Here is a 57671-nt window from a genome sequence, read left to right as displayed (position 1 = left end):
GCCGATTTCCTTCAAATAAACCGGCACCACTGGGTACAGCATCTCGCTGGCAATATCAGCAAACATGCTCACCAGCGATAAGATGAGCACTGTCCGGTTGATGATCTTCATCTCATAAAGTTAACCGTATATCCAACTTACCCTACCTCCTGATAGCTCAATATCCTAATATCTTAATATTTCAATCTTTTGTTTTTTCTTTATGTTAGCAAACTACCAGTCTCCCAATCATTCTTAATGTTTTACGTATGTTGTTGATCGCGATCTGTGTTTTGAACGCCTTAACCATATTATTGGTCATTATTTTCCGTCCCCGGCCCAATAACAACCTTTTTGTTCTTTCGCACAAGCTGGACGACATGTTCGTCCGCCAGGATAAGTTGACTGCTAATCTTCGGGAAGATTTTAAGATCAACCGCGAGGAAGCCGCATCCTTGGCTAAAGAAAACCGTGCGGAATTAAATGAAACCCTCCGCTACTTTCAAGCTACTTTAACCGAAACCCTCCGTACCATCACCCAGCAAAACAGGCAAGCCCTGGAACAGGTGAATAAAACTCTTGAAACATCGTTCAAAGACTTCCGTGAAACCTTCGACCGGAATGTAGATGCCATGAACCAACTACAGAGGGAAAAGTTTGCACAACTGGAAATAAGACAAACTGAACTGGTCCGGAAAACCGAAGAAAAACTGGAAAAAATGCGGGAGACCGTAGATGAAAAGCTGCAAAAGACGCTCAACGAGAGGCTGGGTCATTCATTCACCATGGTGAACGACCAGTTGGAAAAGGTGCAAAAAGGCTTAGGCGAAATGCAAACCCTGGCTCAGGATGTCGGCGGACTGAAAAGAGTATTGGGGAATGTAAAGATGAGAGGCGGCTTTGGAGAGGTGCAACTCCAAATGCTCCTGGAAAATATTATGGCACCTGACCAGTATGAAGAAAACGTACGCACAAAATCTGGCAGCTCCGATACTGTGGAGTTCGCTATTAAGTTTCCTAATCCGGATGGTGACCGCAAGTTCGTATGGATTCCTATTGATGCTAAGTTCCCTAGGGATGCTTATGAGCACCTGCAAAATGCTTACGACAGCGGTGATGTAGCGGCCGTAGACTGGGCGCAGAAAAACCTGGAAGCCGCCATTAAAAAAATGGCCAAAGATATTTGCGATAAATACATCGACCCGCCCAACACAACTGGCTTCGGTATCATGTTCCTGCCTTTTGAAGGTATCTATGCAGAAGTGGTGCGCAAAGCTTCCCTGCTCGAAGATGTACAGCGCCAGTGCAATGTCCTCATTGCCGGACCAACCACGCTATGGGCTTACTTGCACAGTCTGCAAATGGGCTTCCGCACCCTCGCTATCCAAAAACGCAGCAGCGAGGTGTGGACAATATTGGGCGCCGTAAAAAAAGAATTCGAAAACTTTGGAGGACTCTTGCAAAAAGCCCAGCAAAATATCCAAACCGGCTTGAATCAGTTAGACGATGTTGCTGGCGTACGTACCAGGGCCATCCAGAGAAAATTAAAAGGGGTAGAAGCATTAGGAGAGAAAGAAGCAACCATCCTCCTGTCTGATACAGAAGACCTCACCCCACCGCAATCATACTGATCTCAACATTCACCGCTTTAGGCAATGCTGATACTTGGACCGTCTCACGTGCCGGAAAATTACCTTCAAAGTATTTACCATACACTTCGTTGATGTCACTGAACTTTCCCATATCTGTAATGAAAATAGTAGTCTTCACTACATTGCTGAAGGTCATACCTGCATCGTATAAAATAGCTTTTAGGTTGTGCATAACCTGGTGTGTTTCATCCTGTACATCTTTATTTTTCAAATTGCCGTTTGCTGGATCAATGCAGATCTGCCCGGAAATGTAAAGAGTATTGTTCACTAATATAGCCTGGTTGTACGGTCCAATAGGAGCTGGTGCCTGGGGAGTATTGATTATTTTCTTTTCCATGATTCAGCGAATTTCAGGAATTATGTTGAAAAGGTCAATGCACATTATACCCAACCTTACCCCAATATCTTCTGTTCCGCCCATTCGTCATTCTCAATACCTTTCCTATCTTTAATATACATTCACCATTCACCATGAAGATCATCGTCTCCTGCACTGATGCGCAGAAAGAAGAATTGACAATCAAAGGCGTATTACCGGAAGTTGAAGTGATCTATATAAAAAATAATAAGGAGCAAAACCTTCCTCCCGCTGATGCCTTCATGGACCTGCAATTTGAAAACGCCCCTGAACAAATCCGGCTTTTAGAGGAAATGTCTGAACGGTTAATAATAGTAAATAGTGTTACTTCAACACTGCCCGAGATTCGTTCTTCCTTTATCCGTATCAATGCCTGGCCCACCTTTTTGTCCTCCGATTTAATAGAAGCCGCCACCCTGGACAATGAAAAGAAAATACTGGCACAAGAGGTCTTTAAAGTATTTAATAAAAAAATAGAATGGGTGCCGGATGTTCCCGGGTTCATTACGCCGAGGATCATTAGCATGATCATCAATGAAGCGTTTTTCGCACTATCTGAATGTGTCAGCACCAAGGAGGAAATAGATACCGCCATGAAATTGGGCACCAACTATCCTTACGGCCCCTTCGAGTGGGCTCAGAAGATCGGGCTGAACCATATTATGATCCTGTTAAATCATTTAAGCAAGCATCAAAGCCGCTATACACCATGCAGCAAACTGCTTGAAGAATTCCAGGAGACTCATCTACCTGTGTCCAACCTCACCCCATGAATCCATAAACTTTTTTCAAATACCCTGTAACTTTTTATTTGATGGATCGTACAACATTAAAAGACAGAACTTTGCAAGGCGCATTTAACTTGTAAAAAAGTGAATTCTTAACCTTGCAAACTTTGCATCAACCCTGTTTATGACGGAAAAAGAATATAACGACTGCGTTTCGCAATACTCCGATAATGTTTATCGGTTTATTGTGAAAAACCTGCGCCACGAGGAAGATGCGCGTGACGTGGTACAAACCGCTTTTGAAAAACTGTGGATAAACCGGGCTGACATAGATGGTGCAAAAAGCAAGTCTTATTTGTTCACCGTAGCTTACAACCAGATGATCGACCACCTGAGAAAGGTGAAAAGAGTCTATCTGAAAGATGAATTTGCAGCTGAGGTGCAGGTCATCTACAAACAGGTGAACAACGCTAAGAAAATATTGGAAGAGGCATTGGCAAGATTGAATGAAACACAACGCTCACTAGTAATGTTGAAAGATTATGAGGGCTATAGTTATGAAGAAATCGGGCAGATCACAGGTCTGAATCCAAGTCAGGTAAAAGTTTACCTGCATCGTGCGCGAATTCAATTAAAAGAGTATATTGTAAAAGTAGAAAATGTCATCTAATCCATACCATAATAATCCTGTCATTACGCGTAGCAATTACGAAGAGTATTTGTTGCTGTATGTAGACGATGAGCTGACTGCAGAAGAAAAAACAGCTATTGACCAGTTCCTGCTGCTCAACCCTGACCTGCAACAGGAATTGGAAATATTGATGCAGACAAAGCTCCCACTGGAGTGGCTCCCTGTTAATGAAAAAGAGACTCTTCTTTCCGGCAGCATGCAAGCTAAAGAGTCAGAAGAAGCCCTCCTGCTTTATGTGGACAATGAATTGAACGGAAAGGAGAAAAAACAAATAGAAGAGACCCTGGAAAAAGACACTGCTTACCGATTGCAGTACGAGCTTTTGCTGAAAACTAAAAGTGATGCCAGCAAAAAAGTTGTATGTCCGTTCAAGGAAGAATTATACCGTCGCGAAGAAAGAAAGATACCCGTACTCTGGTGGCGCATCGCTGCTGTTGTGTTACTGGTTGTTGGTATGGGCACGTTGATTATGACCTATCAGAAACAACAACCCGGGGAAATGGCAAACAGTCCATCTAGGCCTCAGTCTATGCCATCTGTAAATAATACAGGAGCTGGTCAACAAATGACCACTCAACCAGTTGATGAAATTGTGATGGAAAAAAACAACAGACAAGCAACTCCTTCTGAAACTGATGGCATACCTGTCAAAACTGGTAAAGAGAAGATTTCTGTAGTTGCCATGACAAAGAGAATTGAAAAGGAAGCAAAAAACATCAACGCACCTGTAAAACCAGCGAATGTTGAAAAGGAGGATATTATAGCGGTAAACACGTATCACCAGCGGTCAATCGATGCTCCTGTACTGATGCCGGAAAAGGCGGAAGACCCCGTTAGCAAACCTTTAACCAAAGATCCTGTAACTTCTAAACCACTCTATACGTACAACAATACAGATGCAACAGTAAACGCGGTACCGGCTGTTGCGGATGAAACAGAAAAAAGTAAATCATCATTGAAAGGCTTACTACGAAAAGCAACCCGTTACGTGGAACGCCGCGCAAATATTAATGTGACAAACGATGATGAAGAACTAGTAATCGGCACAGTTGCGATCAGTTTGAAATGATGAAGTAATGGCCAGCTGCTCATTACCGATAATCAGCAACAGATAACTATTCGCCATTGACGATTGACAATTCACCATTCACAATATCTAACACGACAAAAGATGAAAAGAATTTTACTTGCGGCCCTTGCAACCGGAATTGTTATAACTTCCTTTGCCCAGACTGACTCTACGAATGTCCAAACCGACTCCACGAAAATTGAAAGAGAAGATACAATAAGAGTTGGTGGGATGGTCATTATCCGTAAAGGAGATAAGAGCGACGTATGGAAAAATGAAGAAATCAAAATCTCAAACTGGAAAAAAGGACCTTTCAGGTCAAACACCAATTGGGGTGTATTGGACATTGGTTTTGCCAACTACAACGATAAAAGCAACTATGAGGCCGCTGCAGCCAGTGACTTTGTTCAGGAGGGCGTGACTGAAGATGACCTTAAGGCCCGCACAGGAAAATCTGTGAATGTCAACCTCTGGTTCTTTATGCAACGCCTGAACCTCATTAAAAAAGTGGTATACCTGAAATACGGACTGGGCCTGGAATTGAACAACTACCACTTTGATAATAAGACCGTTCGTTTCTTGGAAGATCCGACCAAGATTATTTTGGATGAATCGTTGAAAGGGATTAAGAAAAGCAAGCTGGCGGCTGACTATGTTACCATTCCAATGATGCTCAACTTCAACTTTACACCCAACAGCAAGCAAAGTTTTGGCTTTAGCGCAGGTGTAAGTGCCGGATACCTGTATTCATCCCGTCATAAGATCAAATACGATGACGAAAAGAACAAAATTCATGACGACTTCAACCTGCGCGATTGGAAGATTTCTTACATCGGCGAAATAAACCTGGGTGTAGTACGGTTATATGGCTCCTATGCCACACAGAACATGTGGGACAAAGGCCTGGACCAAACTCCATATACAGTAGGACTAAGGTTTAGCTATTTTTGATTCTTGTTTATTTAGACTTTCGAAGGCTCCTTCCTGGTATGTAATTATATAATATTACCTGCCAGGAAGCAGCCTTCAACTTTTCCTTTTTGTTAAGATTTCGTGATCAGGCAAAATAAAATCAAACTTTAGTACGTTAGTTCATTCTAACCGCTAAACCTGATTACCAAAATGAAAACCGCCTTGTTTTTGTCCGTGCTTCTTATTGGAGGCAGCTATTTATTTACCCCATCTTCAGAAAAAAAGAGCAGCAAAAATTTCACAACATACAAAGTCACGAAGGCAAAAAGACCTTCATCCCTGCCAATCGCTCCTGTACGAATTGTGATTGATAAGTCAGACTACGAACTGCAGGTATTTGATGCGAAGGGCTGGTACGCTACATATCCCGTAGTCTTCGGCAACAGTTCCTTGGCCGATAAAAAAATGGAAGGCGACCGCTGCACACCAGAAGGAAGTTTTAGGATCGCAGCTAAACGCTACCACAATAAGTGGAGCCGCTTCCTGGCCCTCGACTATCCAACAAGAGAAAGCTTGGCTAAATTCGAAGAAAGAAAACGAAGAGGCGAAATTCCCGCTTATGCCTCTCCCGGGGCCGGCGTCGGCATTCACGGCACCTGGCCTCACGAAGACTTTGTTGTAGACCGTTATAAGAACTGGACCAACGGCTGCATCGCTCTCAAACGGAGTGATGTAGAAGAATTATACAGCTATATCAACATCGGTACCCCCGTAACCATCAAAAAATGAAAAACCATATGATTTCCAAATAATTCAAATAAAAGAATGACGAATAAGCCAAGGCCTCTTCCACCTATGCCTATTCGTCATTCGAATCATTCGTAATTCCTTAGAGTTTTCCTTCCGCAATCTCTTCCACCACACTCGGATCTAACAACGTCGTCGTATCACCCAAATTATTCTTCTCACCTTCCGCAATCTTCCTCAATATCCTCCTCATGATCTTACCGCTCCTCGTCTTTGGTAATCCGCTCACAAACTGTATCTTATCCGGCTTCGCAATAGGACCAATGATCCGGGAAACCGTTTGCAAAATATCCAACCTCATATGCGATTCATCTGTGTGCATATCCTGGCAAATCACATAAGCATAAATGCCTTGTCCCTTGATGTCATGCGGGTAACCCACTACAGCACTTTCCACCACGCCCGCGTGCATATTGATCGCATTCTCCACTTCGGCTGTGCCTATGCGGTGACCGCTCACGTTCAACACATCATCTACACGCCCTGTAATGCGGTAGTTGCCATCTGCATCCCTAAGGGCGCCATCGCCTGTAAAGTACAGGTTCTCGTAAGTTGAAAAATAAGTCTGCCTGCAACGTTCATGATCGCCATAAGTAGTCCTAATAATAGATGGCCATGGAGCTTTGATGCAAAGGTTGCCAGCGGCAGGATTGCCTGTAACCTCTACACCATTTTCATCCACCAGTATCGGCTGCACTCCCGGCAACGGCAACGTCGCATGGGCTGGTTTGGCTGGCGTAACACCCGCCATATTCGAAATCAGGATTCCTCCTGTTTCAGTCTGCCACCAGGTATCCACAATAGGACATCTCTTCTTGCCCACATGCTCATCGTACCAGTGCCATGCCTCTTCGTTAATGGGCTCACCTACAGTTCCCAGAACTTTTAAAGAAGAAAGATCGGTGCCTTCAAATGGTTCCAGTCCAAAGCCCATAAGAGAACGGATGGCTGTCGGAGCAGTATATAATACATTAACCTTGTATTTATCTACAATTTGCCATAAACGTCCGGCATCAGGCCAGGTTGGAACACCCTCAAACATCAGGGTAGTCGCCCCTGAGGCCAACGGTCCGTAAAGAATATAGCTATGACCAGTGATCCAGCCAATATCCGCAGTACAGAAATGAACATCCCCTGGGGTATATTGGAATACATTCACAAAAGAGTAAGCAGTAAATACCATATAGCCACCGCAGGTATGCACAACACCCTTAGGCTTGCCGGTAGATCCTGAAGTGTACAGGATAAACAACTCATCTTCCGCATCCATTTCTTCAGCCTCGAAATGGTTCAGTCCCAGCGTTTCCACTTTTTTAATTTCATCTTCCCACCATACATCACGGCCTTTGATCATACTTACTGGAGTGCGGGTGCGCGTACACACGATCACCCTCTTCACAAACGGGCAGGCAATCAGGGCATCGTCAATCACATTCTTCAGCGGAATATCCTTCGCGCCACGGAAAGCACCGTCGCAGGTCACAATGTATTCAGCCTTGGCATCCTGAAGACGGTCTGCAATGCTTTGTGCAGAGAAGCCGCCAAAGATCACGGAGTGGATAGCACCAATGCGGGCACAGGCCAAAACGGCAATGGCAAGCTCAGGGATCATGCCCATATAAATGCATACACGGTCACCCTTCTTCACACCATTGTTTTTCAACACATGGGAGAACTGGCACACCTTGTCGTAAAGATTCCTGTAAGTTAAAACACGGTGATGTTCTTCTGGATCATTAGGTTCCCAGATAATAGCGGGTTTGTTTCCTAAATTCAGCAGGTGACGATCGAGGCAGTTTTCAGTAATATTCAGCTTACTGCCAGAGAACCATTCTACATGAGGCTCTTTAAAATTCCAGTCCAGCACTTTATTCCAACGTTTGCGCCAGGAAAAAGAACTGGCCACATCAGCCCAGAAGCCTTCCGGGTCATCTACACTTCTTTTATAAGCCCTTTGGTACTCTTCATAAGTTTTAATCTGAAAAGGGTAAGACATAAAACACTTTGTTTATATATGGTTGATCTAATAAAATCAAATAGCAATCGTTTTAGTTGTTCCTGCTGGTTTGCTTCGACTAAAACAAGCAATGCGCCTCTGAGTTAAAGCCTTTTCACCCGTTCAGCACGGGATAAAAGTATAAAATGTCCAACACGGTTTCGCATTCCGGCCGCGAAATTGGCATATTTATACAAATAAAATACACTTCCCTCTCTTATTTTCTCAGAAACAAATCAATCGACACAAAAGAAGATGGGCAATGTGTCGACACATTGCCCATCTTCTTCCTTCCAATCCTGGTTCAGACGTCACTCTTTCATCTTGCCTGACTTCTTCAAATACCGCACAAAAAGATACATAAGTAAAAGCAAGGACAGGATCACTACCAGTAATGTATTCCGCAAAGAAGTATCGTAGCCTGTGAGCTCATCATATTTCAGTAATAAAATGAGGGTAATCCCACTCAGCCACACATATTGAGTATTGTATTCTTTGAGTATCCACCGCCTCCACCTGAAATGCATTCCCTGAAATGTCGCACCAATACCCCTGAGATTGGGTACCCAGCGGTTCACCCGCTGGCAGTACGCTTCAAACTGCTGCCCAAACTTACCCCGTAGGAAGTTTTCCTCCGCCAGCACGATCGCCTGGTATACAAACAGGAAGAAGGGAATGAAAACCAGCAGGTAGATCAGAGAGTTGGAAAGAATGCCTACCCCGACAAGCATCAAAATGTTGCCTACATACAAAGGGTTACGGCAATGATTGAAAATGCCCTGCGTGACCAGGTCTTCCGCATACACCTTTCCTTGCTTTCCCCCACGAATGATATAGGCAAGGCCTATGGTAACCCCCCGGATCAACTGCCCGGAAACAGTGACCAACAAACCTATAATAATGGGCCACAGGTAATACTGTTCCCCAAATACTTCAGGGGAAAAGATCGCAGGAGAGGGAATAAACAGGGCTAAATACAGTACAATAAACAGCAGGTTTCGGTACCTAAAAAAGAAATTACCAATCTTAATCATTAAATCTTATTTTTTTTCTGCAATAATACCAGAGAAATTGTACCACTTAAAAAATACCTCGCAATGCCCAAACCCTGCTTCTTTGAGCATCAGGATGTTTTCCGAAAGCTTATAGGGGATTAGGATGTTTTCCAGGGCTTCCCTTTTTTGGGAAATTTCCATTTCGCTATATGAATGCCTGCGCTTCATGTCATAATAATACTTAATAAAGTCCCTGTTGTAAGAGTTTTCCTCTGCCAGTATCTTTTCCACCAATATCAGGATGCCCCCGGGTTGCAGCCCCTCTACAATCCTTTTCAGGAGCTTCTCCCGGTAAATGGGTCTTACAAACTGTAGGGTCAGGCAGAGCACCACCACCGAAGCATTTTCTATGTGCACCTTCTGGTTGAGGTCTGCTTCCTCTAATTTAAATGGACGGGTAAAGCCCACTTCCTTGAGCTTGCTGCGGCATTTGGTCAGCATTTCCTTGGAGTCATCAATACCAATAAATTGAATAGAGGGGTCTATATGCTCATTCATATTGATCATGGTGGTGCCGGTAGAACACCCCAGGTCATAAATATTGGTGCCTTTGAGGGCATGGTCGGCAGCGATTTCGCCAATCATTCTTTGCATTTCTTCATAAAAGGGGACAGAGCGGTTGACCATATCATCAAACACCTTAACCACCTTTTCGCCAAACTTGAAGTCTGAAGCTTTTTGAATTTCCTCTTTAAACACTTCATCCTTCACTTCAACAGGACCGGAAGACATAGGAATAAATTTTACAGTGAACGTATTAATTTTTAATCAAGGGTATTAGCGCTGTTAATCAGCTATATTCCCCTTGAAGCATTGAAAATAGGGATACAATATTATAAAGTCTGGAATAATTAGGCACTTTTTTCTTTGTAATTAAATTTTATCCCCCGTTAACGAGTGCATGTTTATAGAATAATCTGGATAAACAAGCATGATTTTAATGGTCCCGGTTGCTTTCAGGTACAGCAATTGCAATAAATGCTAAACTGTTTTTAGAAGATTATTGCTCGTAAACCAATTGTAATGAACGGCATCTTACCTTGGATTCTCTTCAATGCTTTTGTGCTGCTGATGCTGGCACTGGATTTAGGGGTTTTCCACAAAAAAGATAAACCTGTAACCTTCAAAGAAGCCCTGGCCTGGTCAGGTGTCTGGATCACTCTGGCCCTGATCTTCAATGGATGGATCTATTACAGCATGGGCCAACAGCCGGCCCTGGAATATCTCACCGGCTATCTGATAGAAAAATCACTAAGTGTTGACAACATCTTTGTGTTTGTTCTGCTGTTCTCATTCTTTAAAATCCCTGCCAAATACCAACACCGCGTATTGTTCTGGGGAGTGATTGGAGCGCTCATTATGCGGGGCATCTTCATTGCAGCAGGCACCTTTCTCATTACTAAGTTCCACTGGATTATTTACATCTTCGGCGTCTTCTTAATATATACTGGTTACAAAATGTTTAAAGAGCCAATCGAAAAGATACATCCGGAAGACAACCCCCTGGTGCGCTGGTTCACCAAAAAAGGTAAGGCAACTACTGAGCTCCACGGCCACGATTTCTTTGTAACTGTTGATGGTAAGAACCTGGCCACACCGCTTTTTCTCTGTCTCCTTTCCATAGAATTCAGCGATATCATCTTTGCTGTGGATTCCATCCCCGCCATCTTCGCCATTACTGAAGACCCTTTTATAGTGTACACATCCAATGTCTTCGCCATTCTTGGTTTACGTTCCCTCTACTTTGCTTTGGAAGGCGTCATCAGGCGCTTCCCCTATCTGCGCTATGGGCTGGCCATCATTCTTGTATTCATCGGCCTCAAAATGGTTCTGTCTGAAGTGTTTAAAATTCCGATTTGGGCTTCCCTAATATTCATTGCTATTGTATTGGTGGCTTCAGGGTTGTGGAATAAGATCGCAAAGAAAAGCCGCCTACCTCATTCAAAGTAGACGGCTTTTCTTTGATTGACGATCTCAGTTTTCTTAGATCATATCCTTGTTCACTTTAGCTTCCTCTTCCGTATAATGCTCGTGCACATGAACAGGGACCGTCTTTTTCCTGTTCATCCTCATCTGGATAAGGTTTACAAAGAAGGCGAACGCCATCGAGAAGTAAATGTATCCCTTCGGAATGTGGAAATCAAGTCCTTCTCCTACCAGAGCACAACCGATCAGCAACAAAAAGCTTAACGCCAGCATTTTAAAGGCAGGATGCTCATTAACAAAATTGCTTACAGGCTCCGATGCAAAAAGCATAATACCTACAGTAACAATCACCGCCACGTACATCACCCACACCTGGTCCACCAGTCCAACAGCAGTGATAATAGAGTCAATGGAAAATACCATATCCATGATCAGGATTTGTACAAGCACACTTCCAAAAGAGTCTGCATGTATTGCCTTGGTTTGGTCGCCTTCCTCTCCCTCCATTTTATGATAGATCTCTTTGGAACTCTTATATAATAAGAACAAGCCTCCAAGGATCAGAATCAGGTCTCTTCCTGAAATGCCAACACCTAAACCTGAAAATAGATCCGATTCTAATTTGATAATCAGAGAAATAAGTGACAATAACCCCAGCCTCAGGAACATGGCCAACAAGATACCCAGCCGCCTTGCTTTTCTCTGCTGATTTTGGGGTAAGCGGGAAGCAAGTATGGAAATAAAGATAATATTATCAATGCCCAATACAACCTCCAAAGCAATAAGGGTCAGTAAGGAAATAATGATTTCTGCATTCATGACTAATGGTTATAGATTGATACTGCTTGTTAAAGTGATGCCATTGTTCCGTTGCACTATTGTTTGACCATTCACCCTTCGTCCCGGCAGTATGTAGGACGGCTTATTTAGATTATTAAGATAAAACACCTCCTTCCACTTGATCGTGGTTCATCGGGGCCTCCACCTCGTCATGGATCTCAAAAGTATCTTCATAAAACTCAACCTTACCGGTTTCAACATTATACATAGCGCCACAAATACCTGCCTCACCCTTTTCAATCATTTCATGGAGTAAATAACTGCGTTCCTTGATAGCCTCTACAGTACGCCTGACATTGATGGTCGCTACATTTTCCACGAATTCACTGTTCTTTGAATTGCGATTAGTAGTAGTAGTGGTCTCATCGTCAATCGCTGGGCGCAACTTGGAAAGCAAGGCTGTAAGATTACCCATTTCCACATGATCGCAGGCGCCTTTAACGGCTCCGCACCTGGTGTGTCCCAATACAACGATCAACTTGGAACCAGTCACTTTGCAGGCAAACTCCATGCTGCCCAGGATGTCTTCATTTACAATATTGCCCGCAATACGGACACTGAAAATATCACCAAGTCCTTGGTCAAATATTAATTCTGCGGATGTGCGGCTATCAATACAACTCAGGATCACGGCAAATGGCCATTGACCCTCAGTAGTTTCGTTGACCTGTTGCAGCAGGTTACGGTTATATTTTAAATTATTAATAAAGCGGCTGTTGCCTTCCTTTAAGAGTTCTAATGCTTTCGCTGGTGTTATTTGCTGTTGCAATTCTTTGTTTAACGTCCTCATCTTAAAGTAGTTTTTAATTTAAACAAAAAGGGATATGATTATTGATTAGATCTTTCATATTTTAATAACTGAAGGTTGTTACTGTCTGAACAGGTCAGCTTCAGTTTAGATATTATGTACAATAATTTTAACCTGCTATAGTTGGACTCATAAAACAAGTTTTCCATTAAGATCACTGACAGATCTTGTATTAAGAAACAATAGCAGGCTAGCGTTTATAGAAAGTCGGGAGGATTATACGGGCTACTGACATAACCTTTGGAGAACGATGACTGATGGTAATTCTGAGTGGCAATAAGGGCAAACGCTATGAAGCCAATTTCTGTATGAAATACAATTTGTTCATTGGCTTCTTTGTCTTTTTTCTCTTTTTCACCATCCTCATCAGCTTCACTACATCCCTTGGCCACGAGCTCAGTGCCGTAAAACTTATCCAATTGCATAAGCTTTGCCGTAAAACCAAAACAGGCCAGGAAAATCATGATAACTGATAAAAATTTCTTCATTGCCTCAAAAGGAATGTTGTAGTGGTTTGCGAAATAACACCAGAAAAGCGGTAATACAGCTGTGTGCTTAAAATATGACAGAAAAATTAACAAACAGTGGAGCTCCATTTAAGAATGAGCTGAAACCACACGATCATTGATCTATTTAAATAATGTTATAAAATTTCACATTTAATTAATGATGTTGCTTTTCTGCTAATACTCAATAGAATTATTAATGTGTAAGCCGTTTATTGAATATTATTTTTGATTTTGCAAGTTCTTTGGACATTTGCATAAACATTTATAATAACTATACCCTTACTTTCGTGTAGGCATATGAGGAAAAGGAAAAACAAATACTCACCTTGGCACATCGCTTCCAGCATTATGATGATGCTGGCGTTGGCATGGCTGACGATTAGTACTCCTTTTGTATATGCATGCTATAAAGACGTGGCGGCTGCTGCCGAAAAGCAACAATGTGAACAGACGTCTTCTGATGAGGATTGTAATCCATTCTCAAATACTACGGAAGAAAAATCCCATAGTAGTGGATTCAACACGCTTTCAGAATATCTGCACGACACATTCCATACAGATCATCACTTTAGTATAATAGACAGGTTTCATAAAATGCATACAGACGACCTATATTTTGCATATGATCCTGAACTGATCTCACCTCCTCCGGAGCATTCCTGATCCATTCCTTTTATTTCACTTTTACTATTGATGCAGCCTTTTGCTATTGCATCTACCCGTTGCTATTCAGAGTTGATGGGCAATGCCGTGCGAACATAGGTTCCGTGAACTGTCCTGTATTATGAATTAGCAATTACATACAATTGTTTTCCAGACTCCTGGAGACTGGCGATGGGCAATGTTGTGGCCTTGGATCTTATTCCCATGTCACTACAATAGCGCCATCAGCAGCCTGCTTCTTATTATTTCACAACAAAATATTGAAACGATGCCTCAACGAATTGGTCATTATATTAAAAACATCAAGTCCGACTTTCCAGCTTCGATTGTAGTCTTCCTGGTAGCTCTTCCCCTTTGTTTGGGTATAGCACTGGGTTCAGGCGCTCCTCTTTTTAGCGGTCTGATTGCCGGTATGCTGGGCGGTATGGTCATTGGTTTTTTAAGTGGTTCGCAACTCAGCGTCAGCGGACCTGCTGCTGGTCTTACCGCTATTGTGGCCGCTGCTATTTTAAAGCTTCCGTCATTCGAAGCCTTCCTGCTCGCAGTTGTTGTGTGTGGTGCCCTGCAAATTGCTTTGGGTTTTATCAAGGCAGGTTTATTGGGCGACTATGTGCCCAACAGCGTGATCAAGGGCATGCTGGCAGCCATTGGCCTGATCCTTATTTTAAAGCAGTTGCCTCACCTGGTGGGTTATAACGCCTCCTTCGAAGGTGATGAAAGTTTTAAGCAACACAATGAGGAAAATACATTTACAGCAATCCTCCATTCACTTAAATACATTACACCTGTAGCTGTTGTAATAGGTGTGGCATCCCTGCTGCTACACATCTTTTGGGATAAGTTCGTGGCCAACAAAAAAGGCATCATCAAACTGATCCCCGCGCCGTTGCTAATTGTATTACTGGGTGTTGGCATCAATGAGGTTCTGAAGAGCACCAATCCTCAATATGCATTGCATGCCGACTTAATGGTAAATATTCCCATAGCCAACTCTGCCGGCGAATTCTTCTCTTTCTTTACATTTCCAGACTGGAATGCTATCGCCAATAAAGAAGTATGGATCGCCGGTTTGACATTAGCGCTGGTAGCCAGCCTGGAAACTTTGCTAAGTATCGAGGCCGTTGATGATCTCGACCCTTTCCAAAGAGTAACCAATAAAGACCGGGAGTTGAAAGCTCAGGGTGTTGGTAACCTGATCTCTGGTTTGATTGGTGGTTTGCCGATCACTAGCGTGATCGTTCGTTCTTCTGCTAACGTAAATGCTGGGGCTCAAACCAAGATGTCGGCTGTTTACCATGGTATTTTGCTACTGGTCTGTGTTGCCTTCATTCCTGCTTTGCTCAACCTGATCCCCAAAGCGGCCCTGGCTGCCATCCTGATCTATACAGGATATAAACTGGCAAAGCCAACCCTTTTCAAGATGTATTATAAAAAAGGATGGGATCAGTTTATGCCATTTGTCATCACCATTGTGGCTATCTTGTTGACCGATCTGCTAAAAGGTGTTATGGTGGGTATGGTGAGCGGCTTGTTCTTCGTATTGCGTAGCAACTTCAAAACAGCGGTTTTTGTAGTGAATGACATGAACAACTATCTGTTCCGCCTGCGTAAGGATGTATCTTTTATGAACAAGCCAATCATTAAGGCCAAGCTGGAAGAGGTACCTGAGAATTCTTATGTCCTGATTGATGCCAGCCGTGCTGATTTCATTGATAAGGATATTGTAGAGGTAATAGAAGACTTCATGATCCATGCGCCTTTGAAGAACATCCGGGTGGATTTGAAAAGGAGTTCTTATAAAGACCAGGGGTTTAGTAAAATGCTCCAGGTAAAAACAAAAAAGCACCATCATGTAGTACGCCAGCCGGAAACTACACTTGCAGTAGTGGAAGAGTGATGTTTGGCAAAATGGTACTTTACTAAAATGATATGATTGAAAAGTTTAATGACCGGGTTTGGGAATTGCTGCTGAACCCGGAACTTTGAACTTCTGATTCTGAACTTGTAATTCAAAAACGTGTAATTAGATTATGCATTCGTACGAAAAGTTATTGCTGGAAAATAAAGCATGGGCCGCAGAGAAAGTAGATGATGACCCGGAGTACTTTGAGCGTCTCGCTCATATTCAAACGCCAGAATTTTTGTGGATTGGTTGTAGCGACAGCCGCGTTCCTTCCAATGAAATTACAGGTACACAGCCCGGAGAGATATTTGTACACCGCAACATTGCGAATATGGTGTTCAATACAGATGTTAACCTGCTTAGTGTATTAGATTATGCTGTAAATCATTTGAAGGTAAAGCACGTAATTGTCTGTGGGCATTATGGTTGCGGGGGTATTAAAGCGGCTACTACCAATGTAGATTACAAGCTGGTATTGAACATGTGGCTGCGTGGTATCAAGGACGTTTATCGCATTCATAGAGAGGAGTTAAACTCTATTAAAGATGAAGATACCAGGGTTAACCGCCTGGTTGAGTTGAATGTTCAGGAGCAGGTGCAAAACCTGGCAAAAACTTCTATCATACAAAGAGCATGGAAAAATGACCAAAGGCCTGACCTGCACGGTTGGGTTTATGGCCTTAAAGATGGCATTATAAAACCTGTCTTCGAAATGAAGGCCGGTACTCATATAGACCCATTGTATGAGTATGATGGATTATAATTCAATATAGACCTATAAGGCTTTCAAAGTCTTATAGGTCTATATTGCTGCCCTACAACCATTATTCTTGGCCATAGCTTATTTAGCTACAGCGATCTTTACCTTTTTATTCTTGATCTTTTCATCCTTGATCAACTGAAGGGTATGGCTTGCTTTTGATTTACGTACAGCTACAAATGAAAAGAAGTCCTTAACCTCGATCAGGCCTATGTCTTCTTTTTTCATCTGGCCCTTATTACTTAAAAATCCTACGATATCAACCTTATTTACCTTGTCCTTTTTGCCTGCTGCAATGAATAATGTGGTCCATTTAGGCTTTTCGGGCAAGATGAAAGTTTTAGGTAACGTAATATTTTCTATCTCGGCATCTACGTAAGGAGGTAAGTCTTCCTGAGGACCCAATATCAATATGGCAGTTCCGCTGGCTTCCATGCGGGCAGTCCGGCCATTACGGTGAATAAATACTTCTTCGGTGGAGGGCAAATGATAGTGAATGATGTAGCGGATATTGGCAATATCCAAACCCCTTGAAGCAAGGTCTGTTGTTACCAAAACATTCGAGGTGCCGTTTCTGAATTTGCATAAGGCAGCATCCCGCTCGGGTTGTTCCAGTGCGCCATGATAAAATACATTGACGATTCCCTTTTCTTTCAATATGGAACTGGTACGTTCCACAGCATCACGGTGGTTACAAAATACGATAGCCGATCTGTTGTCGATACGGCAGATCAGCCGGAAGAGTGTTTCTATTTTATCAGGCTCTTCACTTTGCACATACTGTATGGCCAATGCCTCTGACTTTGTGCCAGACAGGAAATTCAGGCGTTCAGGATGATCCAGTTCAATAAAGTCTGGTATATCAACGGCTTCTGTCGCCGAAGTGAGTATTCTTTTTTTCAAATGTTTCAGGGAGCCGACGATGAATGATACTTCTTCCTGGAAGCCTAACTCCAGTGATTTGTCAAATTCATCCAGCACCAGTACTTCAATACTGTCAAGCTGAATATTGCCCCTGCGGATGTGATCGGCCAAACGCCCCGGCGTTCCAATGATCAGTGCCGGCGCCTCTACCAGGTTGTTTTCTTCTATCTCGCGTTTATGCCCCCCATAGCAACAGGTAACTTTAAAACCTGTGCTCATGCTTTTGAACACTTGCTCTATTTGCAAGGCCAGTTCTCTTGATGGCACAATCACCAATGCCTGCGTTTTAGGGTTTGTTGTATCTAGCCTTTGCAGCACTGGCAACAGGAAGCCAAGCGTTTTCCCCGACCCGGTATCAGCCAGCAGGATAAAATCTTTGCCCTTTTTGGCTGCCTCCAGTGAAGCAGTCTGCATTTCGTTGAGTGCTTCTATTTTTAAACCCGCCAGTACTTTTTTAATGGATATGTGCCCTTTTTGCATGGGGCAAAAGTACAAGAGTTTGGTTCATTTGGAGAAAACCAGGGGATTGACGTACGGTTATTTAAATTGTTATTATTATATGATGGTTTCTTTTTCAGGCGGATAAGTGTGTAATTGACTTTTTTTATATATTTAACACCCATTGATTGAAAACGAAAACCATTTGCATGCCATCACCTAAAGGAATCTGGAAGGTTATAACTGCGTCTTCCGTCGGAACACTTATTGAGTGGTACGACTTTTACATTTTCGGAAGTTTGTCCACGATTATCTCACAAAAGTTTTTTCCTGATGCCAATCCCACTGCAGCCTTACTATCAACACTAGCCACTTTTGCTGCCGGTTTTGTAGTGCGGCCATTTGGAGCACTGGTCTTTGGGCGCCTGGGAGATCTTATTGGCAGGAAGTATACTTTCCTGCTCACGCTCGTATTGATGGGCGGTTCTACTTTCCTGATCGGACTGGTTCCTTCCTATGCTACTATTGGTGGCTGGGCGCCTTTTCTTGTATTGTTGTTACGACTGTTGCAGGGGCTGGCTTTAGGAGGTGAGTATGGTGGCGCGGCGACATACGTGGCAGAACATGCGCCGGAAAACCGCAGGGGCTTTTTTACCAGCTGGATACAAACCACGGCTACCCTGGGCCTGTTTGTGTCTTTGGGCGTTATCTTAACTGTTCGCCGTATTGTAGGTGTTGAGGAATTTACCGCTGGTGATGGCTGGCGCATTCCTTTCCTGTTGTCCATTCTTCTTGTGATTGTTTCCATCTTCATCCGTATGAAGATGCAGGAATCTCCCTTGTTTGCCAAGCTGAAATCGGAAGGAAGGGTTTCTAAAAACCCTTTAAAGGAAAGCTTTGGTCACAGGGCCAACTTCAAGATGGTGCTGCTGGCACTCTTTGGTGCTACTATGGGACAGGGTGTTATCTGGTACACAAGCCAGTTTTATGCTCAAAGCTTCATACTGACCAAATGCCATGTTGAATACGAACAAGCCAATTCTATTATATTGATTGCCTTAGTACTGACAACACCTTTTTTTGTCGTGTTTGGCGCATTGTCAGATAAAATAGGGCGTAAGAATATCATGCTCTTGGGCATGCTGCTTGGAGTACTGTTGTACCGGCCCATCTTTCAGCAATTGTATGAAATCGCCGATGTTTCGAAAAAAGCTGTTGTTGTTGAAAGGAGGGAAAGTAATCCTCCACCTCATGTAAACTCCGGGTTCATACAGGTCGTTACCATTGAAAAGAGGTTTGATGATGGAACAAAATTGAAGACGACTCTAAAAGAGCCTGCGGAAAAGAAAAGCGTGGCCCCGATGATGACCAATGAAGTAAGGCTGGCTGAAAAAGATAAGTGGAAAATGGTTGGGCTGATCGCTGTTATGGTATTGTTTGTGACCATGGTATACGGGCCCATTGCTGCCTTCCTGGTAGAACTGTTCCCAACGCAGATTCGCTACACATCTATGTCACTGCCTTATCATATAGGCAACGGCGTTTTTGGCGGATTGGTTCCGTTCATTGCTACGTTGATCACTACCATACCCGGTACGGATCATTTATCTGGTCTTTGGTATCCCATAGGTGTAGCCGCTCTTTGTATGGTTATTGGCTTTCTTTACCTTTCTAATAAGATTGATACGGACGTATCGGATTAAAGAAGATGAATTGATTAAAGAAGATGTATGATTATATGATTAAACTACCACATTTACCATGGATAAGTTAAAACGTATTGTAGGAATTGCATGGATGACGATTGGGCTGGCATCCATTATTGTTTTAATTGCAGGCGCTGTGATGAATATTGATGTGCATGGGAAGAGCGATATCAACAAGCCGGTACCTTGGCTGATCATCATTACTATTTTCACCCCTATTTCTATTGGCCTGATCATCTTTGGCTGGTATGCACTGAAAGGCGAATACGATGGAGTAATAAAAACTTAGTTTTCATTACTTTTACCGCTTTGCCTTAAATCAGTAAACACCATGAAAGCAATGATCTTTGCCGCGGGCTTGGGTACCCGTTTTAAACCCTGGACGGATAATCACCCTAAAGCACTGGCACTTGTTCATGGCAAAACACTATTGCAACGCAACATCGAATATCTGCAGTCATATGGAATTAAAGATGTTGTGGTGAATGTGCACCACTTTGCGGACCAGATCATTAATGCTATCAAAGAGAATGATGGTTGGGGAAGTCATGTTACCATTAGCGATGAAACTGATGAAGTGTTGGAAACTGGCGGAGGCTTGCTGAAAGCCAAAGAACTTTTGAGCAATGAGCCTTTCCTGACGATCAATGTAGACATTCTTACCGATTTGAACCTTCACCAATTTGCTGAGTTTCACCAGAATACCAAAGCCCTGATCACGTTGGCTGTATCCAATCGCGACACCTCTAGATATCTTCTTTTTGATGATTCTGCCAGGCTTTGCGGATGGTGGAATAACAAAACAAAGGTTGAAAAAATAGCCATCAGAAGAGAGAACTATATTCAAAAAGCATATAGTGGGATCGCTTTATTTGATCCCCAAATATTTGATCTGATACCATTTACTGGTAAGTTTTCCTTGATAGATGTTTACCTTGCCCTCGCTGCACAATATCCCATAATGTACTTCGACCATACCGGAAGCAAATTCATCGATGTAGGCAAGCCGGAAAGCGTAGCAGATGCTGAGAATTTGTACCAGCAGTAGACGCGTTAATTGGCAATGTAATTATATAAATAAGTGCTCATCCTTTTAAAATGGGCAGATAATGATATGTTTATGAGCAGATACTGTAAAATACATGCTGAGGATCACAGTTCGTAATTGGGGCATATTAATTTATTCTTTTATTAGTTTATCGTTGGCATAATTTTCACCTGTTGTGTGCTTAACTTCCTTTTTTGAAATCATGTATGATGAAAAGAATCTTTGTTTTATTATTATCCAATTGTTTTTTATTCATTGCTCATGCGCAATCCTCCTATGACAACAGGGAGGCATTCAGCCCCTTGTTTTATCAGCAAAATGGCAACCCATACCGCAGTGCCAGCGGAGAACCGGGGCCTGGTTACTGGCAAAACAGGGCAGATTATAAAATCAACTGTACTCTGGATACGGCTATGCATAAGATTTCCGGAGATGTAGAAATTATCTATACCAACAACAGTCCTGACAAACTGAAGTTCTTGTGGCTGCAGCTGGATCAGAATATCTACAAAAAGGACTCACGTGCATCGGCAACTACTACCCAATCCGGCGGTCGTTGGGCCAACGCCAAATTCACGGAAGGCAGTGTTATTAAATCTATAGCTGTAGATGCTAATGGCAATAAGTACACTCCTCAATACAATGTCAATGACACCCGCATGCAGGTATGGCTGCAACAGCCGCTAAAAGCATCTGGTGACAAGATGAAGCTTTCCATTGCATTTGAATTTACGGTTCCTGAGTATGGTACCGATCGTATGGGCCGTTTGAGTACTAAAAACGGTGTTGTCTATGAAGTGGCGCAGTGGTTTCCGCGTATGTGTGTATACGATGATATACAGGGCTGGAACACCCTGCCTTACCTGGGTGCTGGAGAGTTTTACCTTGAATATGGAAACATTGAATACAGTGTCACACTGCCAGCCAATATGATTGTGGGAGGTTCAGGTGAGCTGCAAAATGAAAAAGATGTATTGACCTCCAACCAGCTTTCACGTCTCAATGAGGCACGCAACAGCGACAAGACAGTTGTGTTGCGTTCAGAAAAAGAGGTGAAAGATCCTGCATCCCGTCCAAAGGGTGGCAACCTGACCTGGAAGTTCAAAATAGATAATTCAAGAGACGTTGCCTGGGCCGCTTCGAAAGCCTTTGTTTGGGATGCCGCCAGGATGAACCTGCCCAGTGGCAAAAAAGCCTTGGCCATGAGCATTTATCCGGTAGAAAGTATCAAGCGCAATGGTTGGCAACGCAGCACAGAAATGGTTAAGGGCAGCATTGAACACTACTCTAAAATGTGGTACGAGTATCCATATCCTGTTGCCACTAATGTGGCTGGTATTGTAGGAGGTATGGAATATCCAGGGATTGTATTCTGCTCTTTCTCTGATTCGGGAGAAGGCCTTTGGGGAGTAACAGACCATGAATTTGGTCACATTTGGTTCCCAATGATCGTTGGTAGCAATGAAAGAAAGTTTGCCTGGATGGATGAGGGCTTCAATACATTTATCAATGGACTGTCTACAAAAGCTTTTAATAAGGGAGAATTTTCAACTTTCTCCTTTTTTGGCACGGAGGAAATGACAAGGTATGTGTTCAATAAGAGCATGGATCCTTTGCTTACTACTCCTGATGTGATACAGCAGGAAAACTTGGGCGTGGCAGCTTACGAGAAACCATCCATGATGTTGAATGTACTGCGGGACGTGGTATTAGGCCCGGATCGCTTCGATGCTGCCTTCCGCGAATACATCCAGCGCTGGGCGTTCAAGCATCCAACTCCCTGGGATTTCTTCCATACCATGGAAAATGTGGCTGGCGAAGACTTGAGCTGGTTCTGGAAAGGCTGGATCTTCAATAACTGGAGCCTTGACCAATCGGTAAAAAGTGTAGAATACCAGGATAATAAACCTGAAGAAGGTGCCAATATAACCATTCAGAATGAAGACCAGATGGTAATGCCCGTAACAGTGCTGGTGAAGGAAAGCAATGGTAAGGAACACCGCATCAACCTTCCTGTAGAAATATGGCAGCGGGGATCTGCTTATACTTTTGGAGTGAATACAACTACACGTGTTAAGGAAGTGATGCTAGACCCGGATAAAAAGCTGCCGGATATGAACCGGAAAAATAATTCATTACAGCTGAAGGGATTTTAATAGATTAAATTCAGAATTTAGATGATAAAAAGAAGCCTCCTGTTCTTGAACAGGAGGCTTCTTTTTATGGATACAGCAATATAGTTGATACAATTTTTAGTGAATGGCTGCAATCATTTAATGAGACATACAGATACACCACGACCAGCAACTAGTCCGTTGAGCAGGTTGTTGTGATCAATTATGCTCCAAGTAGGTCTGAAATATCAATTTTTTTCAGGTAGGGCGCCAGTTCTTCTGTATCATCAAATACCCTGATCCTGCCAATTTCTTTGGTCTTGGAATTATAAAATACTTCCACATAATCGCTTTCTATTTGGAATAAAGCAACAGTGCAAAACAAAGTGTTGCGGGTTGCCAGGTGTACACCATATTTTAATACAGTGCTGTCAATATCCTTGCCGTTCGGGAGTTTTAATTCATGTATGTTCATGAATGAAAATTAGCAAATGAGCGCGGTACAAACAAAGAAAAATGTCAATTTTTTTGCTGATTTTTAGTGCGTTATTTATATTAAAATAATAAAATGTATAGTTTGAAGGGATGCTGCTTTCCTTTTTTGCGCCAAAAGGAAGAGTAATAAAAACGAATGACAAATTCAATTTAATAAATATGCATTTTCGATTCCTTTCATAAATATGTTTAAATATTTTAATGATTTCAGGGGGTTTTATTTTGGGGGAGTGACAATTCCAAGATTGGCTTATCCGTTCATCACTACAACATATTCTGATTTACAGGATTGGTAAATTATTCAGAACAGATTGACCTAAATTTACCCTCATACATTTTTCGAATGAAACCTAAAGCTTCTTTTTGGCAGCGCATTGGTATTCACGATTTCTTTTTGAAGAAAGGAACTGTGGATGAAGATAAACAGCCTGCAGGCCTTACCCCTAATGATGTATTCAAATATATTGTAGACAAATTCAACGAATCGATAACGCAACTCTCTTTTGCCAATCGTATTGTCTTTTACCACGAGTACATAATAGCATTTAATCCGGATGACTTCCAGGAGTTTATGGACAATAAGAAAGGCATCTTTGGCCTGATAGTGCAAGAGTCGGTAAGGAGCTTCTATGAAGCCTTGAAAAACTACCGTACTGCCGGTAAAACAGTAGAACCTTCCAGCAGCAAATGGGTATTTCGCTTTGTGTCGAATGCCAGCTATGCAAGGGGTGATAAAAGCTTTATTGGTAAGCTATTACCTGGAAGCCAGCAAAAGGATGAAAACCTGAGAGTGACTTTTATTCCGCGTCAGACAGGAATCGCGCAAACATTTGATATTAACCCGGATATTTTAAAGGGATTTACATTTTATAGTGAGGGTTATTATGAGGTGCCTTACCAGGAAGACCTGGTATATGACGAGCAGAAGCAATCCTCGTCTCAGGCAACAGCTTTTGCAAGACTGGAGACTATTTTACCCGATAAAGCCTTCGCCGGACGTAAACTGGAATTCATGATGCGACATGAAGAAATTATGATTTCCGGTAAGGAAGAAACTGCCGGTACACCGGATATCTTCCGTATACCATCTGATTGGGTCAATACCCCTCATTTGCGTATCCGTTTCAATAGGGGTGAAGGCAAATTTTACCTGGCATCCTTTGGTGAAAAGACAATTATGAATGAAAAAGAAGTGCCAAGGAGTGATCCAGCCTATCCAAATTGGTTGGAACTGCCTGTCAATTCACGGTTGGTACTTAATGGTATTGTTGGCATCAATATTTTTAAAGCATAACTCATATGTTTTCTCTTCTCCTCTTGTTCATTTGTTTGCTTTTACTTGTAGCACATTTCAGGGACATCAAAAAATCACACAAACAGAATGGCTGAGAATTATTTTGGAATTACAGATGTTGGCCGGGTAAGGGAAAAGAATGAAGACACTTTCATTGCCGAAAAGTTGTCTAATAAAAATGTAGTGCTGGCTTGTGTCATTGACGGGGTTGGGGGATATGTTGGTGGTGAAGTGGCTGCCAGCCTGGCAAGGGAAGTTATTTTAGAGCATTGCAAAAGTTCAGTGGCCCAATCAATAGATATGTTGAAAGACGCCCTGATCGCTGCCAATGAAAAGATCTATTTGGAGAAGCTTCAAAACCAGGAATATAATAAGATGGCATGTGTTGCAACACTGGCTCTGGCCGATGTGCAACACAATAAATTTTATTATGCGCATGTTGGGGATACCCGCCTTTACTTACTTCGGGATGAAACTCTGGTGAAAGTGAGTAAAGACCAATCCTTTGTTGGTTTTTTAGAAGATACAGGACGCCTGACAGAAAGGGCTGCAATGACCCATCCACGCCGTAATGAAATAGACAAGGCTTTAGGCTTTGATGCCCACCTAATTGCTACCAATGATTATATAGAAACGGGAGAGTCTCCTTTTCTACCTGGTGATATTCTTTTGCTGTGCAGCGATGGTTTAACGGATATGGTTACACGTGAACAGATCATGACTGCTTTGTCAAATCACAAAACCTTGCCCGAGAAAGGAAAGGCCTTGGTACAGGCTGCAAACGATGCAGGTGGTAACGACAATATTACAGTTGTTTTGGCGCACAATAATAAAAGAGGTGTAAAACAGAAAGCGATTCAACCAGCCTCTTTAATAAAAAAAAACGAGCAGTCAATAGATGAGCCTGTAATAAAAGAAGCGCCGCTTCCGGTTGTACAACCATTACAAACTATATCACCTGCACCGCCGACTGTGGTGAAAAGCAATAAAGGGATTATTATACTTCTTTCATCGCTTTGCCTGGTTTTCTTTGGCTGTTTTTTATGGATGTTGTGGAAAAGTAAAACTACCGGAGAAGCTCCGCAGGCAACACTGGCGAAGCAAATGAACCTGCAGGAGAAAAGGCTGGCTAATGCAATTGGCTACCTGAGGGGAAATACACTGGTGCTTTCCGATAGCTTTTTTGCGCAAGAGATCATCATCAGCGATACGCTGTTCATCAATCACGATTCATTGCACCTTAAGGGTGGTAGCAATACTGTATTAGTAAGAGATTCACTTTATGAAGGTCCGGCTTTTATGCTTTCAAAAGATTGCAAGTATGTTTTACTGGAAAACCTGACCCTATCCTATTTTGATATAGGGATCATCGCACAGAACAAAGCGCTGCACTTAAAGAATGTTCAATTCAATAATTGTCATATACCATTGCAATACCAGTTTACGTTTCCTGATAAACAGCCTATTAGTGGCTCAATAACCGACCAGGGATTTTTCAATCTGGAATAAGAATTATTAATAGCTGCATAACACATTAACTCATGGCTTTTCAAACGAACTGGCTGAAGCGACGAAATACAGAAAGGATCTTTTTACTCCTGGTTACTTTTGTACTGGCAGTTCTTTTCTTCCGTCTTTTCACTGTACTGAAAAAAGATTTTGCGGAAGTTCCCCGTCGGCTGGCAGAAGGCTCTATGGTCAACCTGAATGATGATCGTCCGGGTGAGCGTATCAAAGCTTTGCTTCAAAAAGGTTTTTACTTCGAGGACAAGCGGGATATAGACTTGGCATCTTCTGTTATTTCACAACGGTTAAATACAACCGAAGCTACGATTGACAACATTGGCGAGCTGAACAAACGTAAATACGACATCGATGCTGAGCAGGCCTTTGCACAAGGGGGAGATTCCTATAAAAAAAGGGTACAACTCTCCCGGTCATTACTAGGTTTTACAGGTGCCGATTCGCTACGCTTTCAACAGGAGAAGAGCAATCCTCCGCAATTGCCTTCAGAAAATAAGATTGCTTTAGGCAAGTACAACATCAGCGGAAATATTAGGGGCGGCAATGCGGCTGGTGTATTGGTGCGGCTGGATATGATCTTGCCCCAGGACAGTATCTATAGCAAAAGTGTAACAGAGGTAAGCAGCGAGGCCACTGAAACAGCTCCGGGTTTACGCATGCTTTATGCTGCAGACGCTACTGGCAATAGGCAGTTACAATCAATGACAGCCTATACACGTACGGATGCAGAAGGGCATTTTGCTTTTAAAGGACTTCCTGATCATAGGGCTTATGAAGTGATCCCCTTGCAGCCTGGTTTCCAGTTTGGGCCTTCAAAGGGAATGCCGCAACTGGATGAAGATGTTAGCTTTACCTTCTACAAGTCGCCACATTCGGTAAGGTTGTTGTCCACACGTGATTTCAATAACCTGAAAAAAGAACGGGCATTGATTGTGAGACTGCCGGGAGATTTCAGCCGGTGGTTCCAGATCATAATGGTTTGTTTCTTTGCCGCCTTTTTCCTGCTGCACCTGCTACTGACTATTTATTTTCATAAGGCTGACCAATTGATCCTGCCGGCGGTTATGCTGCTCACTGGAATTTCATTCCTGACCTTATTGAGTTTGCAGGATCCTCTGAGCGACCGCTTCCTGGCTAAAGATACCCTGGGTTATTTCGCTATAGGTTTTGTTGGTTTGAGCCTTCTGCTTTTCTTTAATCTGCGGCGCTTTACTGTAGATTCCGGTTTGTACAGGCTCTTTATTTTTAAAAATAATCCAACGGCAGCCAATGGCTGGCCATGGGCCGCACTGGCCCTTTTGCTTCTGGCACTAACGATTCTGTTTGGAACCGGTCCTGAAGGTAGTGGCGTGAAGGTGAACCTTTTTGGCTTTCAGCCAAGCGAGCTTGTGAAGTTCTTGATCCTTCTTTTCCTGGCCGGCTTCTTTGCCATGAACGAAAAGTTTATTTCGGAGTATGCGACCTGGCAAAAGCGGTGGTCATTCTTTTCCTTTGCCTTGGTAGCTATTGTGACTACGATCCTGATGTTTTTGATCTTAGGTGACCTGGGCCCTGCCATCGTTGCCTGCTTCACCTTTATTATCCTCTTCTCTTTTTCACGCGGTGATTTCTCCTTTATGGCAGGAGCTGTTGTGTTGTACACCTTGGCGGCCTGGATCATTCAAAATGTTTGGATCGCAACAGGAATTACAGCGCTCGCGCTTGTCCTTGCTGGCTACGTCACTAAGAAGAAAGATTTTAGCGAATCAGCTTTGATGGCGTTAATAGTGATTGCCGCCTTTTTGTTACTCGACCAGGTTTCTTTCCTTGATGACATTTTCCCTGGCCCTATGCAAAGGCTGGTAGACCGGAAGGCCATCTGGCTGGACGCATGGAACAACGAAGTGTTTGGCGGCGATCAGGTAGCCAATGGTATATGGGCCATGGCTAGTGGTGGCATTAAGGGTCAGGGAATAGGTGAAGGTTTTGCTAAGACCATTCCCGAAGCACATACCGACATGATTCTCCCTTCTATTGGAGAGGAGTTGGGCTGGGCTGGTATTGTCTGCATTTTTATACTCTTTGTTATCTATCTGCACCGGGCTATCATTATTGGCCGGCAGACGGGAACACCCTTCCTGTTTTATCTCTGTGCAGGTATTGGTGTGAGCACGTTTGTTCAGTTCCTGTTGATTGCCGGCGGATCTACCGGGGCCCTGCCTCTATCTGGTATTTCCCTGCCTTTTATCAGCTATGGCGGCTCTTCACTGGTGATCAATCTGTTGGCGGCAGGTCTCCTGCTGTCTGCTTCCAATGTTACAGGAACAGCGGTTCAAATGAATTACATTACTCGCCAGCAGGATAAGAACCTGGTTCCGGCTCTTGTGGCTGCCTTTGTAGGTGTCTTATTACTGACCGTTAATGTATCCCGTTATCTATTTCGCAATGAGCGATGGGTGGTGCAGCCCGCTTTGGTGGCCGAACGCAGTGGTGCCCGTATGTTTAGTTATAATCCCCGGATTGCGATTTTAATGAACAGACTGCAGGCGGGGAATTTGTACGACCGGAAAGGAAAAATTTTGGCTACCAGCAAACCTGAAATGGTGAGGCAACAGCGCGATTCCCTGCTGGCTAATGGTATCGATCCTCTTTACCTGGATGCGTTGGTGCACAGAAGGCAGGACCGTTATTATCCTTTTGCTGAACAAATGTTCTTCTGGACCGGCGATGTCAATACAGGTGTTTTTACCGGCGGCATTAACGGCTATTTTGCTGAATATGAACACGCTGCAGAGTTAAGGGGCTTCCCTGCTCCAGTGGTAAACTATGCGGTAATGGCTAGTCGCTTCAGGGAAAGCCGCTTTTTACCGGAAACAGCTCGTGAGATGACGGTGAGCAAGCGTGATTTTAGTGCGATTGCCCCTTTGCTGCTGGCTGGCATCAACAGTAAGGAAGTGGACGCTTTTAAAAAGCGGAACAGGGATGTTCAATTAACTATTGATGCAAGTTTGCAAACTGCTTTGCAACGTTCTCTAGGCGCCGATCCGACTTTAAAGGATAACCGCGTTTCTGTAGTGGTTATGGAAGATTCTACTGGCGAAGTGCTGGCTTCTGCCTGCTATCCCCTTCCTCCTGTGGATAACTGGGATCAACTGACGCTGCCACCTGCGGAACAAACAAAGTTGGGCTACTGGCTCACTACCCGGGACCTTGGTTTTACTCATGCCACACAGCCAGGCTCCACTGCAAAAATTGCAACAGCTTTGGCCGCTTTTAACAAGCTGGGTGTATCTGCTGCGCAGAAGACCTTTATCATACGGCAGCAGGACCTCATCAGGGTAAGGAGCGATGAACCCGATGAAACAGGTACCATATCCATGGAAAGGGCAATTGTGAAGTCCAACAACCCTTACTTTATAAGACTGGCAAATGAAATGGAACTGCAGGAACAAATGGCTACCCTGTACCTTCAAACCGGTATGTTCCTGCGTGGCGTAGGCGGGTATTTTTATGAGAGCGATCCGGATGTTTTATACCAGCAAAACAAGTGGCGGGAACTATGGCGCAATACGGAGTTTAGAAGCTTAAAAGCATATGACAGGAATGACATCCGCGCCACCCGTGGACGTGGAGTATCTGGTATGGCCTGGGGACAAGGCGAACTGGTGGCTACACCTGCATCTATGGCCAGGCTGGTATCCGGGGTGGCTAATCATGGCTTTATGATTCAAAACCGCTTTGTATTGAAGATAGCAGATTCGGTAATCACCAAAAAAGACACTGTGATGTTGGCTAAAGATCCTGCTTATGCACAAATCCTTACCGGTTTTATGAAAAAGCAAAGTGCCGGAAAAGTGGCCAAACTGGGTATCCTGATTGCTGGCAAAACAGGAACACCGGAGCGCATCATCAGGAAGCGTCGCATCAATGACGGCTGGTATACCTTCTTTGCTCCAAAAGCAAAGGGGCCGGGACATATCGTTGTTTGTATTCGCATTGAAGATTGTAAAGGATCCAGCGAGGCCGTTAAACTGGCAGGCGAACATGTGATACCAAGGTTACTGGCAATGGGGTATATTAAGGGATTTGAAACCACCAGCCCTTGATGAAGCATCGGCAAAACTGCCTTGTTCATCCAGAAAAAGACAAAGCTCACCGTTTCTATAGGGTATTTCATTAATAATTGTTCAATTTTACTATATATCACTGACACTAGGCCCTTTGATGCTCTAATCCGTCCTAATAATGATCCGGGTCCTATGGAAAACAATCAGGTCTTTCATTGAAAAACACCAGTTTATTTTTGTTTTATTTAAGGGTCAGTTAATAGCTTTAGAGAAACTGTTCTGATATCTTTGGAATAGGCAAATAGTTTTCTGAGAAGCAACATTTAATCAAAAAACTGAAAGTTTTTCATGAAAAGACTAACTAACTGCAAAATTGTTTTGGCTGACGACGATGTAGACGACCTATACTTGTTTGAACAGGCGTTGAAACAGGTAGATAGTGATGCTGTACTGATCACTTACGAAAATGGAGATGATTTGATGCAGTCATTATTGAAAAATGAAGCCAATTTGCCTGACGTTGTTTTTCTGGATTTAAATATGCCTAAGAAAGGTGGCATCGGGTGCCTTGAGGAAATTCACCGCCATGATTCGCTGAAAGAATTACCAGTTGTTGTTTTAACTACATCCATAAGACAGGAAGATATTAAAGCGGCATATAAACACAAGGCATGCCTTTTCTTTCATAAGCCAGACAGTCTTCCAAAGCTGGTGGCCATTATTCAGAAAGTTCTATCAATGGATTTGTCGCCATGGAATCCCATTGCATTCTGAATTGGATCGTTTCATTATTTCATCACCCTTGTGCACTGTGAACAGATCAATTGTGTAACCTAATCATGAAAAACATTTCCTTTAAGAACTCCGATAAAAGTAAGTTTTTAAAAATACTATGCCCGCTTAGTGTACTCATTCTTTGCGTGCTTTCTTTTTTACTGGTAAAAAGAATAGAGAACATGGGCAGGGCCGCTGAGTGGGTAAATAAAACCAACTTCATTCGCCAGGAGCTTTCAGAAACAAATTCGAGACTAACGAATGCGGAAACAGAACACCGTGGATTTCTATTGACAAAGGATTCTTCCTTCTATGCACTTTTTACAAAAAGCAGCAATGAATTGCATACACACCTCAACAACCTGGATATCCTGTTGAGTCATAATCCCGCAATGAAGGCTCCCATGAAAAAATTGCGGCTGCTTGTGAATAATAGACTGGATCTTTTGCAGCAGGTTTTGGATGAACATAAAGACAAAGTGCTGATTGACCAAACTTCCAGTACAAATGCTTTTAATGGAAAAGCTGCAATGGGAGCAGTAGATGCCCAGATACAATTAATGGACAGCCAGCTGGGACAGTTGTTACAGCAGCGCAGTGAAGAAAGCCACAGGTATATTATCACCACTCCTTTGTATGCTGCAATAGTCTACCTTCTTGCTTTATTGTTGATCATCTATGCTTTTTACAACCTCTTGCGTCAGTTGAAGCTTTCAACAAACTATTTGAACCAAAGCCAGGTGGCAGAGGAAAAAGCTAGAATGGCCAATTTCCTTTTAGAAAATGCTGAACAGATAACTCGCTCAGGTTCCTGGAAATGGAATAGTGTGCATGGCAAAAGAGAGCACTCTCGCAACCTGTTCCGGTTATTTGGATATGAGCCCAATAGCTTTGAGCCTGGAATGTACGACTTTTTGCACATGATCGACGAAGACGGCCGTCAGGAAATGATTAGTAAACTGGAGCAGGATATGAAAACTGGCGAGGTGAGCACTTCCAGTTTTTGGATTACCCGTAAAGATGGACAACGCAGGTATTTTCGTTGTATCAGCCACTTTGGCAAAAACGATAAGGGTGAAGATATCATCATCGGAACTACTCAGGATATCACAGAGACATATTTGCTGAAGCAGGAGTCTGAGCAGCATGCCAGGTTTAATGAATTAGTGGTGGAAAATAATGTCGACATGATCGCTGCATTCGATAAGGAGCTGCGCGTGACTGTTTGGAACAAGGCTTATGAAGATATTTTTGGTGTACCCAAGCGGGATATCCTGGGCAAAAGGCTCACCGATGTTTTTCCTTACCTGGAGAATGACGTCAAAACAATTTATTTGAAAGCTGCTTTAGAAGGAAAGGAAACCATACAGCAGGAGTTTCGTTATTTCAAAAACCAGAAAACCGGTGAAATCAGCATTATCCCTTTAAAAGATGAGATCGGTAATATAACAGGAGTGCTCACAAACATACATGACATTACTGCAATAAAAGAGGCGGAAAGACTACTGAAAGAAAGCAACCTCAAATTTGAACAGGCTGAAGAAGCTGGTAAAATTGGTTCTGCAAGCTGGAACCTTGCATCAGGAGCAATGACATGGTCTAAAAACTTGTATCGCGTTTTTGGGTATGAACCTGGTAGCGTTAGCCCTTCTCTGGGTTTATTGGAAGAATTTATCCATCCCGATGACGTTGCTGAAGTGATGCAAATCATAAAGCAGTATCTGAATATGAGTGGTTTTCCTCCTCTGCATTTCAGGGTCAAACGGAAAGATGGTGAAATACGGTACGTGAAAACTTCTGCAGTCCCTGTTAAGAACGAAAAGGGAGAAACTGTTCTTTTTTGTAGTGTTTTAGACGTTACTGAAGAAGAATTGTTGAAACAACAGCTGCAGGAAAGAAACCAGTTAGTAGAATCCCTGATTGAGAACAGTGCCGATATGATCGAGGTAATTGATACCGGGATGCATTATACGGTTTGGAATAAGGCGAATGAACAGCAATTTGGCCTGAGCAAGGAAGAAGTGCTGGGCAAAAACATTGTGGATGTATTTCCCGGCCTCAGGAATGATAAAAGAATGGAGTTTATAAATCAGGGCTTAAAGGGAAATCCTACGTACAGAAAGGAACAGCCTTGTCTAAACGGCCGGAAGACTGCAGACTTCAGCTACATTCCCTTACGCAATGCAGATGGAAGCATTATGGGATTGCTCATAATGGCGCATGATATCACAGAAAGGATCAAAGCTGCTGAAAAATTGAAGAGAGCCAATGATGAACTTCATTACAGGAACCAGGCTCTACGGGAAGCCTATGCTTTTAACCGTCACATTACCGACCTGGCGCCTAATGGAATTTACGTTTATGATAAAGCTAAAGGGGTGAATGTTTTTTTCAACAAACATGCCCAGGAACTTTATGGTTATAATGAAACTGAGCTGGAAGAAATGGGCCACGACTTCGTTAGCCGGATCATTCACCCTGATGATTTAATAGGTTTATTTGAAAAGTTTAAACAATACGATACAGCAGCTGATGATTATATCATGGAGCTTGAATACCGCGTACGCAACAAAGAAGGGCAGTACCGGTATATGTTTACACGTGAGGCCATTTTTAAGCGCAACGAAAATGGAGTGCCGGAACAATTTATAGGCGTCACAGTCGATGTTACAGACATCAAGATGGCTGAAAAGGAATTGAGAGAAAAGAACTTGGCGCTACAGCAGAGCAATGAAGAATTGGCTTCATTCAACTACATTGCCAGTCACGACCTGCAAGAACCCCTGCGAAAGATCCAAACCTTTGGCAACTTCCTGGAAGAAACAGAAACGGGTCTCACTGACCAGGGCAAAAGTAGTTTAAAGAGAATGCAAATGGCCGCAGCACGGATGCGCACCCTGATCAATGACTTGCTTGCTTTTTCAAGGGTAAGTATGGTAAAGGAAGAAATGGAACAGGTTGATCTGAATGAAGTTTTGGAGCAGGCTAAGTCATCACTTAGGACAGCTTTGAATGAAAAAGGGGCAAGAATAGATGGCTGTGAGCTACCCAAAGTACAGGGCGTTTCTTTCCAGTTACAACAGTTGTTTGAAAATATTATAGGCAATGCGGTTAAATATTGCGAACCCGGTCAAACGCCTGTTGTAACAATTACTACTAAAGAAGTTTCAACTGAGCAGGCCGAGGCTCTGGGCCTCCTGCCAGGATGGACCTACCATTGTATTTCTTTGCAGGACAACGGTATTGGGTTTGAGCAACAGTATGCAGACAAAATATTCGAACTGTTTCAGCGTCTGCACACAAAGAGTGAGTATCCTGGTACCGGCCTTGGATTAGCCATTTGCAAAAAGATTGTTCAAAATCATGGCGGTCATATTCAGGCTGTTAGTAATCCCGGCGATGGCGCTGTATTTGAAATATTCCTGCCTGCAGAGAACGTTTTTGAAATAGCGTGATGGGAATGACGAACTTTGGGAGCCAATAGCTAATTTCACATCTAACTATACGCTACTATGTTCAATTTCTTTAAACAGAATAAAGGCCAGGGTCGCCCGCAGGATGTGAAGGGAATCCGCGATGCCGCACTTCGCTTTATTAAAGAGCAATTACAGAAGGCCGAAGGAGGTGAAGGAGGAAATATGCGCGGCCTCCAACTATATTTTGCTCCCAAAGAAGAGGAAAAACACCTGTACCAGTCAGCAATCTTTGTTGAGGAGGAAGGCCGGTTTAAAGAAGAAGTTCAAAAAATAGCAGACGACTTTGCCCTTCAGTTGCCTGGTAACTGGAACCTGGAAATTCTTTTCGTAGAAAGTCTTCCTTCAGATGCGATCAAGGCAACCTCCATTGATGCAGCCCTTTTTGTGGTTACCCGGAAGCAGGCTGCCCCAAAGAGAACCGTTACTGCAGCTATTCATATTCTCAATGGTGAAGCCGAAAAAGAAAGTTATACGCTCACTTCCGACAGTGGCAAGATCTGCATTGGCCGGGAAAAGAAGGTGCAGACGGCTGATGGTTTCTTCCGCATCAATACCATTGCATTCCCTGCTGATAGCACGCATCAGAGCAATAAATACGTCAGCCGCCAGCATGCCCATATTGAATGGAATGCGGAACAAGGTACTTTCATGCTGTTTGCCGATGAGGGCGGCATTCCTCCCCGGAATAAAATAAAGGTCCGCTCTGCAAATGGAGACCTGGAAAAATTGCAAACTACTCAAATTGGTTACCCGTTACAGGAAGGCGATCAAATAATCCTGGGCGATTCAGCGTTGTTGGAATTTAGACAGCTGGTAAACGAATCGAATAACGAATAAGTATAGGACCGTTCAACCTGACCTTATTCGTCATTCCCCGGCTTTGTTCTAAATTTACCCGATGGCTAAAGTATTTACCATAACGGAAGGTTTGGAAAACATGGGCGCCTTAAAAACCGGCGGCCAGGGTTCGGTTTATAAGGGACGCAGGAGAGGAGAAATTATTACAGCGGTAAAACTGCTGCCTACACCTATTCATAATGAGGATCCGCAGGATAAAAACTTCAGGGACTTTCAGAACGAAGTTGAGAAACTAAAGAAAGTCAATCAGCAGCCAAACCCTAACGTGGTAAAGATCCTGAGCTCCGGAATTACCGAGACCGGCAGTTTGCCATTTATAGAGATGGAATATATAGAGGGGCCAGACCTGGAAGAGCTGCTGCAACCGCCTCATGGTTCCGTCTTCACGATCAAAGAGACCATCAAAGTAGCCGAACAGTTGTCGCATGCCTTGGCGCACTGCCACAAGCTGGATATCAAACATGGCGACATTAAAAGCAACAATGTAAAGTTCAATATACACACCGGTAACTATGTCTTGCTCGACTTTGGCCTTGCCATCATGTCGGACGAGCAAAGACGTACCAGCCTGCGTCATGCAGGTGCCGTTGAATTTATGGCTCCTGAGCAATACGAAGGACAGATGCTTTTTGAGACGGATGTTTACAGCTTTGGGATTATCCTTTTTGAATTGCTGGCCGGTACGGTTCCTTTTCCATTGAAAGATAGGGGCGAAACTGCCCGTAACCTGATCATGCTGGCGCATATGGAAAAGTCTCCACCCGACCTGCTTTCATTGCGTCGCGCAGCATTGCCCGCCGGCTGGAGTGAAGAAAAAAAGGAGCGGGAGATGACTGTGCCCCATTGGCTGTTGGATACCATTAATAAATGCCTGGAGAAAAAGCCTGTAGACCGCTTTCCCAATGGCATGGCATTGTACGACCATATTGTGGTGAACAGCATGCAATCTTCTGCACATAGAAATAATCCAGGTGAAAGCATGTTACTGCTGCAGCAGGAAAATCAAAAACTGCAAAAGCAATTGCAACAACACCAGGAAGCCGCACGGAACAAGGAAGCTGAATTGGTAGCCTTAAGGGTAAGTGTAACGCAGAAAGATCGGGATATCCAGGTGTTAAGAGACAAGCTGGCGATGCAACAAACGCAGGCTCCTCAATATAGGCCGGCGCCTCCGGCGCCACGCGCTAAGGGTATGTCGAGTGTCTTGTTTGGCCTTTTGCTCCTGGTCACCATCGGGCTGGGTGTTTATGCGGCTGTTACACTTTTGAATGGGGGTAATTCGAACAGGAAAACTGAACCGGAAGCAACTGAAACTCAAACACCCCCACAACGTACTGTAATCGGACGATATAAAGTGGCCGCTGACAGGGCCTATTTTCACAATGAACCTAATAGCGCTACCCGCCGTTCTTCTGCCTACATGGTACCCTCAGAGGAAGTGATTGATGGCTTGGACGAAAAGAATGGGTTTGTTTACGTTGAATTTACTAACGACAAGGGGCAAATGTCTAAAGGGTGGCTTCGCCGTGAGGACCTGATGACATTGGATGAATGGAACAACAGGGCAACCGAGCCGCAGAAATTGACCAAAATAGAGATCAATTCACAGTTGCAAAATGCAAGGGCGTTGGCTGATAACGGCAATACCGAAGAGGCCCTGGCTATTTATAAAACACTAAGCGAGTATGAAGTGCCGGAAGCTATGTACGAATATGGCAACTTCGCCCTTAAGAACAAAAACAATGATATTGACTGCGCCACTGCCTTAGACTTGATCAATAGGGCCAGTGACAGCAACTATACGCCCGCCAAAACAACCCTGGGCTTTTTGTACCTCTTTGCAGATAACAGGGACGTACTTCACCTTAGTAATTATGACCGCTGTGAGTACGAAAAGAATGTTGTAAAAGGTACTAAGCTGCTGATGCAGGCCGTTGTTGCCGGCGATACCACCGCCAGCAGGATATTGGAGCAACATAAAGAAAACTCAGATACCACAGCACAATAGCTAGGGCGAATAAGCAAAGGCGCATTCAACCTGTACTTATTCGTAATTTGAATTAATTTCAGGCAAACGAAACCACAATGAAAAGGATCTTCTTTGTCTTGCTCATTGCCTATGGCTTTTTGCCCATTGCTATTTCGCAGACAATTGCAACGCCCGATAAGATCTATGGCAAATTGTTTTCGGATGTGCAGATGAGTCATATATTTCCTGATAATAAGACCTTTGTCGACTGCATTCCAAAACGCGACCCCGCAGCTATTGTGCGCGACTATTTGGCCATAAAGAACAACCCCGCTATTAAGTTCAGCCTTGAAATGTTTGTGCGCGAAAACTTCATTATTCCTTCGCCTCCGCAAAGTGGATTCCAGGATACCACCAAGGATGTTGTAAAACATATCAATAATCTGTGGGAAGTCTTAAAACGGCAAAACGATTCGGCAATAAAGGGAAGTTCCCTCCTCCCTTTGCCTTATCCCTACATTGTTCCCGGAGGAAGGTTTCATGAGATCTATTATTGGGATTCTTATTTCACGATGCTGGGCCTGAGGGAAAGTGGCCAGGACCAATTGATCGAGAACATGATCAGGAACTTTGCACACCTGATCAACACATACGGGCATATCCCCAATGGTAACCGTACTTATTATTTAAGTCGCTCGCAGCCTCCTTTCTTTTCCCTCATGGTAAATCTTTTGGCTGAAATTAAAGGCGAAGCAGTGCTTAAAGAATACCTCCCTGCCATGCAGAAAGAGCATGACTATTGGATGGACAAGACCGCACCTACCAAGCATGTAGCGCGTATGCCCGATGGCAGTATTTTGAATCGTTATTACGATCAGTTGAATATTCCCCGGCAGGAGTCACATGCTCCGGATGTGGAAACTGCTGAAAAAGGAGGCAAGGTCAACAAGGAACTTTTCCGCGACTTACGCTCTAGTGCCGAAAGCGGCTGGGATTTTAGCACCCGTTGGTTTGCTGATGAAAAGAATCTTACAACAATTAGAACAACTTCGCTGGTGCCTGTCGATTTGAACTGCCTGCTATATGCCCTGGAGAGGAACTTATCAAAAGCTTATGACCTCAATGGCGATAGTCAGAAAGCTCAACGTTTTAATCAATTGGCAGAAAGCCGTAAAAAAGCGATTAACAAATATTGCTGGTCGGCAAAGTCGGGATGGTATGTTGATTATAACCTGGCAACCAAAAGACATGCTCCGGCGTTAACATTGGCAGGTGTAGCACCTTTCTTTTTACAGGTGGCTCCTGCTTCTAACATTTTTATTGCTGCACAAAATATCCGCACCAAATTCCTGCAGGCTGGCGGTGTCACTACCACTCTTGTCCATTCTGGCGAACAATGGGACGCACCCAACGGGTGGGCACCATTGGAATGGATGGCTATTTCCGGTCTCGAGTTATACAGCCAGCACGATCTTGCCAAAACCGTTGCAGAACGATGGGTGCAACTGAACGTAAGCATATTTAAGCGTACCGGGAAGTTGATGGAAAAATATAATGTATATGAAACAAACCTGGAAGGTGGCGGAGGCGAATACCCATCACAGGATGGCTTTGGCTGGACCAATGGCGTGCTCCTTGCATTGATAAAGAAATATGGAATCAAATACTAGGTTCAAGGTAATTGGTATATTCCTTTTTCTTTCTCACCTTGTATTGGTCATTTATGAATTGGTTGCAAAGAATACTTCGTGGGCCCGTGCTCTGGCTATCCGACAGGTTTTCTTCAAAGCCTGATAGGGAGCGTGTTTTTAAAGCACTTACCGATTTACTGGATTGTATATTGAAAGGTGAAAAGAAGAAAGGCCTGGTGGTTCCATTCAAAAAAGAAACAGGTAAATTCATCATCTTTTCCGACCAACATAAGGGCCGCCGCAATGGTGCAGACGATTTTATGCTCTGTGAGCCGAATTACCTGAAGGCCCTGGAATATTATCATCAAAACGGTTTCCATTATATTGACTTGGGAGATAGCGAGGAACTTTGGGAAAATACATTCTTGTCTGTCAAAAAGAAACAAGGACCTTCCTTTCGTAAAGAAAGCAAGTTCATATCAGCAAATGCTTTTATCAAGGTCTTCGGCAACCATGACCTTCTATGGCAAAACGACCCGCTGGCGCCCATTTATTTGAAAAGCATATATGGTATGACTGTTCCTATTTATGAAGGTGTTGTATTGCAAACCACTGTAGAAGGAAAGCGCCTGAATATCTTTTGCACACATGGCCATCAGGGTGATAAGGTAAGCGATGGCAACTGGTTCAGTAAATTCTTTATTTCAAAGATCTGGGCCCCCCTGCAAGCTTTTCTAAAGATCAATCCAAACACGCCTGCATATGATAACCGCTTGAAAACATTGCACAATAGTATTATGTACCAATGGAGCGCTGCACAAAAAGATTTGCTGCTGATCACCGGCCATACACACCAGCCGCTCTTTGAATCTCTCACACATATTGAGCGTTTGTACCGTCAATTGTTATTTGCAAGAAAACAGGGTGATGAAAGCATGATTGCGACCCTGCAAAAAGAAATTGAAGCCAGGAAGTTTACTTACGATCATATTTCAGATGATTATCTCTCCTTGAGACCAACCTATTTTAATTCGGGTTGTTGCTGTTTCAGTGATGGTGATATTACCGGTATCGAAATATCGGAAGGCGTGCTGAGGCTGATCAAATGGACATCCAAAAAAGGACATCCGGATAGGGTGATTCTGGAGGAGGCTCCCTTGGAAGAGCTAATGGGAATTACCAACAATTCTAATGATGAATTTTTCTAAATAAAGGAAAACCCTGCTGCTATTCACCATAGACAATTCACCATCTAAAATGCATTAGTGGAAAATTTTTCACTCATCGTTGCAAATTGTAAAATGAAATCAACACCTCATCAATTCTGAAGCTAAACAATACAAAAAATATTATGTTTTTTGCCGGGCTTGATGGCATTGTGGGCATCATAGTTGTTATTCCTCATGGAAACCTTAATTCATGCTAACCTTAAATGAAAGATTTATGAAAACAATGATCCTATCCCTGCTGTTAACAGGATGTAGTCTTGCTTTGTGGGCGCAGGATAAAAACCTGCCGAAAGACAGTACAGCTAGGGATACAACAACTACTGTAAATCCTATGAATGCTACAGACACTAGTCATGCTACAGGCATAACAGGTACAGATACAACAGCTGTTCAAAGTAACCAGGGTGTTCAGCAGAATCAGGATATGAATGCTCAAACCCAGGGTACCGACACGGTGAGTTCGATGCGCAGTTCTGGTGCTTATAACGCCTATGGTAATGTTCCTCCTACTATTCGAAATACTTTCACGTCACAGTTTCCTAACGCAGGTAATGCTACATGGGAAAAGGATGCCGCTACTAACATGTGGCATGCAAGGTATGCCAGTAGTGGACGTATCGTCAATGTATTTATGGACGAAAGAGGAAATTCATATACCATGGCACTGCCGATAATTCAGAGCTTGGTTTCTGAAAATACAATCAGTTCTGCTATCAACAAATATGGACCTACCATTTACGACGTCCTGCAATTGAAGACAGGCGATAGCTCATATGTTTACCAGGTTCGTTTGATAGAGAATGGCCAGGTAAGAGCCGTGTACATGAATGAAGATGGTAGTGATGCTACGTATACATATGCTGTACACACAGACAGTACTGGCAATATGAATAATGCCAACTGGAACAATGCTAATGCTATGGACAGTACAAGCAATAAGAGCAATATGAATAATCCGAGCGCAACTGATACAATGAGTACCAACCAGAATACCAATATGAATAACAATTCTGGTAATCAAACCGATTCATTGAATGCTACTGATTCAAGCAAGGGTGTGCAGGATATGGATAAGAGCAACGATAGCACAAACCAAAGTACAAACAAGGATGCCAATCAAAACACTGACCAGGAAACAAATAAAAGTACAGATCAGGGAACTAAGCCTGATACAGACCAAAGTACAGATCAGAAGAGTAAGCCGGCTTACTAAGCTGGATAGAGTAGATAGTGTTTATTGAGCAAAGCAGAAACAAAAAAACCCGGGGATTCCCCGGGTTTTTTTGTTCGTTTATCTTCGCCTTTCATCATTCATTCTCCGTCACTTATCCTTCCGCCCTTTGGCAAGAAATTTTTAGTAAATAAATTACCTAACTTTAAAAGTACTGATCAATTTTTTCAATACTCAAGGATATTAGGGCAGGTCTTTTAAACTTCCTCGAATGAAATGCTGTGTGGTCATATGGTTTTTATTGATGTATAGCCAATTCTTAAACGCACAGGATATCAGTGGCGTTTGGAAGGGCACCTTAACCATGCAAAATGGCTGTTTTGCAGTGAACCATATAGAGTTGCAAATCAATTTAAGTGGTGCCATTGCCTCAGGTAATTCTTACCATTACCTCGACGTTGATAATTATGTAAAAAAGAAGTTCAAAGGTCTTTACGATGCTGCAATGAAGACCATTACGCTCCATGAAGGGCTCGTGACAGGCTTCAATATTCCCCCTACATGTACCATCTGTATCAAGAATTATGTGTTGACGTACCACCATGAAGGCAATCTGGAGTATTTAAGTGGTGGTTGGGATGGGAAAGAGATAAAGACAGGAGTAGATTGTGTCATGGGGCAGATCACTTTAAGCAGGGTAAAAGAATCGGCTTTCAAAGACATTCCTGAAATAAAAGTTGATACAGGCGAGATACGCCTCGACTTTTATGACAATGGCGCAATCGATGGCGATACGATTTCCATCATGGTCAATAAACAGGTCGTTCTTGCCCATCAGCGTCTTACTGCAAATCCTATTACCACCTATATTAAAATAGATCCAAGCAGCCGCTTTCAGGAAGTGGAAATGATCGCAGAAAATTTGGGTTCTATACCTCCTAATACCGCTCTTCTGATTATTACCGTAAAAGATAAGCGCTACAAACTGCAGCTTTCCTCTGTAAGAGAAAGAACTGCAAGAGTGATGTTCCTCTACGACCCGGATGATGAATGAAATCCCTAATATTGCACCCTCTAAAAAATACTCATGTTTGAACCGGTACAGCCTGACGCTGAAATTCTGTTGCAGTTGGTAAAAATGAAAATGCCCTTTGGTAAATACAAAGACACTGTTCTGTGTGATTTGCCGGTTTCCTACCTGGAGTGGTTTCAAAGAAAAGGATTTCCCAAAGGCAAACTGGGTATGCTGCTGCAAACGGTCTATGAAATCAAACTCAATGGTTTGGGAGATATCCTTGAACCACTTAAAAAGATGTAAAAAGCAGCTTTTGACTCATGAATCAATGCCTTTTCACCACTATTGAATGCCTCCCTACGTACCATCAAACCCTTCACCTATGTATTATGCCAATTTCATAAACGTAATACAATAACAATTCCCCATTCACTATTCACCATTGACCATTCTCCATTCACAATTGCAGCGATTTCTTAATGTAATCAATTGTTTACATCTGAATACTGTTTGTTTGATTTGGAGTCATTAAATACATTTTTTGGATTGCTTCCATTGGAAAAAATGAGCAGGAATTAGCTTTAATACAGTTTATTAAAAACTCTATTGTGTAGCTTGTAACTCAATACCAGTTTGAGTTTTGGAGTATTCTCACTTTAACAAATTTTAATTTGCGTTTGTACTTGGCCGCTGTATTTTTACCCCGTATGAAGAGTGTAATCGCTTCTATATTGACCATTATTTATGCGGTATTTATTACCGGGTCTGTGTGGACCGCACAAGAGGCGGCTGATTACGCTTTTTCTGAATCTGGTGAAGTTTATAGTTTAAGTGATGTATCAAAGGCGCCTGCCAAAATCTCTTTAGGTAAGGACTTTAATGCTGAGCATTTCAGCAAGGTGATCAAACACCTGGCTGTGGGAGGAAAGAATAAAGTACCTCGTGCTGGTTACACCCCCACTGTATTTACTAACTTTGTCTGTGATCTAAATCCCCACCATAGCTCCTTGGTTACCGCAACAGAAAAGCCTGAGCTATGCCCGCACCCTATATTTCTTAAGAACAGGGTATTGAGAATTTGATTACGGTCACATAGACGCTGCATATACCTACCCATTACCAGGATTATACTTCTGTAACTGAGGTTATGCATGATCACTCCATTCCCAATGCTCATTTCTAAACTTAAGAACTATAACAATGAAAATATTTGTATTTATTATATCTGCTTCTTTATTATTTATTTCTATTACTGCTTATGCCCAAAAGGATACCGGTCCGGTAAACGGTTTCCAGTCTGTATATGCTCCACAGAAAGGATATTATTCAATAGGTAACAACGCCTCGAAATTGCAAAGTCCTGCAAGTGGGCAGGTGTTTTCAGGCCTCAGGACCAGTAAAAAGAAAACAGTACCCATGGTACAAAAGGGTTATTATGCCACTGGGAATAATCAGGCAAAACTTGGGGAACAAATCTCCTTTGAAGATGTAAGGCCATCAGGATCATCCTATTATAAATCCAGGCCTGTAAAAGGTTATTATTCTATTGGCCGTAATGCAGATAAATTGAAGTAAAAAATACCCATGATTCAGGCGCCATCTTCCTTTTTGGAGTGGGGAGAGGGGAGTTTTTGTGAGGGTTCCGGGCATGAAAATTGCTAAATATATTAGTAAAAAGATCAACTAATTGCAGCACAAAACAGGACGTGGAATTAACCATTAAGGTGAGTTCAGGAGTTGACAAGTAAAAGAGATGTGTAAATAGTCTTCTGCCCTTTTTTGATTTAAGATTCCTATGAAACACTATAAAAGGCCCCATTATCCCGGGGTCTTTTTATTGAATTATCTCCCTCGCCACCCAACCCTTCACATAGCCAAATCAAAACCACATCTCCCCTACTCCAATCACCCAGTCCATTTAGATCTCAATTTGACCGCATTTGGCAGGAAATGACCGCTTTTGTCCGCTCTGGCAGAATCCATCCTTCGTACCTTAAGTATACCTGAAGCATACCATCAGTATACCTAAAGTAGGGCTACAGTATTCCTGCTGTATCCCTGGTGTATAGCTGAAGCACACTTCAAGTATACTTAGTGCACGAAACAGAATTTGCCCCCTCCCTTTTCTTAACCCAAATCTGAACCATAATTACTCCCTACCTACTCCATAGCTAAGCCGTATCATAGGCGTACTTTAGGTATACATCAGCCGTACCTAAGCCTATGCTACTTCGACCATCCTTCGATCATCCTTCGACTATCCTTCGACTATGCTTCGATCTGAATGGAGCAAATGCTCCTAAATAAGGGGAAAACAACCTGCAGGCAGAACGCCTTCCAAACCCTGAACGGAGTCAAGGGAGCTGTGCCTAAAGATACAAAACCAACCCCCACTTTCCAAGTTCTGAACCCCCTCACTTTACCTTTCTCCCATTCGTCATTCAAACTGGTCCGCCTCTGGCAGATTCGATTCATTCGTCATTCTACCCTCCCTCTCTCTTTCCTTCAATTCACCATTGACCATTCACCATTACCTGGATACTCCTTTCGGCCTTTAGAATTACCATGGTCAGATGCCTGGATGTGGGTTTGTTGATGTAATGATTTATGGATTTAATGATATTATAGTGTAATAATTTTTTATTTGTCAGCTATTCAAATTAAATTACAATAACAATGCAACCTTATGAGGCTCAGGGGGACCAGTGTTTAGAGGGCATCTGTAGACGAAAATGATGATACGTATATAAAACCTGCAAAGACACCAGTATGAAGTATAACCTTCGATTCAACCCGGTAAAGAAACTCCTGTTTGTATCTTTTATCTTTTCCCTGCAAAGCTGTTACCAATACAGAGTTCTGAATACAAACAATGACCCGGCAACAGAGTATCAGAAGAAAGTATTGTGGTCTTCCTTCTGGGGATTGGTGAATAAGCCCAAAAACTTTGTGGTGCCGAACTGTTCGAATAATAATGCTATGGATGAAGTGCTGTTCCAGACCAATTTTGGGTATTCACTGATTACCGTGGCTTCGTTGGGCATTTTAGCACCCGTACAGGTGAGGTGGAAATGTCATAAACCCTGCCAGCGCGAAGGTGGTTTATAAGCGCCCAAGGCGCTTAATCACTGACCAATCACCCTCAAACCAACACTTATGTCTGCACCACAGATAAAGCCAACAAACCTGAAGGTATGGACCAACCGGCACGAAACCTTCAAACAACCTATTGATAATCTTTTTGACATCAGCAACAGCGATACCGGTAGCATGCTGAATGATTACAATGCCACTACTGCAGCTGTCGCCCAGTTGATTGATGCTGCAGTTAGAAACAATAAAAGGCTGCGTGTATTGGGTGGCGGCTGGTCGTTTACTAAGGTAGCCACCACAGATGGGTGGATGCTGAATTCCAAGCACCTGAACATGGTCTTTACTGTTAGTGAAACTAATGTGGCTGCACAATACAGGGGCCGGAAAGACCTGCTGCTTTTTGCCCAATGCGGCAATTCAGTTCAGGAACTCAATACTTATTTGAAAAACAAGAGCCGCTCGCTAAAGACAACAGGAGCCAGTAACGGGCAAACCATAGTGGGTGCTTTTTCTACGGGCACACATGGAGCTGCTATTGATTTTGGCTCTACGCAGGATTATGTGGTGGGACTGCATATCATTACTGGTCCGGGCAAACACATTTGGCTGGAGAGAGCTTCTTACCCGGTAGTATCGGACGCTTTTATTCAAAAGCTGCAAACACAGCTCGTTCGCGATGACGAATTGTTCAATGCTGCCCTTATCAGTTTTGGAAGCTTTGGTTTCATACATGGTGTGATGCTGGAAACAGAAGACATCTTTTTGCTGGAATGCTACCGGCAACGCATGCCCATGGACGACCATTTACGTCATATTATGGGGACACTGGATTTCTCCAATGCCCAATTCCGGCCGCATGGTAATGAGCGTCCCTTTCATTTCCAGGTAGTGGTGAATCCTTATGATATGGACAATGGGGCCTATGTTACTACTATGTTCAAGCGCTCTTACCAGCCCAATTATCCTCAATGGGTCAGGGATTTCAGTAAAGCCGGGCCGGGTGATGATGCGCCTGCCTTCCTGGGTAAGCTTACAGCTAATGTGCCTGTATTGACGCATCTGGTGGTAGATCAATTGGTGAAGTCTGTTTATGCTCCTTTTGAAAATGTATGGGGAACTATGGGTGAGATCTTTTACAATACGGATGCGCGTGGAAAGATCTATAGTTCGGCCTTTGGCATACCACTGAATTACGTGTCGCAGGTGCATGACTTAATAATGGAGTTGAATAAGACTGCAGGGCCCGTCGCCGGCGTATTTGCTTATCGTTATGTGCGGCAGTCTGAAGCCACTCTTTCCTTTACACAATACCCTCATACGTGTATTGTGGAGATCGATGTGGCTGAATCCAGCGTGTCAAAAAACTTTTATGCCGCTCTTTGGGGTGAGTTGTTCAACAGGAATATACCCCATGCCTTTCATTGGGGTAAAATGCAGAACCTGGATGCTGCCGCTGTTCAACGGATATATGGTGACAGAAGGGATCGGTGGATTGCAGCAAGGAACCAATTGCTAGCGCCGGAGGTTATCAGCATTTTTAACAACCAGGCATTGAAGGAGTGGGGGTTGGATGAGGTGAGGCAGGCTTTGAGGCCGGTCTGAGAAAAGGATGTTTGGATAAGACTGATTTGGAAATATGGGAACAAGATGATGAATTGTGTTGTGTGCTGAAGTTCGATATTTGAGGCGCGTGGCTTATGAGTAGTAAATGTACTATGGCTTTTCATGATGTTTTACTATGGCCTCAGTATTTGATGTAGTTTTAGAATCAGGCGTTTCTACAATTGTCTCAGTTTTTATAGGTGGCTAATTTTGCAATATTAATCCAACTGAATTATCTAAACTTCCTATAAAAAAACCTGCAATGACGTACCCCGGTACTTTTAAATATATATTGTCAAAAACGATCCACAACTTATGGAGCATCGTCTCCGGAATTCCATCTGATCTTACTAAGCCCAGGCAAAATGAAATGCCTGGAGAAATTTTCTCTCAGCGTCATGAAATTACCTGTAAATGTGGCTGGCATGGCAAGGGGTCTGATAGCTTAAGAGAGTACAGTGTACTTTCCGAGGAGACTGTTGAATTGAAACTGTTTTGCAAGGAATGCCGGAATTATTTAGGGTACATTATCTATAAGGATGCGGCTTAGCAGCAGCATCTTTTCTCTGTCCTATATCATATCAATCATTGATTGCCAGGATAATATCATTGGCAATCAATGATTATTTATTGATCAATTGAGCGGCTGCATGTTTACAGCTACTTTTTCACCTGAAGCGACGGATGCTGAATCACCAGCTGATGCCGGATCTTGAACTTCAAGTTCACGGTTATTCACATTACCGGCAAGCTCATTTTCATTTGCCTTGCTGCGCACCACCAGCTTGAAATTGAAGTCGACATATTTAGTTGGATAGGCAAGTGACTGGATGCCAACAGTATCAAAATCTCCGCTTAAGGAAGTATAGCTATTGATGACTGTGCCTAATGGCTTGTCTTCTACATCTCCCAGGTACTTACCTACCAGGCCTGCAATTTGCGTCATCATATCGGTAATCACATTGAACTTGGCCGCATTATTGGCCAGGGAACCCAGGGAGCTCATAATGCCTTTATACTCTTCATCATTTTTTACTTCAGTCATCACTTTTGCAACTTCCCTAAGCGACTGCTTGCTTTTGATCACAGAACACATTATATGTATCTGGCTGGGAGCCGCTATGCTTTCATCTTTGGTTTGCCAGTAATAAATCGTTTTATTGATAGGCAGATGCTCCTTGTCATCAATTCTTGGAAAGCCTTTCAGGTCAAGGAGGCCAGCTAATTGATTTTGTTCGTCACTCATCACAATCGTAAGACAATACAACTTTGCATAGCCGGGAAAAGGAAACACCTTGGCTGTACGATTGTCCTTGATATAAGGAGCCATCATTCGTATCTCAATGCCGCTTACGTCTTTGGAAGTGGTTAAAGATTTTGGCTCGGCGGCGCCTTCAGGTGGGCGCAGGGTGGAGCGTTCTGTGCCGGCTTTGGGCATGAACAATGTTTCATCATCCATAAAGTTGATTGCCATACCAACTGTTTTGTGCCTACTCTAAATACCGTTTTCGGCTTACCGGTTCTCAGGAGTATGTTTGTATCATAAATATATAAAATATATTCCGGTATTATCGCACTAAAATAGAGTGATGAATAGCCCTTAGTCTCCCTGCCTCAGCCAGCCGTCCAGTGTTTTCAATAATGTTGCAACAGCATCCGGGTGGACGAGTGTAAAAGAGGAAGGTGGCTCTATGGTGGTATTATAAGTAACCTTTACCTTGCTGTCCTGCTTTGTGGTTGTAAAAGGGGGAATGTCTTTTTCATATTTAATGGCCGTATACAGGGCAGAAGCTAAAGCTGTGTCCTGCATGATCTTGTTGTGGTGCAGCCAGTCTTTGATTTCGTTTTCCCAAATGCAGTTCTTGTAAATGCGGTTGGCCACCATTTTTGTATCTACAGGAAAATCTCCGTTGAGCATCCACTTCAGATAGTCAGGTTCCGTGCAGGCCAGTTTGCCCTGGTGCTTTCCGAAACTAAAGACAATGTCTCCATTCTCGTTGCGGATAAACTTGCCACTGATGTCGACTGTATTGCCGCTATCGAGGTAGTCGTGCAGGAAGCTGGTATTGGGCTCCAGGTCACCGTATTTGAGGAGTTGGCGTTTGAGGATGTCGATGGTTGCCAGTACGTCGGCTTTGGCTGAATGTGCATCTTGGTGTTCCCTGTCGCAATAGAATTTGACTGCGGCAGCGAGGTCACGCTTTTCTTTGCGGTGGTAGATCGCCATCACGTCCACCAGCTTCACTTCACTGTAATGGATAGGATATTTTTTGTAGCGGTGGAATTCTTCCAATAACATCGGCACATCAAAACGCTTGATGTTGTAACCACCAAGATCACAGCCTTCAAAATAAGCTGCTAACTGTTCTGCGAGGTCGCCGAACGTAGGCTTGTCTGCCACCATTTCATCGGTGATACCATGGACTGCGGTAGCGCCAGGGGAAATCGGAATGGTGGGATTTAACAAATGATAGAGTTCTTCCTGGGAGCCATCGGTATTGACCTTGATGGCACAGATCTCAATAATTCTGTCTTTGATAGTGTTGGTCCCTGTTGTTTCCAGGTCGAAGAAGACGATGGGTTTTTCCAGTTGCAGGAATTTGCTTTCCGTTTCCGTTTGCGGTATGTAGTAAGTATGCTTCATCACGCCATCAGCAACATCTTTTTGATCCATAAGCATCAGCAAATTAAAACTAAAATACCTAGCCGCATTGCACAAGTTATCCACGATCTAGGCTTATCTTTAAGTAGCAACTAATCGTTTACAGAATGGCTGCCCCTAACCTTACCTCAAAACACCTCGTCCTATTTATATTCCTGGCATTTTCCCTTGTCCAGCCCACTTATTCACAGGTCCTTATTCAATGGCAAAAGTGCCTGGGTGGCACCAACGATGACAACGCAAGAAGCATCCGCCCCACAAGAGATGGCGGTTATATTGCCATTGGAACTTCGATGTCCACAAATGGGGATGTTTCAAAAAACTATGGTTCTATAGACTTTTGGGTGATAAAAATGGATAAGAACGGCTCCGTGCAATGGCAGTATTCATTGGGAGGCAGCAAATCTGATATGGCTTATAGTGTGGAGCAAACTTCCGATAACGGCTACATCATCGCGGGTTATTCAGATTCCAGGAATGGTCTTTTGAGTTACAACCAGGGATCTACAGATTTCTGGCTTACCAAGCTTGATATCAATGGACAGCTGCAATGGCAAAGGACCTTTGGAGGCAGTTCGCAGGACAATGCCCACAGTGTTATCCAGACACAGGATGGAGGATTTGTAATTGCAGGCAGCACTCGTTCAAATGATGGTGACGTGAGTGGCAATCATGGCAACTTTGATGGCTGGGTGGTGAAAATAGATGCTTCAGGTGTTCCACTCTGGATAAAGTGTTACGGTGGAACCGGCATTGATGAAATACAATCCATTCAGCAAACCAGCGATGGCGGCTATATCATGACGGGCTATACAACATCCTCTAACGGGGATGTTAGTGGTCAACATGGCGCGGAAGACCTCTGGGTTGTTAAGATCGATGGTCGGGGCAACCTGCTGTGGCAAAAAGCCCTGGGCGGCACGGGTGCAGACACAGGGGAAAGTATCCGGCAGACAGAAGATGGCGGTTATATTGTTGCCGGCACTACGAAATCGAATAATGGGGATGTCAGTGGCAATCACGGAGATGTTGATGCCTGGGTGGTGAAGTTGGATCCTAACGGCAACCTGCAATGGCAGAAATGCTATGGAGGCAGTGGACAGGATCAGGCAACCTGCATCAGCCAAACAGCGGATAAAGGCTTTTTAATAGGAGCCCAGACTGCCTCGTCAAACGGGGACGTCTCCGGCAACCACGGAGGCTTGGACTACTGGGTAGTAAGGACAGATGGTTTCGGCAACATACAATGGCAGCAATGTTTCGGGGGTAGCGGCTCTGACATGCTGGCTTCCCTGGAGCCTACAAAAGATGGATGGTTTGTGGCCATAGGGTCTACAACATCGCAGGATGGCGATGTTACAGGTATTCATGGCTCCAGTCATGATTATTGGGTAGTGAAATTTGGCGGCTGTATGACCATGGCGCCCGAGGTTACCATAACTGCCAGCGATATGGAAGTCTGTGCTGGGGACAGTGTAACCTTTACGGCCAATGCTGTAAACACAGGCGCTGTACCCACTTATCAATGGCAATTGAATGGGGCCAACACAGGTGCTACTACACCCACTTACAACAGCAATGCGCTAAAGCAAGGTGACGAGGTTTCCTGTATATTGACCATAAAGGTGCCTGGTTGCCCTACTTCTACAATTCAATCCAATAAAGAAGTCATTAATATCAGGCCGCTTCCCACTATTCATTTCACGCCATCAGAACTCAGTGCTATGACTGGTGAGCAACTCCAGCTCAATCCTGCGGTATCCGGTACTGTCGCTTCTGTTGAGTGGACTTCTGTCAGCGGAGTTTCTTTGCAGAATCCACAGTCGCTGACACCTACAACAGCGCCATTGACTACGAACAGTACTTTCCAACTCAGTGTGGTAGATAATTACGGTTGTAAGGCTTCAGGAGAGGTTCTGGTAAAAGTTTTCGATAAATATTACATGCCCAATAGTTTTACACCGAATGGGGATGGAAAAAATGATGTCTTTCGCATTCCCTTTGGTGCTTCTTTACAGTTGGATGAGTTTTCTATATTCGACCGTTGGGGCAACCGCATCTTTATCACAAAGGATGCCGGTAAAGGATGGGATGGAACCTACCAGGGAAAAGCGCTTCAAACCGGCACCTTCGTCTACCTGGTCAGGGGAAAAAGCAGGGAGGGAGTCATACAATTGAAAGGAGTGGTTACGCTGGTGCGTTAAGGGAGGGCTTTATATTTTACACTTACGAAATGGCTATTATCCAATATTCCTCTCCATTCCACCTGTAGCCCACTAAGTTTCCACCTTTGGCAATACTATAATCGAGGCATAATACAAAGGCCGGCAAGTGCCGGCCTCCGTGGAATCTTAATCAAATTAAAGTGCAGTTACTTATACTGCGGCTTCCGCTTTTTGGAAAACAGCCTCATCTGCACTAGGTCCATAACTACCAGGTATAGGTGTATCCAGCAGCCTTAAATACACACCCAATTGCGCCCTATGGTGTATCTGCTGGCTTAGTGACATGCGTATCACATCAATTTTGGGTTCTACGCTATAAATTGTTTCTGCGTTTCTTAATGTCCAGGGTTTGTTCAATAGAGCTTCATTTTCCGGTACAAGTGTGGATAATCCATCCTCGTAGCGCTTTTCGAAATAAGCCATCAGGTCGTCGGTGCTGTGGATCTCCGGTTGATGATAAGGTTGGGCAAAGTCCAGTACATCGGTAGTGAAGATCAGATGGATCCAACCAGGAAGGTCAGCAATATGCAAGGCAAGGCGCTTCATGTCCATGCTTTTGGGGTGTGGTTGATAAGCAAGTTGATGTTCCTGAATGCGGGAAAGCATTTTACGGGTAGTATTACCTTCTTCAATAAACTGTTGCTTGAAAAACTCAATAAATGTCATAGTGTTGCTGTTTTGTAGTACAAAGCAACAACCGTCCAGTGACAGCCCTATGTCAGCAGGGTTAATCTTTTTTGAACTTTTTTGAGGATACTTCTGGCAATGTCTGCAATCACATCATTTAGTTCGAGGGGTTCCAGTATGGACGCTCTATCGCCAAACAGCATAAACCAACGTGCAAAGCCAGTGAGTGAACCTGTGAGGAAGGTCATTTGTATATAATCGCCAGCGGGTTCTTCTTTTACAAAGCCGCTGTAATATTTCTGATCGCCCAGGTATTTGACTATATCCCGCTCTACTTCGATCACTACCTTATGAACCTCCCGTTTATCGGCCATCTTGTTGATGAAGTCCTGTAGCGGAGGGTGGCTTTGGGTGATCTTTTCGTCTGTGATCACCAGGTTAGCAATCCTATCTGTGCGGAAGTTGCGGTAATCGTTACGCAACAGACAGAAGGCTACCAAGTACCAATGGCTTCCCTGGTAATAGATGCCTACTGGCTCTGCTTTACGCTGCAGGGTTTCTCCTTTACCAATCGAAGAATATTCAAAGCGGATCGCACGGAAAGAGGCAATGGCTTTCAATAGTTTTTGCAGGTGCAGTTCTTCGGGTTTTTGATATACGAAGGCCGGATGCGTAACCACAGCAATGTGTTGGTCAATTTCGGAGATATGTTCTTTTTCTGACATCCTCAGCACCGCTTTTATCTTATCGAGGGCTGAACCGTAGTGCTTTGAAGATGGTTTGTCGCTCATGGATTGCATCAACTTAGCTGCGGTGAGCAGGGCTGAGGCTTCGTCCTGGTTGAACATGATGGGCGGCAGCTTGTAGCCTTCCATCAGGCGGTAGCCGGTGCCGGCTTCGCCTATCACAGGTACACCGGCTTCTTCGAGGGCGCGGATGTCACGGTAAACGGTACGCAGGCTGATGGCGAATTTCTCAGCCAGGTCCTGGGCTTTGACCAGTGGACGGGACTGAAGTTGGATGAGTATGGCTGAGAGGCGGTCAATCCGGTTCATACCTAAAAGTAAAATCTAAAAGTAGAATGTAAATGTAAAAGTAGGAGAACGGTAAAAGGGTAAAGTGAATTGCGGGAAGTTCTTGAAATATAGTTTCGTCGAAAAATTCTAATACGAAGTATTTAATCTGGTATTTTTGTTCGCGAAAAAGGAGCTCATGCACTTTGCATCCACTGAAGAACCTGCTACTCTGAGACTTGCCAATTTCCCTGTTGGTATTTATATTCCCTTTTATCATTCCAGACCTCTAGGAAAGACATTTTAAAGACTGATATGAAGGATATTATACAAAAACCTGGCAGGCTTTTTATTATTATTTTTCTTTTTAGCTTCCTTATCATCTTCCTGGTATGGAAACAGGTTTTGCACCAGGTTACTGTGGACCGTAAGGCTACCATTGCTGCAGCCGTGCAGCGCAATTCCAACCTTGCCGCTTCCCTGGAGCAATATGCCCTCCGAACCATACGCAATGCAGATGCGGTGCTGCAGTTGGTAAAAATGGAGTATGAAAAGAAGGGCAAAAGGATTGATTTAAAGGATCTGCTTAACATAGGCATGATTGGGACCAGAAATATCAATGGTATAGGTATTCTTGATGAAAATGGCCGTCTTATTATCAGCAATCTCAATCTACCTCAGGACTCATTGCTTGATTTCTCATACAGGGAGTATTTCTATTTCCATAAAACACGAAGAAATCAACTATTTCTCAGTAAACCTTTATTATCAAAAACGATCGGCAAGACCGTTATTATGCTTAGCCGGCGTATCGATAAGCCCGACGAGAGCTTCGGGGGAGCTGTAGCTGTTCAGATAGAACCTTCAACTTTCATGCAGTTTTATGCCAATTCCAAGCTTAGAGAGCGTGATATTATTTCGTTGGTTGCCCCGGATGGAATTACCTATGCAAGAAGAAGGGGAAGCAGAGAAAGCCATGGAGAAGACATTCATAAAAGTCCTTTGTTGAAATATGCAGCACAAAAAGCTATCGGTAATTATTTTGCAAAAGATGCCATCTACGGTATCCCAACCTATTTCAGTTACCGTAAGCTGCCAGCTTATCCTGTGATTGCATCAGTGGGCAGTGCCGAGAGTGATATTTTGAGTGATCACCATAAAAGAGCGAAAAGGGAATATATGTTTGGCGGTATTATTACGGTGTTAATCATTCTCTTCTCTTCATTTGTTTTATTTGTTTCTGCTCAAAGAAGAAAAGGTACAAGGCAAATCAGGGATAGCGAAATCCGATACCGATCCATTTTTGAAAATAGCCAGGATGCGATTATTGTTGCCTTGGGTAATGGACAAATTGAAGCTATGAACCTTGCAGCTGTTCAATTGTTTAGAATAGAAAAGCAGCGCCTGTTTTCATTAACGTTGAAGCAGCTTTTTAAAGATGCCGCACCAAACATCAAAATGAACGAGAGTGTGGTTGGTGATGGTTCCTTCAAGGGTGAAGTTCTTTTTACACGGGACGACAACACAACATTCACGGGCGAAATTGTTTATTCAAAATACCTGGACGTAAAGGGAGAACTCCGTTTCATTGTATTGGTTAGAGATATTTCCATGCGGAAACAAATGGAGCAGGAGCTGTTGCGTGAGCAGGAAAGATATCAACAGGAACTAACCAAACAAATCATCCTGGCACAGGAAAGAGAGAGAGAAATTATTGGCCATGAACTCCACGACAATGTAAATCAAATTCTGACAACGGTAAAGCTTAACCTGGAGATGGCGGTACACAATCCGGAGGCGAGAAATGGTTTTTTATCTAAATCCATTCAATATGTAATGACCTGCATATCAGAAATCCGTCATCTCTCCCGGGAGCTTTCAGCTCCTACTTTGGGGACCTTGTCTTTGATCGATTCCATAAAAGGCCTTATCGATATGGTGGCATCTTCTACAAGCATGGAGATCAGTTTTTGGCATGAAGGCTACCATACGTCATTGATAAAAGATCAAAAGCTGGCGATCTACCGGATCTTGCAGGAACTAATGAATAATATCATTAAACATTCAGGAGCAAGCTGTATAAAAATTGAACTATCCCAGACTGAAGAGGTGACTGTTCTGATTATTACTGACAATGGGAAGGGTTTTGATCCTTCTAAAAGGCCCAATGGCATTGGATTGAATAACATTCTAAGCAGGGCGAAAGTATTTGGTGGCGACATGTTTATTCAGTCAAAGGAAGGACATGGATGCAGCGTTACTGTTAAGATCCCGATCATTCCCGATCCTGCCGGACAAACCAATGCCATAAAGACCCCCTGAAAACAGTGTCGCAAATCGCCCCAAGATTGTCGTTATTACCCACCTTGATCTTCTTATAAGCGCAGTAAGTTTGTATCAGCAAAACATCATTCATCACATAAAACAAATCACAATGATTGCAACAGGAAGACCAACGATCAAAGTAGAAGCAACAGTTAATGCGCCGGTAGAGAAAGTCTGGAATCTATGGACCAATGTTGAAGATGTCAAGCAGTGGAATCATGCTTCTGAAGACTGGCATACGACAAGCGCCCAAAACGATCTAAGACCTGGCGGCAGCTTTGCTTACAGGATGGAAGCTAAAGATGGCAGCTTTGGATTTGACTTTGGCGGTACTTATGATGAGATCAGGCCTTATGAATACATTGAATACACCTTAGGTGATGGAAGAAAGGTGAAGAATGATTTTAACAGGAATGGTGATACTACTCATATTGTTGTGGTATTTGAATCAGAGCACACGCATACCGAGGAATTGCAAAGGAGTGGCTGGCAGGCTATATTGGACAGTTTTAAGAAATATGCAGAGGAGAAGACAGATGACTCAAACCTATAAAACCAAATACGATGACCAATATCATTTATCCATGCCTGTGGTTTAACGGCAATGCAAAGGAAGCGGCTACATTTTATAGTACCGTTTTTAGTAATACGAAGATTACATCTGAAAATCCAATAGTCGTAACATTTGAATCAGCCGGCCAAAGATTTATGTGCCTCAATGGTGGGCCAGAATTTACTTTCAATCCTTCTATTTCCTTCTTTGTGCTCCTTGAAAATGAGGAGGAGCTGGATAAAGCCTGGAATGTTCTTTTAGAGGGCGGGTCCGTATTGATGCCTTTGGGCAAGTATGACTGGAGCCGCAAATACGGCTGGGTACAGGACCGGTTCGGTGTGAACTGGCAACTTTCATTTGGAAAGTTCCAGGACGTAGGTCAGCGCTTCACCCCTGCACTGTTGTTCACAAGCGAGCAGCATGGCAATGCAGAAAAGGCGGTGCAGTTTTATACTTCAGTATTTGACAATTCGTCTGTCGTTGGCATTCTGAGGTATGGAAAAGATGACGGAGATACGGAAGGCACCGTAAAGCATGCACAATTCAAACTAAATGATACGGTCTTCATGGCAATGGACAGCTCTTTGTCGCATGCTTTCAGCTTTAATGAAGCTATTTCGTTTGTTGTAAGCTGTAAGACACAGGAGGAAATTGATTATTACTGGAGCAAACTTTCTGAAGGTGGCAGTGAGGGACAGTGTGGCTGGCTGAAAGATCAGTTTGGTGTGTCATGGCAGATAGTGCCTGCTGTATTAGGGCAACTGATGTCCACTCCTGGCAAATCGGAAAGAGTCATGCAGAAAGTGATGCAGATGAAGAAGTTTGACATTGCGGAGTTGGAGGAAGCGTGAGGTGTATGAAAAATCTGTTTCTTGCTTCAGGTATGCTGTAAGTATGCTTCAGGTATACTTGACCTATACTGAAGGTATGGGTGGGTTGGTTAAGAGGGATAACAGGGCGTAGGTATACTTTAGGTACGGGGTTGATACGGAGTAAATAGGGAGTTCCTATGGAGTTACACCGCAGTAGGGTCTCTATAAAGTCTCTATAAGGTCTCCTATGTTTGTTTTTTGAAGCAGTATTTTTTGAGAGGAGTCGGGAAGGTCTGGGTAGTTTTGAGTCCATCAGTGAAAAAGGGTGAGCGTACAATTTAGGTCTAAGTAACCCCTGAGGGTATACTGTTATAGAGATTTTACCTCCCCT

At 43.4% G+C, this 57671-nt stretch carries 49 protein-coding genes (1 of these 49 running past the window's edge); 35 read left to right on the top strand and 14 right to left on the bottom strand.

Annotated features, from left to right (window positions below):
* On the bottom strand, nt 1-111 hold the 5' end (the start) of the coding sequence (locus tag OCK74_RS23255; RefSeq protein ID WP_279299498.1) for an MFS transporter. The gene continues 1065 nt to the left of window position 1, outside the view; only the first 111 of its 1176 coding nucleotides appear in the window; its start codon is at nt 109-111; its stop codon lies off the left edge, out of view.
* Between the two features lie 137 nt (nt 112-248).
* Here OCK74_RS23255 and OCK74_RS23250 point away from each other — a divergent pair, with 137 nt between their 5' ends.
* A complete protein-coding gene (locus tag OCK74_RS23250; protein ID WP_279299497.1) occupies nt 249-1610 on the top strand; it encodes a DNA recombination protein RmuC in 1362 nt (453 codons plus the stop codon).
* Here the strand turns inward: OCK74_RS23250 and OCK74_RS23245 are convergent.
* Nucleotides 1588-1968 (bottom strand): RidA family protein, encoded by a 381-nt coding sequence (locus OCK74_RS23245; RefSeq protein WP_279299496.1) that lies wholly within the window; start codon nt 1966-1968, stop codon nt 1588-1590. The two genes, OCK74_RS23250 and OCK74_RS23245, sit on opposite strands and share 23 nt — an antisense overlap.
* 134 nt (nt 1969-2102) lie before the next feature.
* Between OCK74_RS23245 and OCK74_RS23240 the strand changes: the two genes are divergently transcribed.
* From OCK74_RS23240 to OCK74_RS23220, 5 genes are all read left to right on the top strand, one after another.
* A complete protein-coding gene (locus OCK74_RS23240) occupies nt 2103-2762 on the top strand; it encodes a 3-hydroxyacyl-CoA dehydrogenase family protein (protein WP_279299495.1) in 660 nt (219 codons plus the stop codon).
* 139 nt (nt 2763-2901) lie between these two features.
* Nucleotides 2902-3387 (top strand): RNA polymerase sigma factor, encoded by a 486-nt coding sequence (locus OCK74_RS23235; protein ID WP_279299494.1) that lies wholly within the window; start codon nt 2902-2904, stop codon nt 3385-3387.
* Complete coding sequence (locus OCK74_RS23230; RefSeq protein ID WP_279299493.1) at nt 3377-4477, top strand: anti-sigma factor family protein; 1101 nt, start codon at nt 3377-3379, stop codon at nt 4475-4477. Before OCK74_RS23235 ends, OCK74_RS23230 begins: the two co-directional genes overlap by 11 nt.
* A gap of 102 nt (nt 4478-4579) precedes the next feature.
* A complete protein-coding gene (locus tag OCK74_RS23225) occupies nt 4580-5428 on the top strand; it encodes an outer membrane beta-barrel protein (RefSeq protein ID WP_279299492.1) in 849 nt (282 codons plus the stop codon).
* A gap of 171 nt (nt 5429-5599) precedes the next feature.
* Nucleotides 5600-6178 (top strand): L,D-transpeptidase family protein, encoded by a 579-nt coding sequence (locus tag OCK74_RS23220; RefSeq protein ID WP_279299491.1) that lies wholly within the window; start codon nt 5600-5602, stop codon nt 6176-6178.
* Between the two features lie 100 nt (nt 6179-6278).
* On the opposite strand, the gene acs is transcribed toward OCK74_RS23220, so the two are convergent.
* From acs to cmoA, 3 genes are all read right to left on the bottom strand, one after another.
* Nucleotides 6279-8192: an acetate--CoA ligase gene (gene acs, locus OCK74_RS23215; RefSeq protein WP_279299490.1), complete on the bottom strand. Its 1914-nt coding sequence runs from the start codon at nt 8190-8192 to the stop codon at nt 6279-6281.
* Between the two features lie 311 nt (nt 8193-8503).
* Nucleotides 8504-9226, bottom strand: a complete 723-nt coding sequence (locus OCK74_RS23210) for a methyltransferase family protein (RefSeq protein WP_279299489.1) — start codon at nt 9224-9226, stop codon at nt 8504-8506.
* Nucleotides 9227-9232: 6 nt separating this feature from the next.
* Complete coding sequence (cmoA, locus tag OCK74_RS23205) at nt 9233-9979, bottom strand: carboxy-S-adenosyl-L-methionine synthase CmoA (RefSeq protein WP_279299488.1); 747 nt, start codon at nt 9977-9979, stop codon at nt 9233-9235.
* Between the two features lie 291 nt (nt 9980-10270).
* Between cmoA and OCK74_RS23200 the strand changes: the two genes are divergently transcribed.
* The gene (locus OCK74_RS23200) at nt 10271-11197 is read left to right on the top strand and encodes a TerC family protein (RefSeq protein WP_279299487.1); all 927 of its coding nucleotides are present in this window, start codon (nt 10271-10273) and stop codon (nt 11195-11197) included.
* Nucleotides 11198-11230: 33 nt separating this feature from the next.
* On the opposite strand, the gene OCK74_RS23195 is transcribed toward OCK74_RS23200, so the two are convergent.
* From OCK74_RS23195 to OCK74_RS23185, 3 genes are all read right to left on the bottom strand, one after another.
* On the bottom strand, nt 11231-11992 hold the full coding sequence (locus OCK74_RS23195) for a TerC family protein (protein ID WP_279299486.1): 762 nt from the start codon (nt 11990-11992) through the stop codon (nt 11231-11233).
* 115 nt (nt 11993-12107) lie between these two features.
* Nucleotides 12108-12803 (bottom strand): carbonic anhydrase family protein, encoded by a 696-nt coding sequence (locus OCK74_RS23190; protein ID WP_279299485.1) that lies wholly within the window; start codon nt 12801-12803, stop codon nt 12108-12110.
* A gap of 215 nt (nt 12804-13018) precedes the next feature.
* Nucleotides 13019-13309, bottom strand: coding sequence for a hypothetical protein (locus tag OCK74_RS23185; protein WP_279299484.1), 291 nt, complete (start codon nt 13307-13309; stop codon nt 13019-13021).
* Nucleotides 13310-13627: 318 nt separating this feature from the next.
* Here OCK74_RS23185 and OCK74_RS23180 point away from each other — a divergent pair, with 318 nt between their 5' ends.
* The 3 genes from OCK74_RS23180 to OCK74_RS23170 all read left to right on the top strand — a co-directional run bounded on the left by OCK74_RS23180 (nt 13628) and on the right by OCK74_RS23170 (nt 16659).
* Complete coding sequence (locus OCK74_RS23180) at nt 13628-13993, top strand: hypothetical protein (protein ID WP_279299483.1); 366 nt, start codon at nt 13628-13630, stop codon at nt 13991-13993.
* A 268-nt stretch (nt 13994-14261) separates the two neighbouring features.
* On the top strand, nt 14262-15890 hold the full coding sequence (locus tag OCK74_RS23175; protein WP_279299482.1) for a SulP family inorganic anion transporter: 1629 nt from the start codon (nt 14262-14264) through the stop codon (nt 15888-15890).
* Nucleotides 15891-16023: 133 nt separating this feature from the next.
* Entirely contained in the window at nt 16024-16659 is a 636-nt protein-coding gene (locus tag OCK74_RS23170; RefSeq protein WP_279299481.1) for a carbonic anhydrase, read from the top strand.
* Between the two features lie 78 nt (nt 16660-16737).
* Here OCK74_RS23170 and OCK74_RS23165 read toward each other — a convergent pair whose 3' ends face one another.
* Nucleotides 16738-18060 carry a DEAD/DEAH box helicase gene (locus OCK74_RS23165; protein ID WP_279299480.1) on the bottom strand — a complete coding sequence of 441 codons (1323 nt, stop codon included), beginning with the start codon at nt 18058-18060 and terminating at the stop codon, nt 16738-16740.
* Between the two features lie 167 nt (nt 18061-18227).
* On the opposite strand from OCK74_RS23165, the gene OCK74_RS23160 reads away from it, so the two are divergent.
* The 4 genes from OCK74_RS23160 to OCK74_RS23145 all read left to right on the top strand — a co-directional run bounded on the left by OCK74_RS23160 (nt 18228) and on the right by OCK74_RS23145 (nt 22928).
* Nucleotides 18228-19721: an MFS transporter gene (locus OCK74_RS23160; RefSeq protein WP_279299479.1), complete on the top strand. Its 1494-nt coding sequence runs from the start codon at nt 18228-18230 to the stop codon at nt 19719-19721.
* A 58-nt stretch (nt 19722-19779) separates the two neighbouring features.
* Nucleotides 19780-20013, top strand: a complete 234-nt coding sequence (locus tag OCK74_RS23155; RefSeq protein ID WP_279299478.1) for a DUF6814 family protein — start codon at nt 19780-19782, stop codon at nt 20011-20013.
* A gap of 42 nt (nt 20014-20055) precedes the next feature.
* Nucleotides 20056-20772 carry a nucleotidyltransferase family protein gene (locus OCK74_RS23150; protein WP_279299477.1) on the top strand — a complete coding sequence of 239 codons (717 nt, stop codon included), beginning with the start codon at nt 20056-20058 and terminating at the stop codon, nt 20770-20772.
* 206 nt (nt 20773-20978) lie between these two features.
* Nucleotides 20979-22928, top strand: a complete 1950-nt coding sequence (locus OCK74_RS23145) for a M1 family metallopeptidase (RefSeq protein ID WP_279299476.1) — start codon at nt 20979-20981, stop codon at nt 22926-22928.
* A 181-nt stretch (nt 22929-23109) separates the two neighbouring features.
* Here OCK74_RS23145 and OCK74_RS23140 read toward each other — a convergent pair whose 3' ends face one another.
* Complete coding sequence (locus OCK74_RS23140) at nt 23110-23361, bottom strand: hypothetical protein (protein ID WP_279299475.1); 252 nt, start codon at nt 23359-23361, stop codon at nt 23110-23112.
* 363 nt (nt 23362-23724) lie between these two features.
* On the opposite strand from OCK74_RS23140, the gene OCK74_RS23135 reads away from it, so the two are divergent.
* The 17 genes from OCK74_RS23135 (at nt 23725) to OCK74_RS23055 (ending at nt 47613) form a co-directional block, all read left to right on the top strand.
* Entirely contained in the window at nt 23725-24675 is a 951-nt protein-coding gene (locus tag OCK74_RS23135) for an FHA domain-containing protein (protein WP_279299474.1), read from the top strand.
* 87 nt (nt 24676-24762) lie between these two features.
* Nucleotides 24763-26184 carry a PP2C family protein-serine/threonine phosphatase gene (locus OCK74_RS23130; RefSeq protein WP_279299473.1) on the top strand — a complete coding sequence of 474 codons (1422 nt, stop codon included), beginning with the start codon at nt 24763-24765 and terminating at the stop codon, nt 26182-26184.
* Nucleotides 26185-26216: 32 nt separating this feature from the next.
* Nucleotides 26217-30284, top strand: a complete 4068-nt coding sequence (locus OCK74_RS23125; protein ID WP_279299472.1) for an FtsW/RodA/SpoVE family cell cycle protein — start codon at nt 26217-26219, stop codon at nt 30282-30284.
* Between the two features lie 309 nt (nt 30285-30593).
* Nucleotides 30594-31019: a response regulator gene (locus OCK74_RS23120; RefSeq protein WP_279299471.1), complete on the top strand. Its 426-nt coding sequence runs from the start codon at nt 30594-30596 to the stop codon at nt 31017-31019.
* A gap of 65 nt (nt 31020-31084) precedes the next feature.
* Nucleotides 31085-34474, top strand: coding sequence for a PAS domain S-box protein (locus OCK74_RS23115; protein ID WP_279299470.1), 3390 nt, complete (start codon nt 31085-31087; stop codon nt 34472-34474).
* A gap of 57 nt (nt 34475-34531) precedes the next feature.
* Nucleotides 34532-35332, top strand: a complete 801-nt coding sequence (locus OCK74_RS23110) for an FHA domain-containing protein (RefSeq protein WP_279299469.1) — start codon at nt 34532-34534, stop codon at nt 35330-35332.
* Between the two features lie 61 nt (nt 35333-35393).
* Nucleotides 35394-37361, top strand: a complete 1968-nt coding sequence (locus OCK74_RS23105; RefSeq protein ID WP_279299468.1) for a serine/threonine-protein kinase — start codon at nt 35394-35396, stop codon at nt 37359-37361.
* 77 nt (nt 37362-37438) lie between these two features.
* Nucleotides 37439-38992, top strand: a complete 1554-nt coding sequence (gene treA, locus OCK74_RS23100; RefSeq protein WP_279299467.1) for an alpha,alpha-trehalase TreA — start codon at nt 37439-37441, stop codon at nt 38990-38992.
* 53 nt (nt 38993-39045) lie between these two features.
* Nucleotides 39046-40161 (top strand): metallophosphoesterase, encoded by a 1116-nt coding sequence (locus OCK74_RS23095; protein WP_279299466.1) that lies wholly within the window; start codon nt 39046-39048, stop codon nt 40159-40161.
* A 235-nt stretch (nt 40162-40396) separates the two neighbouring features.
* Nucleotides 40397-41395: a hypothetical protein gene (locus tag OCK74_RS23090; protein ID WP_279299465.1), complete on the top strand. Its 999-nt coding sequence runs from the start codon at nt 40397-40399 to the stop codon at nt 41393-41395.
* A 229-nt stretch (nt 41396-41624) separates the two neighbouring features.
* Nucleotides 41625-42407 (top strand): hypothetical protein, encoded by a 783-nt coding sequence (locus OCK74_RS23085; RefSeq protein ID WP_279299464.1) that lies wholly within the window; start codon nt 41625-41627, stop codon nt 42405-42407.
* A 33-nt stretch (nt 42408-42440) separates the two neighbouring features.
* Nucleotides 42441-42671, top strand: coding sequence for a DUF3820 family protein (locus tag OCK74_RS23080; protein WP_279299463.1), 231 nt, complete (start codon nt 42441-42443; stop codon nt 42669-42671).
* 404 nt (nt 42672-43075) lie between these two features.
* On the top strand, nt 43076-43450 hold the full coding sequence (locus tag OCK74_RS23075; protein WP_279299462.1) for a hypothetical protein: 375 nt from the start codon (nt 43076-43078) through the stop codon (nt 43448-43450).
* A gap of 118 nt (nt 43451-43568) precedes the next feature.
* Complete coding sequence (locus tag OCK74_RS23070) at nt 43569-43943, top strand: hypothetical protein (RefSeq protein WP_279299461.1); 375 nt, start codon at nt 43569-43571, stop codon at nt 43941-43943.
* 1194 nt (nt 43944-45137) lie between these two features.
* Complete coding sequence (locus OCK74_RS23065; protein WP_279299460.1) at nt 45138-45476, top strand: hypothetical protein; 339 nt, start codon at nt 45138-45140, stop codon at nt 45474-45476.
* A 48-nt stretch (nt 45477-45524) separates the two neighbouring features.
* Entirely contained in the window at nt 45525-47063 is a 1539-nt protein-coding gene (locus OCK74_RS23060; protein ID WP_279299459.1) for an FAD-binding protein, read from the top strand.
* Between the two features lie 262 nt (nt 47064-47325).
* On the top strand, nt 47326-47613 hold the full coding sequence (locus OCK74_RS23055; protein WP_279299458.1) for a hypothetical protein: 288 nt from the start codon (nt 47326-47328) through the stop codon (nt 47611-47613).
* 84 nt (nt 47614-47697) lie between these two features.
* On the opposite strand, the gene OCK74_RS23050 is transcribed toward OCK74_RS23055, so the two are convergent.
* A complete protein-coding gene (locus tag OCK74_RS23050) occupies nt 47698-48537 on the bottom strand; it encodes a hypothetical protein (protein WP_279299457.1) in 840 nt (279 codons plus the stop codon).
* Nucleotides 48538-48663: 126 nt separating this feature from the next.
* Nucleotides 48664-49737 carry a 3'-5' exonuclease gene (locus tag OCK74_RS23045; RefSeq protein WP_279299456.1) on the bottom strand — a complete coding sequence of 358 codons (1074 nt, stop codon included), beginning with the start codon at nt 49735-49737 and terminating at the stop codon, nt 48664-48666.
* Between the two features lie 95 nt (nt 49738-49832).
* Here OCK74_RS23045 and OCK74_RS23040 point away from each other — a divergent pair, with 95 nt between their 5' ends.
* A complete protein-coding gene (locus tag OCK74_RS23040) occupies nt 49833-51929 on the top strand; it encodes a T9SS type B sorting domain-containing protein (RefSeq protein ID WP_279299455.1) in 2097 nt (698 codons plus the stop codon).
* A 171-nt stretch (nt 51930-52100) separates the two neighbouring features.
* Here OCK74_RS23040 and OCK74_RS23035 read toward each other — a convergent pair whose 3' ends face one another.
* Nucleotides 52101-52616 carry a DinB family protein gene (locus OCK74_RS23035; protein WP_279299454.1) on the bottom strand — a complete coding sequence of 172 codons (516 nt, stop codon included), beginning with the start codon at nt 52614-52616 and terminating at the stop codon, nt 52101-52103.
* 47 nt (nt 52617-52663) lie between these two features.
* On the bottom strand, nt 52664-53632 hold the full coding sequence (locus OCK74_RS23030) for a helix-turn-helix transcriptional regulator (RefSeq protein WP_279299453.1): 969 nt from the start codon (nt 53630-53632) through the stop codon (nt 52664-52666).
* Between the two features lie 273 nt (nt 53633-53905).
* On the opposite strand from OCK74_RS23030, the gene OCK74_RS23025 reads away from it, so the two are divergent.
* The 3 genes from OCK74_RS23025 (at nt 53906) to OCK74_RS23015 (ending at nt 57319) form a co-directional block, all read left to right on the top strand.
* Nucleotides 53906-55912 (top strand): ATP-binding protein, encoded by a 2007-nt coding sequence (locus tag OCK74_RS23025; protein ID WP_279299452.1) that lies wholly within the window; start codon nt 53906-53908, stop codon nt 55910-55912.
* 112 nt (nt 55913-56024) lie between these two features.
* The gene (locus OCK74_RS23020; protein WP_279299451.1) at nt 56025-56468 is read left to right on the top strand and encodes an SRPBCC family protein; all 444 of its coding nucleotides are present in this window, start codon (nt 56025-56027) and stop codon (nt 56466-56468) included.
* 11 nt (nt 56469-56479) lie between these two features.
* A complete protein-coding gene (locus OCK74_RS23015; protein ID WP_279299450.1) occupies nt 56480-57319 on the top strand; it encodes a VOC family protein in 840 nt (279 codons plus the stop codon).
* Nucleotides 57320-57671 lie beyond the last annotated feature (352 nt).

Source organism: Paraflavisolibacter caeni (genome assembly GCF_025628885.1).
Classification (GTDB): domain Bacteria; phylum Bacteroidota; class Bacteroidia; order Chitinophagales; family Chitinophagaceae; genus Flavisolibacter; species Flavisolibacter caeni.
This window is presented reverse-complemented; position numbering and strand designations above follow the sequence as displayed.

Bases quoted from the DNA above. Each gene is read 5' to 3' on its own strand.
- OCK74_RS23155 (WP_279299478.1), top strand. From the start codon at position 19,780: ATGGATAAGTTAAAACGTATTGTAGGAATTGCATGGATGACGATTGGG.
- OCK74_RS23020 (WP_279299451.1), top strand. From the start codon at position 56,025: ATGATTGCAACAGGAAGACCAACGATCAAAGTAGAAGCAACAGTTAAT.
- acs (WP_279299490.1), bottom strand. From the start codon at position 8,192: ATGTCTTACCCTTTTCAGATTAAAACTTATGAAGAGTACCAAAGGGCT.
- OCK74_RS23230 (WP_279299493.1), top strand. From the start codon at position 3,377: ATGTCATCTAATCCATACCATAATAATCCTGTCATTACGCGTAGCAAT.
- OCK74_RS23235 (WP_279299494.1), top strand. From the start codon at position 2,902: ATGACGGAAAAAGAATATAACGACTGCGTTTCGCAATACTCCGATAAT.
- OCK74_RS23045 (WP_279299456.1), bottom strand. From the start codon at position 49,737: ATGGATCAAAAAGATGTTGCTGATGGCGTGATGAAGCATACTTACTAC.
- OCK74_RS23130 (WP_279299473.1), top strand. From the start codon at position 24,763: ATGGCTGAGAATTATTTTGGAATTACAGATGTTGGCCGGGTAAGGGAA.
- OCK74_RS23055 (WP_279299458.1), top strand. From the start codon at position 47,326: ATGACGTACCCCGGTACTTTTAAATATATATTGTCAAAAACGATCCAC.
- OCK74_RS23115 (WP_279299470.1), top strand. From the start codon at position 31,085: ATGAAAAACATTTCCTTTAAGAACTCCGATAAAAGTAAGTTTTTAAAA.
- OCK74_RS23110 (WP_279299469.1), top strand. From the start codon at position 34,532: ATGTTCAATTTCTTTAAACAGAATAAAGGCCAGGGTCGCCCGCAGGAT.
- OCK74_RS23170 (WP_279299481.1), top strand. From the start codon at position 16,024: ATGCATTCGTACGAAAAGTTATTGCTGGAAAATAAAGCATGGGCCGCA.
- OCK74_RS23015 (WP_279299450.1), top strand. From the start codon at position 56,480: ATGACCAATATCATTTATCCATGCCTGTGGTTTAACGGCAATGCAAAG.
- OCK74_RS23030 (WP_279299453.1), bottom strand. From the start codon at position 53,632: ATGAACCGGATTGACCGCCTCTCAGCCATACTCATCCAACTTCAGTCC.
- OCK74_RS23090 (WP_279299465.1), top strand. From the start codon at position 40,397: ATGAAAACAATGATCCTATCCCTGCTGTTAACAGGATGTAGTCTTGCT.
- OCK74_RS23145 (WP_279299476.1), top strand. From the start codon at position 20,979: ATGATGAAAAGAATCTTTGTTTTATTATTATCCAATTGTTTTTTATTC.
- OCK74_RS23060 (WP_279299459.1), top strand. From the start codon at position 45,525: ATGTCTGCACCACAGATAAAGCCAACAAACCTGAAGGTATGGACCAAC.
- OCK74_RS23135 (WP_279299474.1), top strand. From the start codon at position 23,725: ATGAAACCTAAAGCTTCTTTTTGGCAGCGCATTGGTATTCACGATTTC.
- OCK74_RS23180 (WP_279299483.1), top strand. From the start codon at position 13,628: ATGAGGAAAAGGAAAAACAAATACTCACCTTGGCACATCGCTTCCAGC.
- OCK74_RS23220 (WP_279299491.1), top strand. From the start codon at position 5,600: ATGAAAACCGCCTTGTTTTTGTCCGTGCTTCTTATTGGAGGCAGCTAT.
- OCK74_RS23070 (WP_279299461.1), top strand. From the start codon at position 43,569: ATGAAAATATTTGTATTTATTATATCTGCTTCTTTATTATTTATTTCT.
- OCK74_RS23035 (WP_279299454.1), bottom strand. From the start codon at position 52,616: ATGACATTTATTGAGTTTTTCAAGCAACAGTTTATTGAAGAAGGTAAT.
- OCK74_RS23040 (WP_279299455.1), top strand. From the start codon at position 49,833: ATGGCTGCCCCTAACCTTACCTCAAAACACCTCGTCCTATTTATATTC.
- OCK74_RS23175 (WP_279299482.1), top strand. From the start codon at position 14,262: ATGCCTCAACGAATTGGTCATTATATTAAAAACATCAAGTCCGACTTT.
- OCK74_RS23200 (WP_279299487.1), top strand. From the start codon at position 10,271: ATGAACGGCATCTTACCTTGGATTCTCTTCAATGCTTTTGTGCTGCTG.
- OCK74_RS23140 (WP_279299475.1), bottom strand. From the start codon at position 23,361: ATGAACATACATGAATTAAAACTCCCGAACGGCAAGGATATTGACAGC.
- OCK74_RS23240 (WP_279299495.1), top strand. From the start codon at position 2,103: ATGAAGATCATCGTCTCCTGCACTGATGCGCAGAAAGAAGAATTGACA.
- OCK74_RS23160 (WP_279299479.1), top strand. From the start codon at position 18,228: ATGCCATCACCTAAAGGAATCTGGAAGGTTATAACTGCGTCTTCCGTC.
- OCK74_RS23125 (WP_279299472.1), top strand. From the start codon at position 26,217: ATGGCTTTTCAAACGAACTGGCTGAAGCGACGAAATACAGAAAGGATC.
- cmoA (WP_279299488.1), bottom strand. From the start codon at position 9,979: ATGTCTTCCGGTCCTGTTGAAGTGAAGGATGAAGTGTTTAAAGAGGAA.
- OCK74_RS23105 (WP_279299468.1), top strand. From the start codon at position 35,394: ATGGCTAAAGTATTTACCATAACGGAAGGTTTGGAAAACATGGGCGCC.
- OCK74_RS23245 (WP_279299496.1), bottom strand. From the start codon at position 1,968: ATGGAAAAGAAAATAATCAATACTCCCCAGGCACCAGCTCCTATTGGA.
- OCK74_RS23095 (WP_279299466.1), top strand. From the start codon at position 39,046: ATGAATTGGTTGCAAAGAATACTTCGTGGGCCCGTGCTCTGGCTATCC.
- OCK74_RS23190 (WP_279299485.1), bottom strand. From the start codon at position 12,803: ATGAGGACGTTAAACAAAGAATTGCAACAGCAAATAACACCAGCGAAA.
- OCK74_RS23065 (WP_279299460.1), top strand. From the start codon at position 45,138: ATGAAGTATAACCTTCGATTCAACCCGGTAAAGAAACTCCTGTTTGTA.
- OCK74_RS23085 (WP_279299464.1), top strand. From the start codon at position 41,625: ATGAAATGCTGTGTGGTCATATGGTTTTTATTGATGTATAGCCAATTC.
- OCK74_RS23080 (WP_279299463.1), top strand. From the start codon at position 42,441: ATGTTTGAACCGGTACAGCCTGACGCTGAAATTCTGTTGCAGTTGGTA.
- OCK74_RS23025 (WP_279299452.1), top strand. From the start codon at position 53,906: ATGAAGGATATTATACAAAAACCTGGCAGGCTTTTTATTATTATTTTT.
- OCK74_RS23075 (WP_279299462.1), top strand. From the start codon at position 43,076: ATGAAGAGTGTAATCGCTTCTATATTGACCATTATTTATGCGGTATTT.
- OCK74_RS23250 (WP_279299497.1), top strand. From the start codon at position 249: ATGTTGTTGATCGCGATCTGTGTTTTGAACGCCTTAACCATATTATTG.
- OCK74_RS23150 (WP_279299477.1), top strand. From the start codon at position 20,056: ATGAAAGCAATGATCTTTGCCGCGGGCTTGGGTACCCGTTTTAAACCC.
- treA (WP_279299467.1), top strand. From the start codon at position 37,439: ATGAAAAGGATCTTCTTTGTCTTGCTCATTGCCTATGGCTTTTTGCCC.
- OCK74_RS23050 (WP_279299457.1), bottom strand. From the start codon at position 48,537: ATGGCAATCAACTTTATGGATGATGAAACATTGTTCATGCCCAAAGCC.
- OCK74_RS23185 (WP_279299484.1), bottom strand. From the start codon at position 13,309: ATGAAGAAATTTTTATCAGTTATCATGATTTTCCTGGCCTGTTTTGGT.
- OCK74_RS23120 (WP_279299471.1), top strand. From the start codon at position 30,594: ATGAAAAGACTAACTAACTGCAAAATTGTTTTGGCTGACGACGATGTA.
- OCK74_RS23165 (WP_279299480.1), bottom strand. From the start codon at position 18,060: ATGCAAAAAGGGCACATATCCATTAAAAAAGTACTGGCGGGTTTAAAA.
- OCK74_RS23210 (WP_279299489.1), bottom strand. From the start codon at position 9,226: ATGATTAAGATTGGTAATTTCTTTTTTAGGTACCGAAACCTGCTGTTT.
- OCK74_RS23225 (WP_279299492.1), top strand. From the start codon at position 4,580: ATGAAAAGAATTTTACTTGCGGCCCTTGCAACCGGAATTGTTATAACT.
- OCK74_RS23195 (WP_279299486.1), bottom strand. From the start codon at position 11,992: ATGAATGCAGAAATCATTATTTCCTTACTGACCCTTATTGCTTTGGAG.